This window comes from Candidatus Limimorpha avicola (assembly GCF_056978975.1).
Genome location: NZ_DBMCYK010000001.1, coordinates 1 through 57,671, shown reverse-complemented (window position 1 = coordinate 57,671; position 57,671 = coordinate 1). Strand labels below are relative to the sequence as shown.

Annotated in this window: 44 protein-coding genes (1 of these 44 running past the window's edge); 14 read left to right on the top strand and 30 right to left on the bottom strand. The window is 39.7% G+C overall.

All coding sequences use genetic code 11. From position 1 onward, the window contains the following. From ACZOVS_RS00220 to ruvA, 8 genes are all read right to left on the bottom strand, one after another. Positions 1-208 carry the 5' end (the start) of a hypothetical protein gene (locus ACZOVS_RS00220; protein WP_483995225.1) on the bottom strand. It extends 224 nt beyond the left edge of the window, so 208 of the gene's 432 nt are visible here — the first part of the coding sequence; it begins with the start codon at positions 206-208; its stop codon lies off the left edge, out of view. Positions 209-281: 73 nt separating this feature from the next. Then, entirely contained in the window at positions 282-2,258 is a 1,977-nt protein-coding gene (locus tag ACZOVS_RS00215) for a tetratricopeptide repeat protein (protein ID WP_483995224.1), read from the bottom strand. After that, positions 2,255-3,217: a LytR/AlgR family response regulator transcription factor gene (locus ACZOVS_RS00210; protein WP_483995223.1), complete on the bottom strand. Its 963-nt coding sequence runs from the start codon at positions 3,215-3,217 to the stop codon at positions 2,255-2,257. Before ACZOVS_RS00210 ends, ACZOVS_RS00215 begins: the two co-directional genes overlap by 4 nt. A 66-nt stretch (positions 3,218-3,283) precedes the next feature. After that, complete coding sequence (locus tag ACZOVS_RS00205) at positions 3,284-3,970, bottom strand: energy transducer TonB (RefSeq protein WP_483995222.1); 687 nt, start codon at positions 3,968-3,970, stop codon at positions 3,284-3,286. Positions 3,971-4,035: 65 nt separating this feature from the next. After that, positions 4,036-4,389 carry a VanZ family protein gene (locus ACZOVS_RS00200; protein WP_483995221.1) on the bottom strand — a complete coding sequence of 118 codons (354 nt, stop codon included), beginning with the start codon at positions 4,387-4,389 and terminating at the stop codon, positions 4,036-4,038. Between the two features lie 54 nt (positions 4,390-4,443). Then, complete coding sequence (gene gcvH, locus ACZOVS_RS00195) at positions 4,444-4,821, bottom strand: glycine cleavage system protein GcvH (RefSeq protein WP_483995220.1); 378 nt, start codon at positions 4,819-4,821, stop codon at positions 4,444-4,446. Positions 4,822-4,902: 81 nt separating this feature from the next. Then, positions 4,903-12,093 (bottom strand): T9SS outer membrane translocon Sov/SprA, encoded by a 7,191-nt coding sequence (sov, locus tag ACZOVS_RS00190; protein WP_483995219.1) that lies wholly within the window; start codon positions 12,091-12,093, stop codon positions 4,903-4,905. A gap of 14 nt (positions 12,094-12,107) precedes the next feature. Then, positions 12,108-12,692: a Holliday junction branch migration protein RuvA gene (gene ruvA / locus ACZOVS_RS00185; protein WP_483995218.1), complete on the bottom strand. Its 585-nt coding sequence runs from the start codon at positions 12,690-12,692 to the stop codon at positions 12,108-12,110. 169 nt (positions 12,693-12,861) lie between these two features. Here ruvA and ACZOVS_RS00180 point away from each other — a divergent pair, with 169 nt between their 5' ends. Further along, on the top strand, positions 12,862-14,079 hold the full coding sequence (locus ACZOVS_RS00180; protein ID WP_483995217.1) for a 6-phosphofructokinase: 1,218 nt from the start codon (positions 12,862-12,864) through the stop codon (positions 14,077-14,079). 126 nt (positions 14,080-14,205) lie between these two features. On the opposite strand, the gene ACZOVS_RS00175 is transcribed toward ACZOVS_RS00180, so the two are convergent. After that, complete coding sequence (locus ACZOVS_RS00175; RefSeq protein ID WP_483995216.1) at positions 14,206-15,159, bottom strand: NAD(P)-dependent oxidoreductase; 954 nt, start codon at positions 15,157-15,159, stop codon at positions 14,206-14,208. A 418-nt stretch (positions 15,160-15,577) separates the two neighbouring features. On the opposite strand from ACZOVS_RS00175, the gene ACZOVS_RS00170 reads away from it, so the two are divergent. From ACZOVS_RS00170 to ACZOVS_RS00160, 3 genes are all read left to right on the top strand, one after another. Continuing rightward, a complete protein-coding gene (locus ACZOVS_RS00170; protein WP_483995215.1) occupies positions 15,578-17,377 on the top strand; it encodes a DEAD/DEAH box helicase in 1,800 nt (599 codons plus the stop codon). A gap of 242 nt (positions 17,378-17,619) precedes the next feature. After that, the gene (locus tag ACZOVS_RS00165; protein ID WP_483995214.1) at positions 17,620-19,101 is read left to right on the top strand and encodes a T9SS type A sorting domain-containing protein; all 1,482 of its coding nucleotides are present in this window, start codon (positions 17,620-17,622) and stop codon (positions 19,099-19,101) included. Positions 19,102-19,131: 30 nt separating this feature from the next. Next, complete coding sequence (locus tag ACZOVS_RS00160) at positions 19,132-20,619, top strand: T9SS type A sorting domain-containing protein (RefSeq protein WP_483995213.1); 1,488 nt, start codon at positions 19,132-19,134, stop codon at positions 20,617-20,619. An 809-nt stretch (positions 20,620-21,428) separates the two neighbouring features. Here ACZOVS_RS00160 and ACZOVS_RS00155 read toward each other — a convergent pair. Further along, positions 21,429-22,571, bottom strand: coding sequence for a sialidase family protein (locus ACZOVS_RS00155; protein ID WP_483995212.1), 1,143 nt, complete (start codon positions 22,569-22,571; stop codon positions 21,429-21,431). Between the two features lie 430 nt (positions 22,572-23,001). Between ACZOVS_RS00155 and ACZOVS_RS00150 the strand changes: the two genes are divergently transcribed. Genes ACZOVS_RS00150 through ACZOVS_RS00140 form a run of 3 tightly spaced genes read left to right on the top strand, consistent with a single transcriptional unit; the run spans position 23,002 to position 25,155 of the window. Continuing rightward, positions 23,002-24,057, top strand: coding sequence for a DNA adenine methylase (locus tag ACZOVS_RS00150; RefSeq protein ID WP_483995211.1), 1,056 nt, complete (start codon positions 23,002-23,004; stop codon positions 24,055-24,057). Positions 24,058-24,069: 12 nt separating this feature from the next. Next, on the top strand, positions 24,070-24,684 hold the full coding sequence (locus tag ACZOVS_RS00145; RefSeq protein ID WP_483995210.1) for a hypothetical protein: 615 nt from the start codon (positions 24,070-24,072) through the stop codon (positions 24,682-24,684). After that, a complete protein-coding gene (locus ACZOVS_RS00140) occupies positions 24,685-25,155 on the top strand; it encodes a hypothetical protein (protein WP_483995209.1) in 471 nt (156 codons plus the stop codon). Between the two features lie 126 nt (positions 25,156-25,281). On the opposite strand, the gene ACZOVS_RS00135 is transcribed toward ACZOVS_RS00140, so the two are convergent. Genes ACZOVS_RS00135 through ACZOVS_RS00110 form a run of 6 tightly spaced genes read right to left on the bottom strand, consistent with a single transcriptional unit; the run spans position 25,282 to position 31,630 of the window. Then, a complete protein-coding gene (locus ACZOVS_RS00135; protein ID WP_483995208.1) occupies positions 25,282-26,043 on the bottom strand; it encodes a LytR/AlgR family response regulator transcription factor in 762 nt (253 codons plus the stop codon). After that, positions 26,040-27,122 (bottom strand): sensor histidine kinase, encoded by a 1,083-nt coding sequence (locus tag ACZOVS_RS00130; RefSeq protein ID WP_483995207.1) that lies wholly within the window; start codon positions 27,120-27,122, stop codon positions 26,040-26,042. The genes ACZOVS_RS00135 and ACZOVS_RS00130 overlap by 4 nt, the downstream gene beginning before the upstream one ends. Next, positions 27,115-28,335 carry an ABC transporter permease gene (locus tag ACZOVS_RS00125; RefSeq protein WP_483995206.1) on the bottom strand — a complete coding sequence of 407 codons (1,221 nt, stop codon included), beginning with the start codon at positions 28,333-28,335 and terminating at the stop codon, positions 27,115-27,117. Before ACZOVS_RS00125 ends, ACZOVS_RS00130 begins: the two co-directional genes overlap by 8 nt. 11 nt (positions 28,336-28,346) lie before the next feature. Continuing rightward, on the bottom strand, positions 28,347-29,090 hold the full coding sequence (locus ACZOVS_RS00120; protein ID WP_483995205.1) for an ABC transporter ATP-binding protein: 744 nt from the start codon (positions 29,088-29,090) through the stop codon (positions 28,347-28,349). Further along, entirely contained in the window at positions 29,090-30,319 is a 1,230-nt protein-coding gene (locus tag ACZOVS_RS00115) for an efflux RND transporter periplasmic adaptor subunit (protein ID WP_483995204.1), read from the bottom strand. Before ACZOVS_RS00115 ends, ACZOVS_RS00120 begins: the two co-directional genes overlap by 1 nt. 15 nt (positions 30,320-30,334) lie before the next feature. Beyond that, complete coding sequence (locus tag ACZOVS_RS00110; RefSeq protein ID WP_483995203.1) at positions 30,335-31,630, bottom strand: TolC family protein; 1,296 nt, start codon at positions 31,628-31,630, stop codon at positions 30,335-30,337. A 475-nt stretch (positions 31,631-32,105) separates the two neighbouring features. Here ACZOVS_RS00110 and ACZOVS_RS00105 point away from each other — a divergent pair, with 475 nt between their 5' ends. From ACZOVS_RS00105 to ACZOVS_RS00075, 7 genes are all read left to right on the top strand, one after another. Beyond that, the gene (locus ACZOVS_RS00105; RefSeq protein WP_483995202.1) at positions 32,106-32,408 is read left to right on the top strand and encodes an FtsB family cell division protein; all 303 of its coding nucleotides are present in this window, start codon (positions 32,106-32,108) and stop codon (positions 32,406-32,408) included. Positions 32,409-32,470: 62 nt separating this feature from the next. Next, positions 32,471-32,752 (top strand): hypothetical protein, encoded by a 282-nt coding sequence (locus tag ACZOVS_RS00100; RefSeq protein ID WP_483995201.1) that lies wholly within the window; start codon positions 32,471-32,473, stop codon positions 32,750-32,752. Next, positions 32,749-33,333 carry a hypothetical protein gene (locus tag ACZOVS_RS00095; protein ID WP_483995200.1) on the top strand — a complete coding sequence of 195 codons (585 nt, stop codon included), beginning with the start codon at positions 32,749-32,751 and terminating at the stop codon, positions 33,331-33,333. The genes ACZOVS_RS00100 and ACZOVS_RS00095 overlap by 4 nt, the downstream gene beginning before the upstream one ends. A gap of 5 nt (positions 33,334-33,338) precedes the next feature. Beyond that, positions 33,339-34,445, top strand: a complete 1,107-nt coding sequence (locus ACZOVS_RS00090; protein WP_483995199.1) for a hypothetical protein — start codon at positions 33,339-33,341, stop codon at positions 34,443-34,445. Positions 34,446-35,210: 765 nt separating this feature from the next. Beyond that, the gene (locus ACZOVS_RS00085; protein ID WP_483995198.1) at positions 35,211-35,492 is read left to right on the top strand and encodes a hypothetical protein; all 282 of its coding nucleotides are present in this window, start codon (positions 35,211-35,213) and stop codon (positions 35,490-35,492) included. Then, positions 35,489-37,201 carry a hypothetical protein gene (locus tag ACZOVS_RS00080; RefSeq protein ID WP_483995197.1) on the top strand — a complete coding sequence of 571 codons (1,713 nt, stop codon included), beginning with the start codon at positions 35,489-35,491 and terminating at the stop codon, positions 37,199-37,201. The genes ACZOVS_RS00085 and ACZOVS_RS00080 overlap by 4 nt, the downstream gene beginning before the upstream one ends. Positions 37,202-37,415: 214 nt before the next feature. Continuing rightward, complete coding sequence (locus ACZOVS_RS00075) at positions 37,416-39,047, top strand: hypothetical protein (RefSeq protein ID WP_483995196.1); 1,632 nt, start codon at positions 37,416-37,418, stop codon at positions 39,045-39,047. 23 nt (positions 39,048-39,070) lie between these two features. On the opposite strand, the gene ACZOVS_RS00070 is transcribed toward ACZOVS_RS00075, so the two are convergent. From ACZOVS_RS00070 to rfbA, 14 genes are all read right to left on the bottom strand, one after another. Then, on the bottom strand, positions 39,071-39,910 hold the full coding sequence (locus ACZOVS_RS00070; protein WP_483995195.1) for a histidinol-phosphatase: 840 nt from the start codon (positions 39,908-39,910) through the stop codon (positions 39,071-39,073). Positions 39,911-39,920: 10 nt separating this feature from the next. Next, positions 39,921-41,177, bottom strand: coding sequence for a peptidase U32 family protein (locus tag ACZOVS_RS00065; RefSeq protein ID WP_483995194.1), 1,257 nt, complete (start codon positions 41,175-41,177; stop codon positions 39,921-39,923). A gap of 12 nt (positions 41,178-41,189) precedes the next feature. Beyond that, a complete protein-coding gene (locus ACZOVS_RS00060) occupies positions 41,190-42,530 on the bottom strand; it encodes a glucose-6-phosphate isomerase (protein WP_483995193.1) in 1,341 nt (446 codons plus the stop codon). A 352-nt stretch (positions 42,531-42,882) separates the two neighbouring features. Then, on the bottom strand, positions 42,883-44,616 hold the full coding sequence (locus tag ACZOVS_RS00055) for a glutamine--tRNA ligase/YqeY domain fusion protein (protein ID WP_483995192.1): 1,734 nt from the start codon (positions 44,614-44,616) through the stop codon (positions 42,883-42,885). Positions 44,617-44,767: 151 nt separating this feature from the next. Beyond that, entirely contained in the window at positions 44,768-44,944 is a 177-nt protein-coding gene (locus ACZOVS_RS00050; protein WP_483995191.1) for a hypothetical protein, read from the bottom strand. A 180-nt stretch (positions 44,945-45,124) separates the two neighbouring features. Continuing rightward, entirely contained in the window at positions 45,125-46,168 is a 1,044-nt protein-coding gene (locus tag ACZOVS_RS00045) for a mannose-1-phosphate guanylyltransferase (RefSeq protein WP_483995190.1), read from the bottom strand. 80 nt (positions 46,169-46,248) lie between these two features. Then, the gene (gene galE, locus ACZOVS_RS00040; RefSeq protein WP_483995189.1) at positions 46,249-47,298 is read right to left on the bottom strand and encodes a UDP-glucose 4-epimerase GalE; all 1,050 of its coding nucleotides are present in this window, start codon (positions 47,296-47,298) and stop codon (positions 46,249-46,251) included. Between the two features lie 17 nt (positions 47,299-47,315). Then, positions 47,316-48,581 carry a nucleotide sugar dehydrogenase gene (locus tag ACZOVS_RS00035; RefSeq protein WP_483995188.1) on the bottom strand — a complete coding sequence of 422 codons (1,266 nt, stop codon included), beginning with the start codon at positions 48,579-48,581 and terminating at the stop codon, positions 47,316-47,318. A gap of 1 nt (position 48,582) precedes the next feature. Beyond that, positions 48,583-49,911 (bottom strand): UDP-glucose dehydrogenase family protein, encoded by a 1,329-nt coding sequence (locus ACZOVS_RS00030; protein ID WP_483995187.1) that lies wholly within the window; start codon positions 49,909-49,911, stop codon positions 48,583-48,585. A gap of 232 nt (positions 49,912-50,143) precedes the next feature. Beyond that, entirely contained in the window at positions 50,144-51,112 is a 969-nt protein-coding gene (locus ACZOVS_RS00025; RefSeq protein ID WP_483995186.1) for a Gfo/Idh/MocA family oxidoreductase, read from the bottom strand. Positions 51,113-51,313: 201 nt separating this feature from the next. Then, positions 51,314-51,874, bottom strand: coding sequence for an acyltransferase (locus ACZOVS_RS00020; RefSeq protein WP_483995185.1), 561 nt, complete (start codon positions 51,872-51,874; stop codon positions 51,314-51,316). Further along, positions 51,871-54,069: a DUF4954 family protein gene (locus ACZOVS_RS00015; RefSeq protein WP_483995184.1), complete on the bottom strand. Its 2,199-nt coding sequence runs from the start codon at positions 54,067-54,069 to the stop codon at positions 51,871-51,873. The genes ACZOVS_RS00020 and ACZOVS_RS00015 overlap by 4 nt, the downstream gene beginning before the upstream one ends. Positions 54,070-54,086: 17 nt before the next feature. Beyond that, positions 54,087-55,160 (bottom strand): dTDP-glucose 4,6-dehydratase, encoded by a 1,074-nt coding sequence (gene rfbB / locus ACZOVS_RS00010; protein ID WP_483995183.1) that lies wholly within the window; start codon positions 55,158-55,160, stop codon positions 54,087-54,089. A gap of 11 nt (positions 55,161-55,171) precedes the next feature. Continuing rightward, on the bottom strand, positions 55,172-56,056 hold the full coding sequence (rfbA, locus tag ACZOVS_RS00005; protein WP_483995182.1) for a glucose-1-phosphate thymidylyltransferase RfbA: 885 nt from the start codon (positions 56,054-56,056) through the stop codon (positions 55,172-55,174). Positions 56,057-57,671 lie beyond the last annotated feature (1,615 nt).

Below are 57,671 nucleotides of genomic sequence, written 5' to 3'. Positions count from 1 at the left end.
TATATCTGTAATAAACAGTACTGTCCTGCCAAAGACCTATCATCAAATCACTGTCATATTCGCTTTCTTCTTCATTAAACACTTCAGCATCAATCTTTTCCGGTTCGTAATATTTTACTTTATCTTTACGGACAAGATATATTGCCGCTATCACCAATCCGGCAAGCATTATGATTCCTATTATTATAAGTATGATTTTCTTTTTCATCTTCTAAACTATTTTACCGTGTAAATTTACATCTTTTTTTATTCTTCAATTAAAGATATTTAAAATGAGAATATCAGAAAAACCTTTTAATGACCACGTAAGCCTCTTTGATACCGAGTTCTCCGGCCTTGCTCAAATCATCGGCAGCAAGATTTTTTTCTCCAATATATAACAGTGTCAATGCTCTGTTGTAATATGCTTCGGCAAGACTGTTTTCATATCTTATCGCCAAGGTATAATCGTCAATAGCCTTATTGAACTCCTGCATCTGCAGATGAACATTACCCAAAAGATACCATACAAAAGGATTATCCGGATACTTATTGACAAGTATCTGCAACGTATTCATCGTCTCGGTATAATCCGGACGAATATTCCTAAATTCTGTTACATTGTCGATATTTCTTTTTTGAGAAATTCCAATAGGTTCTATATAATTTTGTTCTGAAAACAACAGATTTGCCTTTGCATATTGAAGTACTGCGAGATTAATACCGGCATAAACACCCAAAGACTGATGATTTATCAATGACTCAAATGCAGTCTCAGCATGTTTGTAATTAAATATTTCAAAATTAGAGATGCCCTCTAAAAACAGCCTGACATCTTCATTATCAACTAACCCAATAATTGAATCATTAAGTATGGAATTATGGTCGTCATCGAAGAAATCAAATTGCATCATGACAATTTTACCATCAAAATCGCAATTTTCACTTAATTGACTCAAAGTGGCATCTATAAAATATTCCTTACGTGAAGACTTCTTATATGTCTCATTATCAATAACACTGACGACATAATTATCTGCCGGTGCGATATCAATATCGGAATATTGCGACAACTTGCCTTTACGTTCCCCATTGACAAAATCCGATTCAAACTGAATAATCCTGTCATATCCAATAGTACCGGAATAATGTGCAAACAGAGAATCAATGTTTGTATCATCTTCACTAACCATATTCATTATCTCTTTAGCTTTAATCTGGTCTTGTTCAGCACCTTGCAAATCATTTTTTTCATAACGCACGACCGACCTGTTAACCCAGGCATCTATATAGTCCGGAAACAATTCTATCACCTTGGTAAAGTCATCTTCGGCATCATCCAGATTTTTCATCATATAATTCAGGATGCCTCTATTGAAATAACCGTAGATATTGTCAGGATTTATTTCTATCACCTTATTATACAATGCCAAAGCTATATCATTCTCCTCCATAATACTGTATAATATGGCTCTGTTGAAATAAGTCAGTGCATTACGTTGGTCTATCATGTTGACCTTTTCATAATCTCTAAGTGCAGACAATGTATCGCCAAGATTAAGATAAACTATAGCTCTGTTAAAATAAATCAAAGGATTAGACGCATCCAAAGTAATAGCATTATTAAAGTCGTCCATTGCTTTTGAATACTCTTTACGTTCAATCTGTATCATGCCGCGTCTGATGAGAGCTTCAGCATTGAAGAAATCGTTCTCTACCGCCTTATTCATATCGATAAGGGCGTCGTCGTAACGTTCCATAATAGCATTTGCAATACCACGGCTAATATAAGCATCTGTATTATTAGGACTGATTATCAATGCTGTATCGAAAGCTGCAATAGCACCTTCATAGTCATTGACATGTATCTTTGTCATTCCTACAGCAAGATGCAGTTCTGTACTATAGGGGTCAAGACTTATCGCTTTATCAAAATCTTTTTGAGCATCAGCATAATTGCCAAGATGGTCATTGGATATGCCGCGATAATGATAGGCACGTACATACAATGGGTGCAACTCAATAGTCTTGGAAAAGTCATCGACAGCACCGGAAAAATCATTAAGGCTGAACTTGGCAATGCCACGGAGAAAATATGCCTCGAAATCATTGGGTTTAGCCTGTATTGCAACATTAAGATTCTGTATAGCGGCATTAAAATCCTCTTTCGACAAATCAATTCTGCCCATAGTAATATAATGTTTATGATTGATTTGTCCCGAAGCCGCAAAAGAAATTGCGAACAACAGGATTAAAAGAGTAAATCGCAGGCTTTTCATCTCGGTATGATTTGCTGTTTTTTCTGATGTGAAAACTTCATAAAAGCCTCCATTATACTTTCCTGATAAGTTTTAGATATTGTAATATTCTTAATATTATTAGTATCAAATTCCACTATATAATCAGCATTGTCTTTTTTTATAGTCGAGACATGTTCCACATTAATCATAAATGACCTATGGCAACGTTGTAAAGGAGTGTCAGACATCTCTTCAGCAAGTTTTTTCAGATTATTACGAAGAAAGAAATCTGACACTTTCCCATTATTCAGATAACGGATAATGACGTAATTATCAGCAGATTCTGCATAAAGAACATTATCAGAAGTAACTGAAAACCGTATATCACCTTTTTCATCTTTAAAATGAATTATATTCTGTTCTTTGGAAGGCTGGTCTTTCAACATTTTGACAAGATTTTCATTACTAAGATAAAGGAAAGAAATTACATAAGGGATAAGAAGCATCCAGATAGTATTGGCTATTGCCTTTCTGTAAATGTTGAACATAGCTTCCCAAAATGTAATTGGAGCGTTATAATCGCTTATATAATTGTCAGTAAAACCGACCTTATATGCAATAAAAACATAAATAGCGGATATCAGTACCACTTCGGCAAATATCCAGATAGCATATTCGAGATAACCGATCTGAAACTTTTTTGTAAAGAAATTCATAATGACACGACTCAAAGATATGAGGAACATACCTATAAGAACCATAAGGGAAGAATACAAAAAGTAATTGAACCTTGTGATGCCTGGTATCCAAGTCTCAGAATTGAAAGGACGAAAAATATTTATGAACACCAAAGAATATATAGTAGTAAAGACAATGATACGCACCACATTATCTTTTTCAAGAATAAAAGCAGGCAAATTTTTTCGCCCGAATCTGAGATTATATTTTCTTTTAACAGCCATTATCAACAAATAATTAACGCAGAGAGACGGTTTCATATTATAATGACAAAAAAAAGAGGTGTAAGAAATACGCCCCTTTTTCTTATCATTAAAACATTAATGTTATTGCAATCTAAATACGATCGGCACTGTGAACGAGCATCTCACAGCAATACCACGTTGTTTACCGGGATTCCATTTAGGCATCATATTAACTATACGAACAGCCTCCTCGTCGCATCCGCCACCTATTCCACGCATCACGGTAACATTAGAAACGGAGCCGTCGGGTTCCACGACAAAGTTAACGTACACTCTTCCCTGAATATCGCTCTCACGAGCCATCATGGGATATTTGATATTCTTTTGTATAAACCTGGTCATTTCAGCTGCACCACCCGGAAATTCCGGCATTTGCTCAACAACAGTAAAAATCTCAGCCTCTACTATCTCTTCTTCTTCAATCTCAGGAGCCTCATAAACATATTCCTCAATGATTTCTTCTTGAGATACCTCGGCGTTGATATCAATTTCATCTTCTACCTCAACATCATCTTCCACGACTTGAATCTGAGTTGCCTGCGGTTTAGGCGCAGGAGGCTGTGGTTTGGGAGCTTCCTGTTTGGTGATTTCCACCATTTCTTCCTCAATAATCTCCACTGTTCTTTGTAAATTCTCCAATGTACGTTTGTCGTAACTCTTTATTTCAAAAACACGCCAAACGATAAACAGTGACACGACTAAACCTATCAATGCAAAAGTCAATCTCTTTGAATCGAGATCTGCTTTGGGTGATTTTTTAACTTCCATCTCTTATATATTTTTATTATTTTCTTATATTTTTTCGCCTTGCGAAGATACTAATAATTATCAAATCATAAACTTTTTTTTTGATTTTTTTTTATATAAATCAAAACAAAAACAAAAACTCCTATTATACAACCTATTACGTCTGCCAAAAAATCAAAGACAGAACCGTATCTGCCAACAAACACATAACTTTGCAACAACTCTGTCACTGCCCCATAAGTTATTGCCACCATCAAAACAATGACACACGATTTTATTCTGAAATTAAGATCTCCTTTGATAAATCTGTCTCTATAACCCCACAAAATTGAAAAAGGAAGTCCTGAAAACATCAATGCATGAACTATCTTATCCGGTCCAATTTTCCATTGGACCGGCACATTCGGGAAATATGACCCCGGCAAACCTACCAGAATCATTATTATGACCGCATAGAGTAAACCAGGGTAGATGCCTTTTAAATATTTCAACTATTATCCTATAAGTTGTTCGTAGGCCTTTGCATCAAGTAAGTTATCCATCTCGGCGGTATCTCTTACTTCAATTTTAATAATCCAGCCATCACCATACGGGTCATTATTCACAAGTTCCCAGGCGTCATTGAGCTTTTCATTGAATTCTATCACTTTACCACTGACAGGCATAAACATCTCTGATGAGGTTTTTACCGCTTCTATAGTACCGAAAACCTCTTCTGCTTCCAAATCTTCATCCAAAGTGTCAACATCAACGAAAACAATGTCTCCTAATTCATGTTGTGCATAATCTGTAATGCCAATGTAAGCTACTTCATCTTCCAAACGGATCCATTCATGATCCTTGGTGTACTTCAAATTTGATGGAATATTCATTTTTATCAATATTAATTTTACTGAAACTTTAGTGCACAAAAATACAACTTTTATCTTTTATTTTTAACTTTTTGTATTTTTTTATTGTACCAAACTGAATCTTAACGTCACACCGGCATAAGTATTTGAGGTTTTAAACGAATTTGCCACAAATGGATTGGTGACATCATATTTATAGAACAACTGCATGCCCAATCTCGTACTGAAATTATAATCTCCGGTAAGATATACATTTATCTTGTCCTGTCCTGCAGAAATCTGACTATATGCCTCATCGATACTACGCAATGTCGTTTTATTTCGTCTGAAACCGACATCAAGTTTCAATGTCAAATCGTTACTTGTTCTACGCGTGTTGCCGCCTCCCACAGATGACACTATAAATGACAAATCTTTAAAAGTATATCCCATACCTATCACTATCTCTCTACCCTCAACCTCAGTCAGCTGATTATTACTGAAACTCATAGTAACAGTACGTGACTTTTTGTATTCAAACGAAGGGCTGAAACTATTCTTGAATGCTAAGGTAACACCTATAAGCGGGGCGAATTGTTCTGTAACCATAATCTGTGACATATCATATTCCGGTATTCTCATATAAGTACCTTCATATACAGACATACTGTTGTTTGCGTCATAGTTTATATTGGTAGCCCATGATGAGATAGAATAAGTTGACCTATAACTATGCGTAATACTCACAGTCTTGAAGATTTTACTAATGGCAGGTATCTTGGTAAGACCTGTAAAGTTTATTGACCAGTTAGGCAATGCAATATTTTTAAACAAGGACAATGAAACATTACCGGGATTTTTGCCTCCATAAGCCGCAAGGAAAGCATACGTCAACACTTCCTGGGAATTGGCACCGTAACCATAAGGAAACTCTCCATGTCCTATAGTATCCATGACCATAGGCTCTCCCATACCAATCCATCCTGCATTACTATATGCAAGACGTCTTGCTATGTCTTGTCTGTAATTCAGCAAATTGTTAAACAAATCATCACCATTTGAGAATGAAGTTGCAGTCATGAGATAAGAGATACTGAAACTGCCACCATTGGTAGGCGTATAGAAATTGAATACACCCATCTCATTAGCTCTGAAATATTGGCTGAAGTTCTCAGAATACGAACGGTTTCCGGAAATATCGATTTTAATGTCACTGAAAGGCTCTAATTCCATCCTATAATTATACGACTGCACAAAACGCTCACTGTAAGGTTGATTAAATGTAGTATCAACACTTAACCAACCATTTTCTATTGACTGATTAAGAATATCACTGCTTTGTCCCAAGACAAATCCCAAACCGGGAGCCATGGTGCCTTTGCTAAGGCCGAAATAATCAGGTTCATTCATATATCCGGGCAAAGAGACACCACTGTTTTGTGTGAAAGAGAAAGATACCTTCTTGACACTCAAAACTAATCTTAACAAATTATCTCCAACTATCTTGACATAATTTGTCTTCGGTTTTTGGTTAAGAGTATCAACCTCTTTATTCTCATCTTCACTACTTCTTATTCTCGAAGGTCTGTTGTTATTGCTTCGACGCGGGGTAGTGATTTTTTTGAAATAAGGCACCTTGTTGTACAATTTCGACAAATCGGCATTAGCATTAAACTGTAAAGAATTCTCATTCTCCATAGTGTTGCCGTAATAGTCCTGTACATAACGCGACGAGGCGGTCCAACGGTAGCTTCCTGTATAATTAGCCGACGATGTCAACCAATCGAGGAAAGGCAATTTATTAATAGGGATAGTATAACTGACCTTTGCCGACTGAGAGAATGACGACATGGAGCCAAAACTGAGTAACTCTCTGTTGACAGTATCTCTATTGGCATACCATTCATCTGTACCGCGGTCCGGATTACCGGTAGGCTCATAAATATAAGCATTGGCAGTGGCATTATACGAAATATTCAATCCTTTTGTTATATCATAACGGAAATCGTATGTCCTGTTCCAATCCCAATTTTTCGCCGTAGTAGGCCTTGTTATTATAAGTCCGCTACTCTTGTTACGTAATTTCTGTGCCTGGTATTGACGATACATCTCAGTATTGAAAGAGAAACTCTTAGGAAGATAATAGAAGTTAAAGTCTCTGATAATTTGCAAATAAGGCGATGAGGCCCATTTAGCCTTGGCAAATGGTTGAATATTCTTGGCATTAGTAGAATATGAATATCCAAGTCCACCTCTATAAGTCTTCTGTAATTGATATTCCATGTCGGGATTTGTCTGTTCCTGACTTGTATAAGCATAGGAAGCGTTGAAATTTTCCACATCCCAGAAGTGAGGTTTCTTAGCGCCAACTCTATTTTTACGCAAATTAGTCACATTAAAGTTAGTCTGTGTTATGACATCTCTTGCCACATCATTAAGAGAGTCACGACCTGCATCATCGAGATAGCTCAAAGCATCTTTGAATTTCACATCGGGGTCGAGAGGATTGTATTCAGGTGTCACTATGGTACGATTATGGTCGAAATGTACAGGTACAGTGATGCCTGTTTTTTCCGGTTTCATGAATTTGCCGAGGTCGAGGTCTGTCGATACGCTATAATAGGCAGAAGACTCCATAGGCACAGTGGTGACATCCGACTCCAAAGGACCAAAGCCTGAAGATGTATAAGAACCAGCCACACTTACACGACCTATATCAGCTAAACTTGCTTCTATACGACCTGTCGCCGCCCAACCGCCGTCGTTGTTGAGGTCAGTAAGTCTCAACTCATTGACCCATATTATAGCACTGAGGTCTCTTGTCACTTCGTTGTCTTTCTTGGGATTTCTTACACCTATCATCATTGCTCTAACCTCACTGATGGTAGGATTACCCAACACCTTGATATAATTGCGTCCATCCGGCTCGACATAAAGTCTGTTGGTACGCACCTCCGTATTACCATTACTGATAGCAAGGTTACGGTTAGTCTTAGCCTCCGTTATTCTATCGAACACTATCTCCATATTATTGGCTTCCGGCCAGATGGCATACTCATTGGTTACGGCGGTATGCCAAGGAGTCAATACTAAAGGCACTTCATATTCATAATAGTTATCAGTAAGGTCAGAACCAAAACGCAGGAACACAGTCAGATCGCCATCTTCAAGCATATCATCCTCATTCATCTTTTCTCCGTGAATAAACATCTTCAATTTCTTATAGAATCTGAAATCGAATTCCGTTGTCTTATAAACGCCTCTGGCATCACCATCAACGAGTTTCTCTACAGAAATCTGCAATGCTTGTTCATTCTGACGTACTGTCGATGTAGTACCTGTAAATATCTCCTGTTCTATTCCCGGAGGTATCACATAAGGTACCGGCTCACGACTACCATTTTCTTCAAGGTTAACCGCCGACATCTCAAACATAGTGTAATTACTCTGATCGCCGGGCTGATACTCTCCCGGAGCCTGGATAGACTGTGTATAAGTACGCCATTCACCTCTGACAAGGTCAAGCGTGGCAAAACGTATCACAATGTCATCTTTGAAACCTTTGAGAAACATTCTCATGAAACGTATAGATGAATATCCCTCAATGTTACCAACAACTTTATCAGGTTCACGAATAGGGATACGGAACTGATACCACTTCACTGTCTTGTTCTCACCGTTGGCAGTGGTGACAGTGGCCGTACGAATGTCGGAAATACGATTTTGTCCGGAAGTCATCATCTTCATAGGGTCGAGGTCTATCTCATATTGATAGTAATTCTCCGATTCATTAAGAGTGTTATCACCGTTAATATCTTCTACATCAGGCAAAGTAGTATTATTGGTAGTATAACTTTCAGTATATTGTGCTTCTGAAGGAGAGTTACCCTCGTTGCCGTTATATCTCTTATAACGGGCAAGTATGCTGCCGTATTCATTATCGACATCGAAGTCGGAACCTCTGAAGTGGTGATAGTTGTCAGATGAAGGGTCTTCATACACTCTGGCATAAGCCTCTGCACTGACTTTACTTCTCAAATTCTCGAGGAAATCAGCAAAGAAAGAACGTTCATCGTTATCCGAAAGTCCATCATAACCCACATCCTGATATTGTCTTGACTCCGGATTAGAGTCAAAAGCCTCCACCAAAGCCTGCAATGACGGTACACGACCCCATGCTGTGGTATCCACATTAACCACCATGGCTGTAGTAGGCAAGCCGTTCTCATAACTCTTTCTTCCATCGCGCAAAATATCCTCCGACACATCGCCGAGGTTGAAATACAACTTACCTGTATTGGTCTGGTCCTGTCCTTCATAGAACGGGTCCATCATCCAAAATTCTATATACTCCACATTGGTAGCATTGAAATCCGACGATTCTATAGCTCTCATGATACCACCCCAGCGGTCCTCCGGATTGGAGAAACTGCCATCTTCGTTGATGTTATCAGTATCATAGTTATAAGGTCCACGTTCTTTAGGATAATAGGCAAGGTTCAAAACCGACATGTTAGTAGATGTACCCGCTTGTATATCTCTGTTAGGGAACAATTCTGTTTCAAGCACCTGACGCACTCTGTGATCTGAAAGTTCATCATTGGTAATATTGGAAGGCAACAAGGTACTGTAGCGGTCATAAAACACCGACTGGTCTATGATATACCACGCAAGTTTAGCTCTGTTCTTACCGTTATCCAACCCAATGACAGATGACTCCGGGAACAGATTGGACTGACTTTGCGGAGTACTTGCCAAATGCCACAGGTTCCACTGTCGCAAGTCTATCGTAGATTTTGCACCTTCAAAATCATCTATATATGAGGTGCTTTCATGTCCTCTTTCTCTGTTGACACCTTGAATGAAACGGGCGAACTCTCCATATACCGAGATTCTCGATTTCTGCTTTGTCTCAACAAGAGGCAATTTGTCTATCACATCAGTAAGCCACTGTGAATCAGTCTGATAATTGATATCAAAACCATATATCGTATTAGATATCGGTTCATCGTTATAATTTACTTTTGTAGTATATGAACGTTCCGAGAGATGCAATATGGTACCTCCTATAAGGAAATTGGGATTTATTTCATGTTCCACTCTCGCTCCGAGGAAAGTCTTCTTCAAAGTAGATATGGCAGTATTGTTTTCCATAGAGATATTGATAGCAGTACCTGAATTGAGCAAAGCCTCGTTGAGTATTGTTACACGTCCAAGAGTATAGTCCACGGTATAGTCCACATTCTCGGTAAGCGGCACACCTCCTGCTGTCACTGTGACAGAACCCGGTTCCACATTAAGAGCGTTGAGACTTATTTCGCTACCAGAAGAAGAAGTATATGAGCCTTCTATCCTGAATTTATTCTTGTCGGTATATTGTTCTGCCGATGTTTTTGTCAAAGTATATAATGAATCAAAGGCATATTTGTCAGCCAGCGCGGGGTTGTTCGGGAAAATCTTCTCCCTGATATGGCTTCCGAAAGGCTCCAACACCGGGAAATAAATACGTCCTGTCTGAGCATTGACGGTTCCTCCCGTAGTTGTTGCTCCATTGATAAAGTCAAAAACGCCATCACCGCCGTCAATTGGATTCTGCTGATTGTTAAGTCTATCGACACCCATAAGATTAATGAGAGACAAACCCTTAATATCATCAGGTGCATCGGCAAAATAGCCTGTCGCCACACCATTGTCATTACCAAGATACAAAATGTTAAGCACAAAATCGGATTGACTTATCTGATATGCCTTGATATTATAAACATTCTTCATCATAAGATCCCACATGGGCATTTTGGTATCCACGGTAGTACTCTTTAACATTTTGGCAATAAGCATTTTAGGATCAGATATACCTTGGTCTGAGAACTCACCGACCTGAAACACTCCATCCTGTCCTATGATAGTATATTGATATGCTACTGCTATTGTCTGGTTAGAATTAAGTCCCACATTAAGTGTGATAAAACCCAATTTGGAATTAAAGCTATATTCAGAAGAATTCAACTTACGTGCTTTCTGTATCTTCTCGAAGTCTTTACCAGAAGTAAAGCCCTGTGTAGTAAGGTATGAAGTTACAGTATTCAACGATCTTATCTGTACTGTATCCATATTGGCGACAAGGTCGTTGGCAGAATTATGAGGATAATGCTTACCCGGAGTGTTGTATGGTCTCACCTTCTTATCATTATAGATCCATTCCGCTTCACCTTCACCCAAGTCGGTAAACGCTATGATATTACGGTTATCGTCATAAGTAGCGCTTGTATTGGTTACCCATACTTCCAGTTTTGTGATATTGATGTCCGACGTCACCACCGGCAAGGAAGCCAGAGCAGCCTCATAATTCTCTCTGAAATAATGAGAAAGGAAGAAGTGGCGGTTTTCTTCATAATCAATACACTCGAACTCAAAGTCATTTGTCATGGCGCCACCGCTCACCGAGATATTCTGTGTCTCACTCTCCTGATATGAAGCTATGGCAGTCACCGTTGTCTTTCCGAATTTCAATTTAGTCTTGAAGCCGAAAAGAGACTGTGTGCCGGTGATAAGGGTACTGCTTAAAGGCATGCTTACGTTACCTGCTTCGAGAAGCTGCAAAATATCATCTTCATCGCCTTCATACTTCAAAGTAAATTTATTCTCGAAAGAAAATTGCGTTTCAGTATTGTAATTCAATCTAAACTGTATTTTCTCGCCAATATTGGCAGAAGCGCTAAGCTGAATATTCTCATCGAAGTCGAAATTCGTCGTGCGTTGTTGGCTAATAGTAAGAGAAGGGTCTCTTCTTCTCTGGTTTTTAAGACCGAATGTGACTTCAGCGGAGCCTTGCAGTTTGATATCGATGGTATTGCTGCCGAAAATCTTGTCAAACACCTTTCCTCCCACATAGATAGTAGGAATAAGCTGATTTCCGTCGGTATTGCCCATGGAAGCATCACGACGTTCTTTCCAATAATCTTTAAGAGCTTTCTTTTGATAATACTCGAAATACTGCTCCTGACTCATTGTATATGGGTCACGATAAGTAAAATCCCCAATCTTGTTGGTAAAGATATATTGTCCCGTAACAGGGTCGTATTCTATCTGACGAGTGATGTTAGGCGGATCATTAAAATAAAATCCGGAACTGCTCTGATTATTCGGATTGCCATCATCTTGAGGTATGGGATAAATCAAGTTGATGGTATCAGGCTGCTGAGGGGCAGGGACAAAAAACTCCGCTGCCGACATATTCTGAACCAACAACAAAAAACATCCTATCAATGATAAGGTAAAACAATGGCTATGTCTTTTCAATTCTCTATTTGTCATACTGTTTAAATCAATCATAATAAACGGAGAGCCTCTTTGATGAGGTCCTCAACCGTAGGATTTTGCATTTTCTGTATAAGTTTATCCAAGGTTTTTTCGATATTTACCCTACTAAATCCTAAAACCATTAATGCAGATAACGATTCTTCTTTCAATGTATTGTTTGTTACAGGTGATTTTTCATCATCGGTCAACGACAGTTTATCTACTTTGTCATGCAAGTCAACAACAATACGCTGGGCTGTCTTAGCACCTATGCCTTTGACACGTTGTATCGCTTTAGCGTCGTTGCCTGAGATAGCACAGATGGCTTCATTCACAGTCATGGAAGACAATATAAGTCGTGCCGTGTTGCACCCTATGCCCGACACCGAAGTCAGTTGAAGAAACAGAGCTTTCTCCTGTTCAGTATAAAAACCGTAAAGCGTATGAGCGTCTTCGCGTATGGCAAGATGCACATAAAGTTTTACATTATCTTGTTCGCCAATGGCGGTAAAAGTGTTCAATGATATATTTATCATGTATCCAATACCATGATTATCAATGATTACATACGCAGGATTCTTTTCTACTATATTACCAGAAATGAAACTATACATGATTTCTTCTTAAATTTAATGCATGTCAAAGTTCAGTTTGCAAAGATATGAAAAAAATAAGATACGAGAATTTTAATTTTTTTAAAAATATTTACCGCAAAATGTATTTTCTATCAATACAATTTATACCTTTGCACAAGGTTTGGAGAATAACTAAAACACAATAATTATGGTACCATCAGTGGTTATACTTGCAGGAGGCGGTCCTGCACCGGGTATTAATACCGTCATCAGCACTGTCGCCAAGGCTTTTCTAAGTGACAATTACAGAGTTATCGGTCTTCATGAAGGCTACAAAAATCTTTTCAAAGCCAATCCCAAGATTGTGGATATCGACTTTCTTTATGCCGATCAAATCATGAAGATGGGAGGCTCTGCTCTTCAAATGAGCAGATATAAACCGAAAAATGAGGAGTTCAATGTTGACTTCTTTGTCAAAAACAACGTCAAACTCCTTGTCACCATAGGAGGCGACGATACTGCATCGACAGCAAATCGTATATCCAAGTTTTTGACTTCCAACAATATAGAAGTACGCAACATACACGTCCCGAAGACCATAGACAATGACTTGCCTCTTCCTGAAGGCTCACCCACTTTCGGATATTATTCAGCCAAGGAGGCAGGAGTAAAAATTTCACAGACTGTTTATGAAGATGCACGTACCAGCGGCAACTGGTTTGTAGTATCTGCCATGGGACGTGAAGCCGGACATCTCGCTTTCGGAATGGGCGCCGCATGTCATTATCCTATGATTATCATACCGGAGATGTTCAACAAGACCGAAGTGACATTCGAGCGTATCCTGCGTCTTATCATCAGCGCTATGATAAAACGCAAGATGATAGGCGTCAACTACGGCGTGGCTATTGTCAGCGAAGGAGTGTTCCATTTCATGTCTAATGATGAGATACACAATTCCGGGGTCAATTTCTCATACGATGAGCACGGACATCCGGAACTCGGCAACGTCAGCAAGGCACATATTTTCAACATGCTCCTTCAGCAAAGATTACGTCAGATAGGTTTATCTATAAAAAGCCGCCCTGTTGAGATAGGTTACGAAATACGTTGCGTGGACCCTTGTGCTTTCGATTTGCTATATTGCAGCATTCTCGGTTTCGGCGTAAAGAAACTGTTCGACCAGGGCGTGACTGGCGCAATGGTGACTGCCGACCCCATAGGTGAAGTGAAACCGCTCTTCCTTAAAGATGTGGAAGATGAAAACGGCAAGGTGAAACCTCGTCTCGTCAACATGAATGGAGAAAAAGCCAAACTCATCTTCAACCATTGCCTGCAATATATCACGCCAAACGACTATGAAGCAGCCAAAAAATTTGTCCCTAATCCGGAAGACTATGACTTCTTAAAAATATTGAATTGGTAAAACTATACATTTAACAGTTATTAAACAGATAAAAACGGGATGCTACTTGCACATCCCGTTTTTTATTTATATGAGACACCATATCTTTTATTATACAAGATATTATAAAACAGTCAACAGTTGATATTATTCATTTTTTATATTGAACAACGCACAAATCTTGTCTATCAGCACCATCGCCATGCGGATATTGGACTCGTGCGTCCATCCGGCTATATGCGGACTTAACACCACATTGCGCATATTGATAAGTTTACGATAAGAAGGCGGCAAAATGTCTGCCTGTATGTCTTCAAAAGAAAACTTCTCATATTCAAGGACATCCAAGCATGCTCCGAGAATCTTGCCATTCTCCAATGCCTCTACGAGTGCATCTGTCTGCACCACAGGACCTCTTGCCACATTAATAAGGTAAATAGGTTTCTGAAAACGTGCTATATATTCTCTGTTGACGAGATATCTCGTCTCTTCCGTAAGAGGCACATGAAAACTGATAATGTCAGCTTCACGGAAGATGGTATCCATATCGCTTTCCTCGACATAATCATTGCCAAAGCCGGTCTTGTATTTGTCGTATGCAAGCATTCTACATTCGAAGCCGGACAATTTCGCGGCAAATTTAGAGCCATTGTTCCCGTAACCTATTATGCCCACTGTTTTTCCCTTTATCTCTACACCTCTGTTCTCGGCACGAAGCCAGATACCGCGGCGTACCTCATCATCCACTATTATGATGCGGTCGAAAAGCGAGAGCAACATGGCTATGGCATGTTCTCCGACAGCGTCTCTGTTACCTTCAGGTGCATTCAAACATTTAATACCCAACTCATCACACAATTTCATGTCGATATTTTCCATGCCGGCGCCAACACGGGCAACGAATTTCAACTTTTTCGCCAAAGGCAATATCTTGTCATCAAGATGTATCTTGCTGCGAATGACAAAACCTACATATTGGTCGGCAATCTTCTGATAATCGGCAAGTTTGTATCCGTCAAAATAATCACACTGAAATCCAAGTTCTGTCAAACGCTCAGAAAGATAAGGATGTGCAGTATCTATAAACAATATCTTATCCATAATTTTTTTTGCAAAAATAATAAAAAGCCTGTTAAAAAACAGATGCAAAGTTATTTTATAAGACTCAGAAAAGTTGCTTTTGAAAATTTGATACTGCAAACTTTAAAACATCCTGTTGTATTTGAAATGCTTTCCTTGATAACAAGGAACTTTTCCATATACATGGAAAATTCATCGGTTCCACAAAAAGTTAAATTTATTAAAACATTTATTATCAGAACAATATACAAGGAAAATTTGTGTAATCATGCTAAATAAATCATAAAAATATTTAAAAAACATATATTAATGATAAAAATATTCATATTTTTCAAATTATAAAATCTCGACATGTCGGATTATTGCAATTAAACTACGCAACAAATGTCGATCTTATTGTAAAATATTATATCTTTGCACCCACAATACAAGAGTATCTATGTCTCAATTTCAAGATTTTAATTTGAATCCGTCATTACTCCGGGCCATTGAAGAGCTTGGTTTCACGGAACCCATGCCTATACAAAGAGAAACATTGCCGGTATTATTGTCCAAACGCACTGACCTTGTCGGATTGGCACAGACAGGTACCGGAAAAACTGCAGCTTTCGGTCTGCCATTATTGCAAAACATAGACCCCAAGAGACGCAGCGTCCAGGCATTGGTATTATGTCCTACACGGGAATTATGTCTTCAGATAACGAAAGATCTTAAGAACTATGCCAAATATATACCGGAAATAATGGTAGTTCCTGTTTATGGAGGTGCGAGCATAGAAGCACAATTCAAAGACCTTGCCAAGAAGCCCCAAATCATTGTGGCGACGCCGGGACGTCTGCAGGACATGATAAGACGCGACAGGATAGACTTCAGCGAGGTGCAGTGGATGGTACTCGATGAGGCAGACGAGATGCTCGACATGGGCTTCCAGGAAGATGTAGATGCCATTTTGGAATATATGCCGGAACAAAAAAACATCTTACTCTTCTCCGCCACCATGCCTGTGGAAGTGGAAAAGATACTCAACCATTACATGAAAGACCCTGTAAGAATATCGATAGGTCAGCGCAACTCCGGCACTGCCAACGTGCGGCATAACTATTATCTCATCAAGGCAAGCGACAGATACCTTGCCCTAAAACGTCTGATAGACTACTACCCTTCAATTTACGGGATAGTGTTCTGCCGTACCAAGATAGAGACACAGGAAGTCGCCGACAACCTCATACACGACGGATACAACGCCGCCTCGCTGCACGGCGACCTCTCTCAGGCTCAACGCGACATGGTGATGAACCATTTCCGTCAACGTTATCTTCAGATACTCGTTGCCACCGACGTGGCGGCAAGAGGTCTCGATGTCAACAACCTCACCCATATCATCAACTACAACTTGCCGGACGATACCGACACCTACATCCACCGTAGCGGTCGTACCGGACGTGCCGACAAGACAGGTATCTGCATCAGTCTCATTCATACCAAAGAGAAACATAAAATAAAAGCTATTGAAAAACAACTCGGTCAGACTATAGAAAAAGCCCTGCTGCCTACTGCCAAACAGGTTTGTGAGAAACAACTGTTCAACCATATCGACAGATTGGAGAAAGTGGACATCATGCGCGACGATATAGAAGACTATCTGCCCATAGTATTCAGAAAACTCGACTGGCTCTCAAGAGAAGAATTGATTACAAGAGTGGTGGCTCTCAACTTCAACCGTTTTCTCGACTATTACAAAGATGCCAAAGATCTTAACGTCGAGGAATCCAAAGAGAAGAAAAAAGATAAAAAAGACAAAAAGGACAAAAACGAATACGACGACAGCGGACTCGTGAGACTGTTCTTCGGCCTCGGCAAAAAAGACAAGATAAAACCTAACAGCATAATAGGCAAAATCAACGATGTCACCAACACCAACAAAATACGCATCGGTCGCATCGAGATGTTAGACAACTTCTCCTTTGTCGCTGTCGATGAGGATGAGGCTCAATATATTGTGGACTGCTTTGCCGACAAACGCAAAAACCGCGAAGGCATAAGAGTTGAGATAACGACAGGAGAACCTAAAGCTAAAAAACGCAACAAGAAAAAAGAGGGTGGCGAGAGTCGCTCCAAACGACGCAACCGCAACTTCGACAACGACCGTCCGGAAAGAAAAAACCGTGACAAATACGGCGACAAAAGCTATCGCCCCGAACACGACAAAAACAACAGAAACAAGAAAAAACGCAGATAATATCGTTTGAAACTTAGTTGATGATTATAATTATGGTGACGTTTTTATAAATGCCTCCATAATTATTCATGTTTATTCCTATTTGTGCAATATATATACAAGATTTTGCTTGATTTCAAAACCGATATGCAAAACTTTATTGCAAATTTTATTTTAAATTATTGAAAATATTCTCTAAAAAATTTGTTTTTTGCAAATTTTATATTATATTTGTCGCAATGTTATTAAAAAAATATCTAACCATGAAAAGAAAACTTTTTACTTTAATCAAAATGCATGCATCATCAGCAATAACTTTCGTTCTGATCTTCTTTAACTATACAATATCTTATTCTCAAAACCTGACAAAAAGCAATCCCGCCGATGATTTCTGGATAGAAATAGAAACCTCAGGCGAAAATTATCAAAGCCCTGTCGCTCGTACAATTGATACAGTTTATGCCGGCACGGAACATGGTGTCGTCATGAGTACCGACACTTGCAAAACCTGGCAATCCATCGGACCTATTCACTGCTATATTTCTTTATTATGCCTTACTGACAACGGAGACCTTATTGCCGGTTGTGATCCATGGTATAATGGCAGCATTATTCAAAAATGGGACGGCATAAGTTGGACAAACATGTATCTGAACGACTATAATACTGCCAAATCAATAATTCAAGCATCCGATGGCTCTCTGATAGTCGGTAATTCCAATGGCATTTTCAGGTTTGATAATGGAATATGGAGAAAAACTTATAATCTCAGTAATTATCTGCTTGCAGAAGTCGAAAGTTTATTGGAACTTGATAACGGTGTGATTCTCGCTGCCATTAGTAACGGAGATTTATATCATATTGGTATTCTTCGTTCTACAGATCACGGAATCTCATGGGAACACGTAGGTTTAAGTGATACCGATCATATTGTCTTGTCCAAAAACTCGGAAAATGATGTTTATGCTGCTACAGATAATGGAATTTTTATCTCCCTCGACTCCGGATTGACATGGAACATTTTAATTGATAATATAATTTCTTACTCTTCATTAATCGATGGAAACGATGTAATCTATGTCTCCTGTCATAAGAATGGAGAGGAAATCTATAGAACGACGGCATCCGACAATTATGTTTTAGATAAAATAAATCAAGGTATAAATTTAATTGGAGAAGAAAGATTATCAATGTCGGAAGACGGATATCTTTTTGCATACTATAAGGATGGATATTTTAATAAATTATACCGCAGCCGCGAGTCGGTGTATTCTGAATTTTCAGTCGAACTTGTTGCCGAACCTGCAGACGCAGGCTTCGTAAACGGTTCAGGCTATTATCTCTTCGGCGACCGTGCACAACTTAATGCCTCCCCTTCCAACGGCTATCAGTTCGTGTGCTGGATGAACCAAGACGGCGACACTATCTCCTGTGATCCAGACTACAGGCATTTCGTTACTCGCAACAACCTTATCACTGCTCTATTCGATGAAGTTTCAGACATGCCGGAGTTTTCATCGAACTCAACTTTAATATGGCCCAACCCCGTTTCCGATGTCTTATCCATAGATGGACTGCATGACAATGATATTATAACAATCTACGATGTAACAGGCTGTATGGTTTACCGACAATCTTATCACGGCAACACCGGGATAAACATGAGCACTCTCAATTCCGGAATTTATTTCATGAGTGTTGAATCCGTCTCTGGAAAATCTGTATTGAAACTTGTAAAACAATAATCTTGAATATGTTATTTACAAAAATATAATATGAAAAATTTTACTAAATCTTTTAGCCTTATGGTATTATTTGCCATGTTTATGAGTTTGAATGCTCAAAACCTGACAAAAAGCAATCCGGCCAATGACTTCTGGACTATCATTGAACCTCCATTGCCTAATTCTGCGGTATCTTCACTTATTGAGGATAAACAAGGAAATATTGTGGTTGCATTGGGAGATAATAGAAAGGGTGTTTTCTTATCAAGAGATGAAGGTATAACCTGGGACTCTTTGGGACTTTCCGGTGTTTATATTTACCGTTTATACCAAAATTTCGACGGAAGGTTGTTTGCTACTTCAGGCGCTTATCATGGTTTATATGTTTTGGAAGAAGGAAGTACCGGATGGATTGGGATACCAAATCCAGGAAAAGACAATATTACGGCTATTCTGGGTACAGAAGACACCACTTTGTTTATTGGTGGTTGGGAGGGTATTTACAAAAATAAAGACTGGAATAATTATTCATGGGAATATGTTTTCCAACTTGAAGGCGGTACTACCCAAGTTAAAGATTTTATTGATGTGGGAAACGGTATCCTTTTGGCAAGTGTCACCGATTATTTGATGTGGGACCTGGGCGGCATTTTACGCTCCATCGATAATGGAGATACTTGGGAATTTGTGGAATTAGAAGACAATTTTATGGAATCTTTTGCAAAAAACTCGCATAATGTGATATTTGCCAGCAGTTATGACTGGGACCATTCACTCTATAAGTCTGAGGATTTTGGCGCCACTTGGGAACTGTTGCCCAACTGTTTTGAATGTATTCCTTCCATTGTTGTCGATTCTAACGATATCCTCTACACTGTCCGCCATTGTGATCTCGGCATTCCTCAAGGTGTATTTCGCTCCTCTGATGATGGTAAATCGTTTGACCCTTTGGAAGACATGACATCTATTCCCATTCATAATTTATATCTTTCTCCGGATGGTTACCTCTACGCTTATAGTCAATGGGCTGATAATATGATTTACCGCAGCCGCGAGTCGGTGTATTCTGAATTTTCAGTCGAACTTGTTGCCGAACCTGCAGACGCAGGCTTCGTAAACGGTTCAGGCTATTATCTCTTCGGCGACCGTGCACAACTTAATGCCTCCCCTTCCAACGGCTATCAGTTCGTGTGCTGGATGAACCAAGACGGCGACACTATCTCCTGTGATCCAGACTACAGGCATTTCGTTACTCGCAACAACCTTATCACTGCTCTATTCGATGAAGTTTCAGACATGCCGGAGTTTTCATCGAACTCAACTTTAATATGGCCCAACCCCGTTTCCGATGTCTTATCCATAGATGGACTGCATGACAATGATATTATAACAATTTACGATGTAACAGGCTGTATGGTTTACCGACAATCTTATCACGGCAACACCGGGATAAACATGAGCACTCTCAATTCCGGAATTTACTTCATGAGTGTTGAATCCGTCTCGGGAAAATCTGTATTGAAACTTGTAAAACAATAATCTTATTATCATTAATATAAAAAAGAAAGGAAAAAATAGTTACATTTAACATCATTAACCGGTGGACTTTTTGAGCCTGATTTATAATACTTTGAAAATCATGCATATATACCAATAAATCAATCAAAGGAGTTATATTTATATTGATAATCAATTAATTTATAATAATTTGTCGGACTCCCATGAAATCCATAATGTTTTTCACTCCTAAATAACATTTTTGTTCTTAAATAAATATCACACAAAGTAGAGACGTCATGCCATGGCGTCTCTTCAATTCGTTGAAAAATAACATTTGTCCATAAATAAATTTCATATAAAGATTTTATCCCTACAGCAATGATTTACAATAATTAATATAGCACCAATACAAAGACAAACCAAACATTGAAACTTATGAAAAGAAAATTCCACATTGATTTTTATTTCTCAGACTTTTACCTGACAATAATGAATAAGAAATCCATGTATTTTCATCTGCCTTTTAAGACATCTTTTGTATCAATATCATTTTCTCGGTCAACATTCTGCTTGTTTAATCTATAAAAGAAGGATACATTCAGGATACATCAAGGATACATTCAGGATACATAAATCATATTTATGGATACATTTAGGATACATTTATCTGTTTTTTCAACATTTAATATATCCCATATCAAAAATAAAACCTGGTCCATTTTTGTTGTAACAATAGTCTTTCTGTCTTCAAACCCTTGTAAGCATCAAAAACACAACATTGATTTTTAATAATTTGTTATAATGAGACACAGCATGTCAATCCCATGTCATGACGACATCATTCCGTTTCAGTCCGAAAGTTTACCATTCATCAGCCAGTCCGGGTCAAAACGGTAAAACACCATCTCATAGCCATCTTCATCATGTTGTTTTTCCTCGACATACAGTCCAATCGTACCGTCCTGGAGCACACACAATGAAGAATAAGCCGAATAACGCGGCACCACACATTTGCCAAGATGCCATGTCGAACCTTCATCGAGACTATAATAAACCGAAACATCGCGTCGTGTATCGCCCTGGGGCAGTGAGTGCAGCAATATGTCACGTTTGCCGATACCGTCGGCAAAAGAATAACGTATCATGTCACCGTTACAGGCAGGACCCGTCAAGTCATCCCATTCAGACACGGTATCATTCCAGCTAATACCGCCGTCATGCGATATATTGTACCATCGTTTTCCTGAATGTCTAATGCTCATCAGTATAGATCCGTCGGCGAGTTCAGTCACTTTCGCCTCGTCGCCGCCTTGTGAAGCACGCTGCGACAAATGCCAGGTCTCGCCATTATCGTCTGAATAAACGACATAATTGTTAAGTTTATATTCATCATTTTCACGTACGGCGGCGACGAACATGACACGTCCGTTTCGTGTCACCAATCCGTTGCCGGAGCCAAAGAACGAGGCTCTCCATGTCTGACGTACCGGGTCGGGACAATCTTTTCCGAAGATATAAGGAGTGATATCTCTCGGCTCGCTCCATGTCCTGCCGTTATCATAGCTTCGCACCATATAAGAACGTTGCGGATTGTCAGCCGTTGACTCCCACAAGCCGCAGCCGCCGACAAAAACCGCTATCAACACATTGTCATCTGCAGCACGCGACACGGCACAATCGCCATAGCCGGCGCCTCTGCCTTTCCCTTCCGCCACAACGACAGGCTCGCTCCACGTCCTGCCATTATCCGTACTATATCTGCAGACAATGTCGATATCTTCAGGAAGGTCAGCCTCACTGAACTTGCGTCTGTCGGTAAATGACACAATACTGCCGTCGGATGCAGTAATAACGGCAGGAATCCTGTAATTTTGCGAGCCATAGTCTCCCGGCGAGAACAACAAAGTCCTCTCCACACCTTCCTGTGCCGCCATATTAGTCATGAATACTGACAGCATTATAAAAGCAATAAATATCTTTGCGGTTTTCATAACATTTCTTTTGCAGCAAAGATAATACAAAGTAATGAAAGCGAATATACGACAGAATAAGAATATTGCATCTTCACAATAACATCTGTTATTCTGACAACTGACGATGCCGGAACACAGGCAATCACCTATCTTTCATGAAAATGAGGTATAGTATTTAACAAAAAACAGCAGACTGTCGGCCCCCGACATCATTGAAATCTGTTTCAAATGATAATGGAATGTCTCAAGAAATATTTTCATTTATTGCCAACATAATGTATTACATGAAAAATTCAAGTACATCAATATAATTATGACAATTCCACGAATTTCGACTTATTTCATAAACATCATTTCATATTATCGAGAAATAAGATTAGACAAAATAATTATTCACAATATCATTTTAATCGATAAAATCGAGTACTTTTGCAAGTAAATAAATATCATGCTTTTCAAGGACACAAAATATTTGGATTTCAAGTTTCCAGAACCTCAATATTTAGGAGCGAAATATATTCACAGAGGATGGATTGCTCAATATATCCCGGATGACGTCAATACAGTGCTGGACGCCTTCTCCGGTTCACAATCCATAGCATATATGCTCAAACAACTTGGTAAAAAGGTCATTACCAATGATTTTTTAAGTTTTAACAATCTTACCGGCAAGGCTCTGATAGAAAATCCTGGATTTATACTTGAAAAACATGATATTGAAATTCTTTTTTCAGACAACAGCAATCCTTCTGAGTTCAATTTAATTGACAAATTATACTCCGGTTTGTTTTTCCGGCATGAAGATTCCGTATTTGCCGATAGTTTTCGCAGCAATGTCCACAAACTGAACAATCAATATAAGCAAGCATTGGCATTGACTATAATGTGCAGAAGCATGACACGAAAAGTTACCATGGGTCATTTTGCTCATACTCAAGCATTGGTGTATGCTGCTGATCCTGCCCGTGTAAAACGCAATCGCAGTTTAATAAGACCATTAAAAGAATTGTTTACGGATTTACTTCCCGACTACAATGCTGCAATTTTCGACAACAAACAAAAAAATATCAGTTATAATAAAAACATTCTCGAACTATTGCCTCTGTTGAAAGACATAGACTTGGTATATTTTGACCCTCCATATTGCAACAGTCATGCTGACTATCAGTCATTTTACCATTTGTTGGAGACTTATGTCGAATATTGGAAAGACAAACAGTTTGTAAACGGGACCAAACGATATGAACCCAAAAGATACAGCGGATTTGACAAAAACAGTGAAGCTGTTTCAAGTCTTAAATTAATGTTCGAGCGTGCTAATCACATTCCCAATTGGCTGATAAGTTACAATGATCGCAGTTATCCCGACATTGATACTATGATTGAGTTGATAGAACCTTACCGTAATGTAAAGATAAAAAGAAAGACATATAATACGGGTCGCGGTGGAAAAGGCAGCGTAGCCGGAAGCAGTGAAATCCTTTTAGTGTGTACAACAAAATAAACACTTGCAATCATGACAAATTTTGAAAAATGGAATAAAGCATTCAAAACACAAGACCTGTATGCATTCAACCACAACGAAAATGCTGTCCTATGGCTCAAAGTCAGAGCAATATGTAGAGGCAAACAAATACAACATTTTATTAATGAGAATAAAATAACTCTTTCTTCCTCCAAAATTGCAGAACAAAACGCTGAACTCTTTGAAATACTCGAAACAATGCCGGATGCCATGCAACGCCTTGATGCTTTCTTAAATGAAAAAGACAATGAATGGTATAATACAATGGGAATAAACAATGATACTCTCAAAGAAGATTCATATAAGGTACGTCATTATGTTTGGGGTGGAGACCGAAACAACTCATTGGATAAACATCTCATAAGTAAATATGTAAAAGTTATCAGTAATTATGATGAATTGTTATGCAAACAAAACGAAATAGCTGAAGATGCCTGGAATTATATACAAACAAGTTGGTATAACAATTGGACGTCATATTTGATTGAATCGTTATTTAAGAAACATGAAAGAGTAATCTCTGCAGTAGGTGAAATAAAAAGTATCGATTTTTTTATTGACAACATTCCTATCGATCTGAAAGTTACATTTTTTCCAAATCAATAAATGGATGAAAAAATAAAAGCCAAACTCGGTAAAAAAGAACTTACCTGGTTAAAACAAAAAGCCAAGGAACTCGGAATCACTGCTGACAACACATTAACAGAAACACAACAAATATATACGTTGTCTGAAAAATTATCCGAGATCGGCAATACTGAGATTCTTCAAGAATTGAATAACAAACGTAAAGAAGTTATTAACGAATCACAGGCAAATACAATTGAACTTATGACATGGTTATATACCAATCAAGGAGAAATGCGTTTCGGTGCAGAAAACAGACTTTTTGTAATTCTTGCAGATTCTACAGACATAAGTCAGTCTTGGAAAATGAAACGTGCATTCTCTTTAATAGAGCCTAAAATAAAAGATTATTTAAACAATTTTAACAGTGACATTTTGAAAACGATAAACTACTCATTCAAAGGAAATCATTATAAGAGTTTGGCTGATGCAATCTTTATCATCAAATAACATCTGCCATTTTATGATTTACATGTTTAAAAAGTAATACGAATTACCGATTATTTCAAAATTACACCCAAATCCCAACTTCAACACCAAGTTATCATGTCGTCATGAAAACAAAGGTCACTGTCATCAACCGGCATACCAATCCTTAAATTCCGTAACTCTCGCCTTGCTTACTATGATACGTTCGCTTACCGGCACTTTAAGATTCAACGACACCTTATTTCCAAACCATACCGAAACATCTTTTATGGCATCATGCGACACTATATATTGCCTGTTGGCACGAAAAAACTTTTGCGGATTAAGTTGTTTCATCAACTCGTCAAGATTGTCGCTTAGATAATATATTTTTTCATCAAATGCAACTGCCTTGATAGTCTTGGCATCTATAAATATGTATGCTATATCCGAAGTGGCAAGAGGTATGAGCTTATCCTGTTTGGGAACAAGAAAATACGATTTGTAATGTCGTTCTCCCATAGCGAATTTTTTAACAAATTCATTTATTACGGAAGAATGCTCATACTTCTCACCTGTCAAATTACGGTATTTTGTCATTGCCTTATAGACATCTTCTTTACTAATAGGTTTCAGAAGATAATCTATACTGTTGACTTTAAAAGCTTTAAGTGCATATTCATTATATGCGGTAGTGAATATTATGGGACATTTGATATCCACTTTTTCAAAGATAAGAAAAGAAGAGCCGTCAGCAAGATTGATATCCAAAAACACCAGGTCCGGTGTCTCATGAGTCTCGAACCATTCAACACTATCTTCAACAGTCTGCAACACCGTCAGGATTTCTACATCAGGTTCTATCTCTTTCACTATCTTGCAAAGTACATCAGCTGCAAGATGTTCATCTTCAATAATCAGTATTTTCATATCATTTTCGGTTTAAACAATGCCACTTTCACCTCAAAACGTCCATCTATTTTCTTGATATCTATGTCTCTTCCACATTTCAAACGCTGTCTTTCCGACAAATTGGCAAGACCTATACCGTTTCCCGATTCCATACCCTTTTTTGGTTGTATTTTATTACTTACTGTAACTACAGATTCATCTTTATCAGCAGTTACATCAATAGTCAACGGTGTCTTGTCACTGATAACATTGTGTTTTACCGCATTCTCTATCAATATCTGAACACTTAACGGCAATATCATATACTGTAATACATCGCCATCAATATTATTATAATTGATTTTTATGCTCTCACCGAATCGTATCTGCAACAAATTGCAATATGACTTGCAAAAATCTATCTCCTGTGACAAAGTGACAGAGTCTTCATTACGTAGCGTATAACGCAGCACCTCCGACAATTCCTTGATAAATACCGATGCTTTATCGGTATCCAACCTTACAAGTGACTGCAAAGTATTGAGAGAGTTAAAAATAAAATGCGGATTCAATTGATTTTTAAGCACTTCATAACGTGAACGCAGGTTCTCCGATATTAATATCTCATTATCTATTTCCATCTTCTTCCTATTGTAATCCGAAAGCATCAGATGAGAAGACAATATCACCATCAATGTTACTATGATATTGCGCAAAAAGTCATTACGTACCATCATGACATAAAAATGAGTTGGCCTGACATCATTTTTATCAATAAAAACAACATACAGTACAAGCATTATCGCGGTCATCAACAATGTTATCATCAACGAGCCTGTCACTTCCAAAAATATTTTCCATCCCTTTTTCAGGTTGAGACGTGTATATATCTGAAAATCGTATAGATAAACAACAAATGCAAGTATTATCACCAACAACAGATTAAACAACATCTTTTCAAGATGTATCGGAGGTCTTCTCCAATAGTTGCCATGTTGTATAAGGAACTCATCACTAAAATACAAACTCAGGAATACACCAATATGTATTAACAAACCTATTGCCACCGACAATATCAAAAAGGTCTTTATGCTTGCATAATATTTGTTGTTATTCATATCTCAAAGCATTAATAGGGTCGAGTGAAGAAGCTTTCTTGGCAGGGTACCATCCGAAGAAGACACCTGTTGCAGCACATACCAAAAATGACAACAACACCGCCGGAGTACTTATAATAAACGGCCATCCTTGCCAAACAGACAAACCGTATGAGATAAGCAGTCCAAAAACTATGCCAATAAGGCCGCCAATAAGGCTCAATATAACGCTTTCGCATAAGAACTGCATCAAAATGCTACTGCTATGCGCACCTATTGCCATCCTCAGACCTATCTCCTTGGTACGTTCTGTAACAGTGACATACATGATATTCATGATTCCTATGCCTCCTACTATCAGCGATATGGCAGCTATGGCAGTCAACAATGTAGTCATCATGCCGCTTATGGATGACATCATCTCCAACATCTCCGCCTGTGTACGCACCTCAAAGTCATCGTCTGCGCCATCCTTGATTTTGTGTGAGGCACGCAACAAGGTTTCTATTTCTTTGACAGCCTCATCAGCCACGGATTCCGACATGGCAGAAGCCATTATCATGTGTATGTAATCAATGCCCAACATACGTTTCTGCACTGTGGTATAAGGCATTATCAAGACATCATCCTGATCTTCTCCCATCTGATTCTCTCCTTTGGCTTTCAATGTGCCTATTACCTTCACCGGCATGTTGCCAACCCTTATCACCTTGCCTATGGGGTCTGTCCCTTCATCGAACAACTCTTCCACTATGGTCTGCCCTATCAACGCCACTTTGGAATATTTGCGTATGTCGTCGTCAGTGAAGTTGGCACCTGTTTCCAATTCGAATTTGCGTATCGACATAAGTTCCGTATTGCCTCCCATGATAGTGCCGGACCAGTTGTAATTGCCGTTTATTATCTGTGCACTTGCATTGAAGACAGGACTTACCGCCGAAAGATAATGAGCCTTTTCCTCAATAAGCTGCACATCTTTTATCTTCAACGACTGCACATTGTCACGTCCTGTTGACACGCCCCGTTCTCTCATCCTTGCACGCATCACCATAATGAGATTGGTTCCCATCTGCGACACCTGATTATTAATGCTCGCCTGGGAACTCTCGCCGACTCCTACCATGGTAATGACAGACGAGATACCTATTACTATGCCCAACATGGTGAGCAATGCCCTTGTCTTGTTCCGCATCAAAGCGGTATAAGCTATTTTTGTCAGATTAAATATATTCATCTCTCAACATTTTATTCGTCAATATCAGGAGGCATCTCTTCGAGAGCCTTACGTGCCGACCTGTATTCGGCTTTACCATCGCTAATAATATGTCCGTCGCGCAACATAATAGTGCGTGAAGTAAAAGTGGCGATGTCGGATTCATGAGTTACAAAAGCTATCGTTTTACCTTTGCCGTTAAGTTCCTGAAACAGGCTCATTATCTCGAACGACGTTCTTGTATCTAAGTTTCCCGTCGCCTCGTCAGCCAACAATATCACTGGGTCGTTGACTATGGCGCGTGCTATTGCCACACGTTGCTGTTGTCCTCCTGACAACTGATTGGGCATGTGTTCCATACGGTCTTTCAGTCCCACCAGCTCGAGAGCTTCTATTGCACGTTCCCTACGTTCCCTGACAGATATTTTGTTGTTGTACAACAGAGGCAACTCCACATTTTCTATGGCAGACGTACGCGGCAAGAGGTTATACGACTGAAACACAAAGCCTATCTTGTGGTTTCTGATGTCAGCAAGTTCATTGCGCGAGCGGTCTTTCACCGAGATGCCGTCTATGTAGTACGTTCCTGAAGTAGGAGTATCCAGACAACCCAGAATATTGAGCATGGTAGATTTGCCGCTGCCGCTCGAGCCCATGATACTCACGAACTCACCGGGATATATCTCGAAAGACACTCCTTTCAAGGCATGAACTTCTTCACCGCCCACCATGAAGGTTCGCCTCAGATTCTCTATTTTCAATATAGGATGTGCCATTATTTACTCTTGTTTTTATCGTTGTTGTTTTTTCTTCCGGGAGGTGTAGGCATGAAAGGATTGGAGTCCTGCCTTGAAGTTTTCTGTTTTTTTGTCACAAAATTAGCCGACAGCACTATGGAATCGCCTTCTGCAACGCCATTTCTCACAATTTTGTAAACCCCGTCGCTTATGTCAGTACTGATAAAACGCGGAGTCATGACGCCTTCATTCAACACCCATACCATTTCCGAATCTCTATTCTCTTTTCCCGGCATCATTGCAGTAGCATGAGAGTTCTTGGCACGTGCATCATTTTTGTCAAACGACTCCATCACCTTTTGCGAAGGAGTGAAATTCAATGCCTCTACCGGCACAGCCAAACCGGAATGTTCTTCCGTCACTATGGTGACGCTTGCCGTCATGCCGGGAAGCAGTTTGTAATCAGGATTGGGAGCTTCTATTATCACGGTATATGTCACCACGTTGTTAGTGGTAGTAGGTTCCAGTCTTATCTGCTGCACCTCGCCATGGAAAACGTCGTTTATATAGGCATCCACCGTAAACTCCACTTTCTGCCCCTCTTTCACCTGGCCTATGTCAGCTTCATCGACGTCGGCCTCCACTTTCATCTGTGTAAGGTCATTGGCAATGGTAAAAAGAGTAGGAGTGCTATAAGAAGCAGCCACTGTCTGACCCTCCTCCACTTCACGCGACAACACCACGCCGTCAATAGGAGAATATATCTCTGCATAGCCGAGATTCACCTTTGCCTGGTCGAGGTTGGACTTGGCATTCTGCAGTTGTGTCTCCGCCTTTACAAGGTCGTTGCTTGCCTCTTCATAGTTCACCTTCGTCGTGGCATTAGCCTCGTACAACAGCTTGGTTCTCTCGAAGTTACCGGAAGAATATTCCAACTCGCTCTCAGCACTTTTGAGCGATGCTTCAGCCTGACGTACATTCTCCAAAAGATTGGACTTGTCCAACTCGGCAAGTATCTGTCCTTTTTTTACCTCGCTGTTGTAATCCACAAAGATTTTATCTATCTCACCCGACACCTGTGTTCCCACCGTAACCTGTTCCACAGGCTGAATGGTACCGGTAGCAGTGACGGTATTTATAACAGTATAGTCCTCCACTGTATATGTCCTGACAACAAGTTCTTCATCATCATGCATCAGTATAATTACAGCTATTACAATGACAGCAGCGGCTGCAAGAGCCCAAATTAACTTTCTTCGTTTTTTCATAATATAATATTTACTTCAAAATGTTATCTTTTTTCCCATATAAATATCCAATATCTTCCTTTGCAATATAAAAGAATACTTGTTCTGTATATAGCTGTTCAGAGCTTCCGTATATCCGAGTTGCTGAGAAAGCAAGTCATAAGCGGTGATGGTGCCATACAGAAACTGTGAATTATAAGCCTCGAAGGACTTCAGGTATGCATCTGCCGAGAGTTTTGACACCTTATATTTGTTATACGTTGACAACACATTGTAATACTCCTCTGTCACGGTCTGTCTCAAGACGAAGCGGCTGTTTGCCAAAGACAACTGTGTACGTTGCAATTCTATTTCACTTTGTTTTACCTTAAGCCTGGTATTGCCTTTATTATATATTGGAATACTGAGCGACAAGCTGACACTCTCCGACAGCTCATTAACCAATTGATTCCCCATATTACCCCAACCACTGTGTCCGGTATTCAGACCGGCGCCGACACTGACAGAAGGCAACATGTCGGATTTGGACAGTTTCACATTCATGCCGGCAATATCTATGTCATATTGTCCCATTTTCAACTCGGGAGAATATGACTCGGCGGCCGACAATGCCTCTTCCAAGGAAGGCAACACCGACAGCTGCGCTATATCTGCCGTGTCGGGAAATATCACCTCCAACGGCGTCGAGGCATCCATAGACATCAACAGCTTCAAGTTCAACAAGCTGTTTTCAATGGCAATACGGGTATCCACCACATTGTTGGTATCCGTGGCATACTGAGCCTCAAGAAGCAGATAATCGCTCTCTATCATGGCGCCTGCCTCGAATTTCACGGCGCCCTGCCTCATGATCTCATAGCTGCTGTTCAACACCTCCTCCTGATATTTCAACAACTCTTCATTACCCAGAATGGTAAGAAATGCCTGTAATATCTGAATAGACAGGTTGTCATCATACTGTTGCAACTCCATACCCGCCTGTTCCAAGGCAAGTTCCTGTATCTCAATATTATTCTTGATACTACCTCCCTGATATACCGACACGGAGGCATCAATGCCGGCACTGCCGGAAAAAAGACTGCCGTCATTGCTGTTGGAAAAGCCTTCACTGACATGCGCACTCACCGAAGGCAACCTGTCTCTCTTGGACTGTTGCAACGACAAATCCTGCGACTGCCGCGTCAACTCCAACGACTGCCTCTCATAACTGTTGCCATAAGCATAGTTGATGCAATCTTCAAAAGTGAACCTGACAACGGCTTCTTTTTGCTCTTCTTGTCCGACACATCTTAATGCCAACATCAAGACTGTTACCATTAATATTATCCTCATAGTTCTCAGTTTTATGGTACAAAATTATTCCACACATAAATTCTTATATCAAAAATATTACTGAAACAGCAAAATCGGAAGTTGAAACGCCATTTTCACAATCTCATTTTACATGCCTTCCCGAGCAAAACCTCATTATTTCTGTTGAATTTCACTATTTTTACTATCGTAAAGACTGAAATATTCCAATATAATCACAAACAACAGATTTTTCTATCCTTAGATTACTGTAATTTAAAAATTATATTTACAATAATTTGATTGATAATCAAAATGTTACAGCAATTGTTAATATCTTTTTAAAAAAATATCAATTTTTTATGCACTATTTATAAAAATTCTCTTATCTTTGCGGTCTGCAAGCAATAGGAGAATTTTGGATAGGTTTTATAAGTTATGATTATTGTGCAAACTCTAAAAAACAATGTAGGGTTGTCATACGTCATGATAAGAAAAATGTAAAATGTTGTAAGTTATGAAAATAAAAGACATTTTAAAAAGGCTGGGGAACAAATATCTGATTGCCACACTGTTGTTTGCGGCAATAGTGGTATTTTTCGACCAGTATAATTTTTCTTATCATAAAAAAAATTACAGGGAACTTGAAAATTTGAGGAACACCGCCCGCAATTATGAGGAGAAAATCAGGGAACAGAACGAAACCATCAAGAGATTGGAGAGTGATTCCGCTTACATTGAAAAGATTGCCCGAGAAAAATACATGATGAAAAGAAGCAACGAGACGATTTATGTTCTCGATAACGACGACGAGAATTAATATTGCATAAAATTGAAATGAAAACCAAAAAAATAACTAAATCAACTGAGAAAATGAAAAAAATGAAAAAATTGGCGATTGCCTTTGCAATTGCATGTTGCATCGCACCAGGCGTGCATGCACAATCCGACGCGTTCTTCAACTGGACCGACGACACTCGTGCAGGAAGAGACGGTACTGTTGATATCTCATCTCCCAACAACGGAGGTTTCGGTATTCAATCATTGAACCAGGATCCGCCCACCACACCTTTGGGAGGAGGTCTGTTGCTGTTGACTGCTGCCGGACTCGGTTATGTCGCGATTAAAAAAAGAAATGCTAACAAAAAAAATGATGTGTTATGAAAAGAAGTGTATTGTTAATTTCAGCTTTTGCCGTTTTCGGTCTGTTGTTTACTCAATGTAAGAAAAACCAGGAGGTGCTTCCCGTCATACCTTCAGGCGAGAAAATAGACGTGACACTTAACGTGCCCAACAATGGGGGAAGCAAGACAAGTATTGCGGACGACGGCACCATAGTATGGACCGGTAACGACAAGATAGTGGTTTGTTATTCGGGAGGTAATGGTAATTTGAATTATAAAGGTGTAGTCGGTATTTTGTCCATCACCAACAATGTTAACGCCAATGTGGCTACTTTTACAGGTCAGATAACCCTTATGGGTGATCAGACTGCTGAAAACTTCGCTTCATACTTGTATGATTTCCACTATCTCGGGTCTGATTTCGATGTAAGTACCATATTAAACGATGATGGTTCGTATAACGCATCATATACGCTCGACTTTACCAACCAGGACGGCACATTGGCAGGTCTCTCAAAACTTCACTATGCCATGGGAACCGGCAATTTCAAGAATGTCAATGAAACTATACTGCTAATCTCGTCCTTGAAAACAAGATTTGTGTCTTCTCATACGATGTAACCGCCATGGTGGACCAAACCAACACGTATGCCGTTGACAACTTTTATATGACATTCACCGGTTCGGTTGTGCCAAACACAAAACTTACCGTAGGTTTTACCGGAGGTTATACCTATGACAACACCACAAAATCCATTTACGTAGGAAAACCCACAAAACAATCCGACGGCTCATACAAACTCTATGTGATACTGCCGGGTTATGATCCTTCTGCCTTACCGGGTGATGTCAATGTACAGTTTTTCAGCGACTCTTATTCTCAGAATGCCGCAATAACTCATCCAAGTGCTTACTTCGGCTATAATTCTTACAACGGAGGAACTTCCGCCAATGTGACATCCATAACAAACGCCACATATATGCTCAATGAAAACTGTGCAAGAGGTATCTTCAAAACTGCCAAGGGTCGTATTATCAGAATTGCCAAGGGTAATTTAAAATATGTGAATGGAGAAGCTTCTTTACACACATCACAAGTAAATGCTTATTTAGGAACTAATTCTTCTGAAGGCTTTGATCATTTTGCTTTCGGTGCCACAGGCGTCGACGGTGCCCCGTCTCCTTTGAACCTTTACAATTATCAGTCAGGTAGTTCATGGTATTATACCGAAGGCACTTATCTGACAGGTAGTTTTGATTATGGCAAGATGTTAAACATTGGAACAAGTTTTGCAACAATGACTACAGACGACTTTAGTGCCTTTGAGGACTACAATATAGGGAGCACCACATATTCTTCTCCAGTCTTACCTTCAAAAGCAAATGTTACCCAAAATATACTCTATATAGTAAATGACATAACTTTAAAACCAAAAGAATTAAATGAGTCAGATATTACTTTATATGAAAAGAAGTATAATGCTATATTCTTTTTATGCACAGGATACAACAGCAATCCGGAAGATAATAATGGAATTACATCATGGTCTGTATATCCTTCAAACTATTGGATTGCTGACGGCTACAACGGCGACACTTACAATATGTTAAATCCCAACACCGGCAAGATAGAGAAAGTTGGTTCTGAAATTGTAGAAGGCGAAGGTTATCCAGTACGTCTTGTTCATACTGAATTCGACCCACAAATTCCAGTAATCAATAAGGCATTATAATTTTTTGTAAATATTAAAATCGTTTCCAAGGGGCACCTCAGATCAAACATGGAGGTGTCCTTTGTTTTTTAGTCTTCATGAATCATCCAACATACTCTCACTTCATCAAAAAACCTACATAAACTGCAACGGATAATCACAAACAGACATGACAAGTCAGACTTACAGCCTTACTTACTGAAAGTCATCTCAAAGTTTTCATTAATTATCTTTTATTCTATCCCTCATCCATCAAATCGTCTTTCATATTTTCCCGTCTCATAAAAAAAACACACCTTATTATTAATAACTGACAAAAAACACCGACAAAGACACCAAATAAATCGTCAGTAAATATTCATTGATTTTCATTGAGTTATTTTTTATTTCTTTAAAATGACATCATCACAAATACATTATCATTTTACTCAAAAACATCTCAATTAATTTTTTTTAAACATTTTCAAAAGACCTTAGAACAATTATTTGTTTGAGATGTTATTTCCTGCTGAGACAGTTTCGCTTTACCGGCATCTGCCATTTTAAAGTATCAAAAAAAACAAGAATTGCAAAATGCCGAAAAGTTGTCATCATTTTTATTAACAAATTAAAAAACAAGACTATAAAAACTTGAAAAGATATTTAATGCGAAACTATATTATGAAAAAACTACGAGGCAATTAATGTCTCGTAGCAATTATGAATACAATTAAACGAAAATATTATTGTAAGTCAACAAATTTAATTAATCATCAAATCAACAGGAAAATGAAAAAATTAAAAAAAATGAAAAGATTCGTCATTGCCGTAGCAATTGCATGTTGCATTGCGCCGACAACACATGCACAATCAGACCGGTTTTTCAACTGGAGCGATGATGCGAGGACAGGAAGAGACGGGACAAGTATAGACATCACGTCTCCCAACAACGGAGGTTTCGGTATTCAATCATTGAACCAGGATCCGCCCACCACACCTTTGGGAGGAGGTCTGTTGCTGTTGACAGCTGCCGGACTCGGTTATGTAGTAATTAAAAGAAGTGCTAACAAAAAAAATGATGTGTTATGAAAAGAAGTGTATTGTTAATTTCAGCTTTTGCCGTTTTCGGTCTGTTGTTCACTCAATGTAAGAAAAATACGGAAGTGCTTCCTGTTGTTCCCACAGGTGATAAAATCAATGTGTCGCTCAATATTCCAAACAATGGTGGCAGCAAGACAAGTATTTCGGACAACGGCACCATAGTATGGACAGGTAACGACAAGATCGTGGTTTGTTATACCGAAGGAACCACTACAGGTGTTGCAGGCATTTTGTCCATCACCAACAATGTTAACACCAATGTGGCTACTTTTACAGGTCAGATAACCCTTATGGGTGATCAGACTGCTGAAAACTTCGCTTCATACTCTTATGATTTCCACTATCTCGGTACTAATTTCAGTGAAAGTGCCATAACAAACAGCACCGGTTCGTATAATACATCATATACGCTCGACTTCACCAACCAGGACGGCACATTGGCAAGTCTTCCGGAACTTCAATATGCCATGGGAACCGGCAATTTCAAAAATGTCAATGGAAATTGGACTGCAAATCTCAACTTGCTCAACAGAGTCTGCCTTTTCTCATACGATGTAACCGACATGGTGGACCAAACCAACACGTATGCCGTTGACAACTTTTATATGACATTCACCGGTTCGGTTGTGCCAAACACAAAACTTACCGTAGGTTTTACCGGAGGTTATACCTATGACAACACCACAAAATCCATTTACGTAGGAAAACCCACAAAACAATCCGACGGCTCATACAAACTCTATGTGATACTGCCGGGTTATGATCCTTCTGCCTTACCGGGTGATGTCAATGTACAGTTTTTCAGCGACTCTTATTCTCAGAATGCCGCAATAACTCATCCAAGTGCTTACTTCGGCTATAATTCTTACAACGGAGGAACTTCCACCAATGTGACATCCATAACAAACGCCACATATATGCTCAATGAGAACTGCACAAGAGGTATCTTCAAAACTGCCACAGGGCGTCTTATCAGATTTGCCAACGGCAATTTATATACCACTTTTAGCGGTTCTTTACAGTCTCCAAGCAATATTCAAACCAACATCTATACGTCACAGGTGAATGCCTGTTTGGGTTATAATGGCGCTGTAGCTTCCAATATGCGTTTCGACGATTATGCTTTCGGTGCCACAGGCGTCGGCGGTGCCCCGTCTCCTTTGAACCTTTACAATTATCAGTCAGGTACTCCATGGTATTATACGGGAGGCACTTCTCTGACAGGTGATTACGATTATGGCGTGATGTTAAGCAGCAGCACCTACACAACAAGTTTCGCAACAATGACGACAGACGACTATAGCGCTTTCAACAACACAAATTACAACATAGGAAGTGCACTTTACACAAGTAGCGTTACACCATCAAAGGCAGTCGAGAATCAATATATTCTTTATATAGTAAACAACAAGAACATCAAACCGACTTCATTGTCATCGGATTCCATCCAGAAATATGAAGACATGTACAATGCCATATTCATGTTATGTGCAGGATACAACTCCAATCCGAGTACCTATGGAAGCACATCATGGCAATATTCTCCTTCATACTATTGGATTGCTGACGGCAACAGCAACAGCACTCTGAACATGTTAAATGCTTCAACCGGCAACATAGAATCCGTCGATCCTTCAGATGTAGAAGGCGAAGGTTATCCTGTACGTCTCGTACATACGGAATTCAATCCTAATTAACAGGTATTATAATTTTTTTGTAAATATTTTATCAATTCTTGAAACGAGAGTGTCGCCTTTGAGCTGACACTCTCGTTTTTATTATTTTTCAATATGAAAAAGCATTTTTATGTATTATATATGTTATTAGATATATATATATTTTATTATTTTTTTCAATTTTTATCATATTGGCATAATTTATTGTTAACTTTGCAGGAACAAATTCACAATTATGAAAAGAATATCATTGTTTGTATTGTTTATCATCTCTTTATCGACCCTTCATGCACAGGATGACTATCAAAGATATATGGATTCCGTCAACAGAGCCATGAAACAGATGGTAGATGAAAGTAAAAACGAACTGCAACAAATACAAAAAGAATATAAAAGTTTCATAGAGGAGCGCACTGCAGAGTTTGCAGAATTTATTGCCAATGAATGGAAGTTGTTCGAAGACTTCAAAGCCCATCAGTTGAGCATGACGATGCCCAAGTTGAAAAACATACCAAGTGCAAAAGAAAAAGCTCTTACAGATGCGCAATCGTCCATCGAATTCGCTTCTTCCATAGACTTGCCCAAGATAACACATGCAACAGCTACAGAATACGATGACATGGAGGATAACAGTTATTTGGTACGTAAACGGTTGGATAATAACGGAGTACAAGAACTGTCGCGCCCGTCGGCATCATACAGCCATATCAATGGAAAACTTGAAAACGACGTGGCGAGACTCAACTTTTACGGAAGACTCGTCGATATTCCCGTCAGTCCGGAATTGATGATTCATGCAAAAGGCACTGACGAGAAAGAAATATCGGAATACATTACAGATATAGCCAAATATCAGGAAGAAAGCCGTGCATTGTGGCAGGAACTTGCAAATATTGTAAACAACTTCGGACTTAACGAGTGGGGTTATTTCTGCCTATTACGTTCTTTGTCGGAAGTCTTGTTTCCCGACAATATGGAAGACAGAGTACTATTCTGTTTTTACATGCTGCGCAACGAAGGTAATTACAAAACACGTATAGCACGTGGCAAAGACACCGGCAAACTGACACTACTTCTTGCCTTAGACAATAAGAAAGAAGTCTATTCCTATATATTTTTCCGTTTCGACGAAAGCAAAGACGGGAAAAACAAAGTGAAATACTATGCCGTTTACGGTGGTGGCAATGCCGATGAAAGCGTTTATTCATACGACTTCTGCGAACAGGACGTGTCAAAGAAACAAATGAGCCTCGATTTCTACAATATCCTCAACATGGGAGAATGCGACCGTATGCGTAAAATTGACATCAAAAAAGTCAACAAAAGCATAGACATACCTTACAACAGCGCCCATCTTGCCTATCTCGACGATGTCCCAATGACAATATTTCCAATCTATTTTGTCTCTCCTTTGTCGATAGAAGCACAACAGTCGCTGAACCAAGGTTTAGAGGAACTGAAAAGACTTTACAATCCTGTACAGTTCATAGAAATACTGCTCAACATGGTGCAGACAGGATTTGATTACAAGACTGACGAAGAACAGTTCGGATATGAGAAATATTTCTATCCTGAAGAGGTAATAGGGTATCCATACAGCGACTGTGAAGACCGTTCCGCTCTGTTCTCATGGTTAGTGACTACATATACCAATGCGCAAGTCATAGGGTTGCAGTATGAAGGACATATATCAACAGCCGTATATTTCGGCAATGACGCCGATATAGATGGCGATGCCTTCAATTACGCCGGCAAGAAATATTATGTATGCGACCCTACATATACCAACGCATCCATAGGCATGACAATGCCTCAGTTTAAAAATGTCACACCAAAAATAATAAAGATAACACAAAGAAATCCGTAAGACATCGAACGGAGATGCATGGATTACAACGCCACGGCATTCCAGACATTACCGTCATAACACATCACTTCCTTGTAGCCTGCCGCTTTCAAGGCATTTTCCGCCTCGTCAAAACAGGATACTATCTCGGAAAAATGATGTGCATCCGAACTTATTATTACAGGTATTTCAAGTTCTTTCATCTTCTTGAACAGCCATTCTGAAGGATAAAAACCGTTATAACGTCCCTTATAGATGCCACGTGTGTTGATTTCCACAATAAGGTCTTTCTGTTTTATCAAATGCAAAGTCTCCATGACAAGATTGCGATACCAGGTTTCATCTTCGGTAAAATAACGGTTTCTGTTGTGCATCTTGATTTTGTCGAAATGCCCTATAATATCGAAAGACTCCGTTGTTATCATCTTGTTGTTCTGCTCAAAAAACGCCTTCACTCCCTTTCTGATGTCACCGCCGAACAAACGGTTCAATCCATCATCATAAGTCTTTGGATCAGGACCATCGATAAACCAAAGATTATCGAAGTCATCACCGATAAGATGTACGGAGCCGATAAGATAGTCCAGCCCGTGCTGTCTCTTATAATCATCAAAATTCACCTTTACACCTGGCAAATATTCCATTTCCATGGAAGAATAAAGATGTATCCTGTCTTTGTATTTCTCTTTTAAAGATTTCAGCAGAGCCACATAATTGTCAGTCATCTCATTTTTTATGGCGAAAGCATTTTTGAAAGGCACAGGAGAATGGTCTGATATGCCAAGAGCCTTCAGATCAAGACGCAGAGCCTCATTTACCAATTCCTCAGGTGATGACTTGCCATCGGAATAGCAGCTATGTGTATGAAAATTAAACTGTTGCATTTAAGAAGTTTTACAATAAAGAATCAGAAGACACTATTTTATACACTTTGTCGCCACGGCGGATGAGGGTTTTCACCGGCAAGGAACAAAGAACGCCTTTTTCTGCAGTTTTTACAGGTTCAAGGTCAACTCTGATCTCGCGTACGACATCTTCATAAACCCCGGTAGTAGGACCAATAATCATAATATCGTCATTTACACTGAGTTCGTTGGTCTCCATCTTGACCTCAGCGACACCTATCTTAGCAAAATAATTAGTCACTATGCCAACGTAAATTTTCGTCTTAGTAGCCTGAGAACCATAACGTCGGGTCCATTCCCCCATTTTGCGTCCGAGATAATAACCATCCCAAAAGTCTCTGTTATATACCGAGCGTAAACGTGTCATTCCGGCATCTATGAACGTTTTATCAAAAGTGCCGTTAGCGAGAGCATCGACAGCCTCACGATATACCGATACTGTCACTTTGGTATATTCCGGAGAACGACCGCGACCTTCAATTTTCAACACTTTGACGCCGGCATCGAGCACTCTGTCGAGAAAAGGCAAGGTACACAGGTCCTTCGGCGACATGATATATTCATTGTCGATGGCGAGTGTTATCTCATTATCTCTGTCTGTCACCTGATAAGCTCTACGACAAGGCTGTACACAGGCGCCTCTGTTGGCGGAAGAACCAAAATTGTCGAGGCTGAGATAACATTTGCCGGATACTGCCATACACAAGGCGCCATGACAGAACACCTCGATACGCACAAGCTTTCCATTAGGTCCTTTTATCTGCTGCTCCTCAATCTGCCGTGTGATATAACGCACCTGGTCCAAATTCAATTCGCGAGCTGTCACCATGACATCGGCAAACTGAGAATAATATCTGACAGCCTCCACATTAGTAACATTACACTGTGTAGAGATATGCACTTCAACGCCAATCTGCCGAGCATACTGTATCACACTCCGGTCGGAAGCTATTACAGCCGAAATGCCGTTGTCTTTCACAGCATCCAAAAGTCCTTGCATCTCTTCCATCTCAGAGTCGTAAACCACAGTATTGACAGTGACATAACTCTTGACACCGTTATCTCTGCAAATATCCGATATCATTTTAAGGTCATCGAGAGTAAAATTCTTGCTCGATTTGGAACGCATGTTAAGGTGTCCAATACCGAAATAAACCGAACCGGCGCCTGCCTGAATGGCAGCCGACAAGGCTTCGTAAGACCCTGCCGGTGCCATAATTTCTATATCTTTATAGTTGTTATTCAAAAGTCTGTATTTTTATTTATTATCTTTCTTTCTTAACTCTGCAGCTCTGTCTTCATAACCTTTTTTTCCGAGAAGGGCGAACATGTTTTTCTTGTAAGCCTCCACCCCGGGTTGATTGAAAGGATTCACACCGAGCATATATCCACTTATGGCACATGCCATCTCGAAGAAATAAATCAACTCACCCATCACCTCCGGCGAGATGCGCGGTATCTCCAACCTAATGTTGGGCACTCCTCCATCGACATGAGCCAAAATAGTAGCCTTCTCTGCGGTATGGTTGACAAAAGACAGACGCTTGCCGGCAATATAGTTCATGGAGTCGAGATCCTCATCATCTTCAGGGATAAGTATCTCATTGTCAGAATTTTCAACAGAGATGACAGTCTCAAAGATATTGCGCAGTCCTTCCTGAATATATTGTCCCATAGAATGCAAATCGGTAGTAAAAGACACCGAAGCGGGGAATATGCCTTTATTGTCCTTGCCTTCGCTTTCGCCATACAGCTGTTTCCACCATTCCGAGAAATAAAGAAGACGAGGTTCATAATTGACGAGCAACTCCGTTGTCTTGCCGGTATGGTACAGGACCTGGCGAGCCACAGCATATCTTGCTATTTCATTGTCAGCATTTTCATTGGCGAGACAATAGTTCTGCATAATGCGTGCACCCTCAACAAGTTTTGCAATGTCGATGCCGGCGACAGCAATAGGGAGTAGTCCTACAGGAGTAAGTACTGAATAGCGGCCACCAACATCATCAGGTACCACGTATGTCTTATAACCCTCTTTGTCGGACAAAGTTTTCAAAGCGCCTTTGGCTCTGTCGGTAACAGCGACGATACGCGACCGGGCCTCTTTCTTGCCGTATTTCTTCTCTATATGATTTTTCAGGATACGAAAAGCCACGGCAGGCTCTGTAGTAGTGCCGGACTTTGATATTACTGTCATGGAGTATTCTTTTTTATCGAGAAGATGCAACAAGTCAGCGAGATAATCCTCACTCATATTGTTGCCTGCATAAACGATTTGAGTCTTCTCCTCACCCATAAGCTGAGTGAAATGAGAGCCGAGAGCTTCGATGACGGCACGCGCGCCAAGATAAGAGCCGCCTATGCCGACAACGACAAAGACATCCGATTTACGCCTCAGGTCCTCTGCCGTCGCCTTGATATCTTCAAGCATCACGGTGTCAATTTCTCCCGGCAAAGTCACCCATCCGAGGAAATCATTGCCGGCTCCTGTCTTGCCATAAATGACATCAAAAACAGATTCTACCTTGTCACTGTATTCTTTCATCTGATTGTCAGAGACAAAACCTTTCAAATAATCTAAATTAGTTTTTACATTCATATTGATACATTTTTATGTTGCGAAGTTACAACATATTATTGAAAAAAATATTGAAAAACGACAATAAGGACAAAAATACCTGATATTTTAAATTATTGTACTTCTATATCTTGATTTATCACAAAACTTATCATGCCTTATGGTGATAAATCTTGTTTTTGGTAATAAATCTTGTTTTGCTGAAACACGTTTTTTTCATAAAAACAGTTTTGTACAGTAATACGATACAAAAGTATTATCGAATGACAATATTATTTAACAAAACATAATGGCTGTCTAACAAAATCAGGCAACCACTATTAACACACTGAATTTAAAATCTTCAATACGTTTATATGACGTCTTTAATAGATCACATGTTTTTAGACCAATTATCCTTCAGTCCTACCGTTCTGTTAAATATAAGATGTTCCGGTGTGCTGTCTTTGTCAACAGTAAAATAGCCTATTCTCTGGAATTGGAAATGCTGTAACGGTTTCACATCGGCAAGATAGCTCTCGACATAACAGTTTTCTCTTATCTCCAGGGAGTCGGGATTTATCATCTGTTTCATTGCCTCCAATGGGGAACAATTTTGATTCTCCTGTATCTCGGCGAGAGTGTCACGAGGATTCTCCACATTCCAGAGTCTGTCATACAAACGCACCTCAGCTTTTATGCAATGGTCACAACTCACCCAATGCAACGTCCCTTTGACTTTACGATTACTTTCCGGCATACCGCTACGAGTCATAGGGTCATATTCTGCATAAATCTCCGTTATGCAACCATTATCATCTTTCTTACATCCCAAACATTTCACTATATAAGCATTTTTCAGCCTCACCTCCTGTCCCGGTGTCATTCTGAAATATTTCTTAGGAGCAATTTCCATAAAGTCATCACGTTCCACCCACAGTTCTCTGCTGAAAACAATATCATGAGAACCGGAGTTCTCGTCTTCCGGATTATTGACGGCATGCATCATCTCTGTCTGTCCTTCCGGATAGTTGGTTATTATCAGTTTCACCGGGTTTATCACCGCCGACACCCTTGTAGCACGAGCGTTAAGGTCATCACGTATGGCGCTTTCCAACAAGGCAAAGTCATTCAAGGCATCATAAGTAGTATAACCAATCTTATCAATGAAGTTACGTATAGCCTCCGGAGTATATCCACGACGGCGAAATCCGCACAAGGTAGGCATACGGGGGTCATCCCATCCATCAACAAGACCTTCTTTCACCAAGATGAGAAGATTACGTTTACTCATAAGGGTGTAGTTGAGATTCAACTTATTGAACTCAGTCTGACGCGGACGGTGGTCGTCAAGGTCCTTGCCTTCTTTCAGTTCATCGATGAAATAATCGTACAAAGGACGATGCACCACAAACTCGAGGGTACACAAAGAATGTGTGACGCCTTCGAAATAGTCACTCTGACCATGGGCGAAGTCATACATGGGATAAGCATACCATTTATTACCAGTACGATGATGAGGAGTCTTCACCACGCGATAGATGATAGGGTCGCGGAAGTGCATATTGGGATTTGCCATGTCTATCTTGGCACGAAGAACCATCTTGCCTTCTTCTATCTCACCGCTGTTCATCTTGTACAACAACGCCAAAGACTCTTCAACAGGTCTGTCTCTGTACGGACTGTTGATACCGGGCTGTGTAGGAGTACCTTTCTGCGAGGCTATTACTTCAGAACTCTGTTCATCGACATAAGCCTTGCCTTCTTTAACGAGACGCACGGCAAAATCCCACAACTGACTGAAATAATCAGAAGCATAATACTCATTACCCCACTGAAAACCGAGCCATTGTATGTCTTCCTTGATAGCATCGACATATTCGAGGTCTTCTTTAGTAGGATTGGTGTCGTCGAAACGGAGGTTACACACTCCTCCATACTTTGCCGCAATACCGAAGTCCAAGCAGATAGCTTTGGCGTGACCAATATGAAGATAACCATTAGGTTCAGGAGGAAACCGTGTCTGTACCCTGCCGTCATTCTTACCTTTTCTCAAATCTTCCTCTACCATCGCTTCAATAAAATTAAGCGACTTCTTTTCTTCTTTTAAATCTTCCTGATTATTCATTGCAGTTGTGTTTTATGTTGCAAAATTAAAATAAAATCATAAAAACGTTTATATATTTCTGAAATTTATGGATAATTCATATAAAGAAAGCAAAAATACTCCATAACATGTTCATCGCCGGCAACAAATAGAAGACATCATCTAGTATAGATTAGTTCAAACGTCTGTTTACCACCAAAGAATGGGAAAACAACTTGCCATCATCATAAACATAACTCATTGGTACCGCATAAAGACAGCCATTATCGCCATACAAGGCAAGTACGCATGATGTCATACTTTGTAAAAATGACAAAGCCCTCTTGATTTGAAAGTTATTGTTTTTCACGCCGCATATCTTTGAATATAGAATCTTCTTTCACTTCCTTTAATAAAACATTCATTTACCATTATTTCATAATTATAATATTTTAAATTATTCAATATTGAAGAACAAATATTTTCAATAATAAAAAACAAGTGAGGCATAATTGCCCCACTTGTAGCTTATACTTTCATCATAAACACGTTATTTTTGCCATTCTTTTATAAGCTGTTCATCTTCTTTACGGCATATCAACAATGTGTTACGGCTTTCGGCAACAATATAACCGTTCAATCCCTGTATCACCACTTTTTTCTCCATAGGGGTATGGACTACACAGTTGTTGCAGTCAATCATCTTGACTTCCTGCCCCACCACGGCATTGTTTGAAGCATCGAGAGGTAGATGAGTATAAAGGCTGCCCCAGGTACCGAGGTCACTCCAACCGAAACTTGCCGGATATACATACACCTCGTCAGCTTTTTCCATAACAGCATAATCTATGGAGATATTGGGACATGTCGGGAAATACTCGTTCACCATATCCTGCTCATTATCAGTATAGAAAGAAGGAGTTATCCTGTCGAAGACAGCATGAAGGTCAGGAACGAGAGAAGCAATGGTATCGACAACCATTTTTACATTCCAGACAAAGATGCCGGCATTCCAATAATAACCGCCATCCTGAAGATATGCCTTGGCGGTATTAATGTCAGGTTTCTCCTTGAAAGCCTCAACTTTTTTAATTGTGCCATTCTCATTGTCGCGAGCCTTGATATAGCCATAGCCGGTCTCGGGACGCGACGGCATCATGCCGAGGGTGAGTATGGCAGCACGGTTTGAGGTAAAACGAAGAGATTCTGAGATAACTCTCTTAAAATCAAGCACATCCATCACTATATGGTCAGCAGGAGAAAACACTAAATTGGCATCAGGATAACGTGCATATATCTTACGACTCACATATTCTATACAAGGAGCGGTATTGCGCATACAAGGCTCCAGAAGTATCTGTGTCTCTGGGACCATCGGGAGCTGCTCCATGACAATATTCTTATATCTTTGTGAAGTGACAACCCAGACGTTTTCTTGAGGAATGACGCCGTCGAAACGTTCTACCGTCATCTGTATCATGGATTTTCCTATGCCGAGCACATCGATAAACTGTTTAGGCATCTCCGCAGTACTCATTGGCCAAAAACGGCTGCCGACACCACCTGCCATTATTATAAGATGATTTTTATTCATATCATTGATTTTTATTTAATAAAAACTATATCTCATCATCAAAACGACCCGTCTAATCCGACATCATGACATGAATCATGTCAATCCTCAATGGGAAAAGCCGTCTTACCCTCTCTATAAGCGAGTTCCCATTTCCATGCCGACAATGTCATCTCGTCAATGCCACGAGAAGCCTTCCATCCGAGTTCTTTATTGGAGAATGAAGGGTCAGCCCACACCTTCACTATATCACCGGCGCGACGTCCTGTTATCTCATAGTTCAATTTCCTACCGGACATCTTCTCGAAAGAACGAATAGCTTCGAGGACAGAATAACCGTTGCCTGTTCCGAGGTTAAACACCTCAAACTGAGACTTCATCTTGCCATCTATCATTCTCTGCACCGCCACCACATGGGCTTGTGCGAGGTCCATGATGTGAATATAGTCGCGTATTGGAGTGCCATCGGGAGTGTCATAATCATCACCGAAGACACGTAACACCGGACGTATGCCGTATGCAGTCTGAGTGATATAAGGCATCAGATTGTTAGGCACGCCGAGAGGCAGTTCTCCGAGTTTGGCAGACTCATGTGCCCCGACAGGGTTGAAATAACGCAACGCTATACCATTCAATGTCTTATAGGCATTTATAGAGTCCTGTATTATCTCTTCCGCTATTTGTTTGGTATTGCCGTAAGGACTTTCAGCCTTCTTGATTGGAGCCTTCTCGGAGACAGGAAGATTCTCCGGGTCCGGTTGTCCGTAAACAGTACATGAAGAAGAAAAGACAATATTAGGCACTCCATACTGTTTCATCGCTTCCAAAACATTCATCAGAGAGAGCAGGTTGTTTCGATAATATTTTATCGGTTCATCCACTGATTCTCCCACTGCCTTGTGAGCAGCGAAATGAATGACGCCTTTGATGTCGGGATGACGACTGAAAAAATCATCTGTCTTAGCCTTATCTGCGAGGTCGAACGACTCGAACTCCGGACGAATGCCGGTAACAGACTCTATGGCATCCAAAGCCTGGATACGTGAGTTGAACAACGCATCGACAATGACGACGTCGAAGCCTTTCTGTTGCAGTTCCACAACAGTATGAGAACCAATATATCCGGTTCCTCCTGTAACAAGTATCTTCATATCTCTACAGTATTAAATCATAATCTTGCATCAATAATATTTCTGTCCAAGCAACCTTTTACGTCATATATCACTGCATTGTCTTTTGCAAAAGCCCTGACATCGAGTTTCAGGAACTCAGCATGAGCCACTGCCAAGATAATGGCATCATAACGTTTATCGGGAACATACTTCACTATGTCAACATCATATTCTTCTTTAACCTTACAAGCATCAGCGTGACAGTCGCAGACAGTGACATTATCGGTATATTCTTTAAATGTATTGTAAATATCAATTACTTTGGTATTTCTAATGTCGGGACAATTCTCCTTAAATGTAAATCCGAGAATCAGTATGTCGGAATTTTTCACCATGACACCCTTTTTATTCATAAAATGAATAGTCCGGTTTGCCACATAGGCACCCATGCCGTCGTTGAGGCGGCGAGCAGATGACATGATACGAGGAAAGATGCCGCACACCTGTGCTTTCTGAATAAGATAATAAGGGTCAACACCTATACAATGACCTCCAACAAGACCGGGAGTAAGTTTGATGAAGTTCCATTTGGACGATGCAGCTTCTATGACGTCGTGAGTATCAATATCCATGGCATTAAATATCTTGGCAAGCTCATTCATGAAAGCTATATTGACATCGCGCTGTGTGTTCTCTATTATTTTGGACGCCTCAGCCACTCTTATAGAAGGAGCACGGTGAGTACCATTGACAAGCACGGAGTTATACAGTTCATCGACAATGTCCGCCACTTGTGGAGTACTGCCGGAAGTGACTTTTTTTATTTTCTCCACCGTATGTTCCTTATCACCCGGGTTTATTCTCTCCGGAGAATAACCGGCAAAGAAATCCACATTATAACACAAGCCTGACACCTTCTCCACCACCGGGATACAGTCTTCTTCCGTCATACCGGGATATACCGTTGATTCATAAATGACAATATCATCCTTAGAGATGACGGTTCCTACTGTCTCGCTCGCCTTTACAAGAGGAGTGAGGTCCGGACGGTTGTTTTCATCCACAGGAGTCGGCACAGCAACAATATAAATATTGCAATCTCTGATATCCTCAATATCGGCAGTACATCTAAAGCCATTATTCAAAGCATCCTGTAACAACTCGTCAGACAATTCCAAAGTATCATCATGACCTGCCATAAGGGCATCTACACGTCTTTTGTTCTTGTCGAATCCTACAGTACAATACTTGGTAGAGAACAATCGCGCCAAAGGCAATCCCACATACCCCAAGCCTATAACACATATCTTTTTATCTTGCATGTCAAACATTTTCATTATTAACACCTATGCCGTAATAAACGAAGCCGGCATCTCTTATCTCGTTACGGTCGAAGATATTTCTTCCGTCGAATATGACACAATTTCTCATATTTTTGCGAAGGACATCCCAACTTGATATTCTGAACTCTTTCCATTCTGTGACGAGGATGAGTGCGTCAGCATCGACAGCGGCGTCATATTTGTCCAAACAATACGTCACCTTGTCGCCCAACCGTCTCTTACATTCGTTCATAGCGACAGGGTCATAGACACGAACCTTACAGCCGGCATTTATCAACATGTCGATAATGACGAGAGAAGACGACTCCCTCATATCGTCGGTTTCCGGTTTAAACGACAAACCCCACAATGCTATGGTTTTATCCTTAAGATCGCCATGATAATGCTTGTACAATTTACGGAACAGGACTTTTTTCTGGTCATCGTTGACCTCTTCCACAGCTTTAAGTACACGCATATCATATCCATTCTGTTCTGCAGTCTTTATCAAAGCCTTCACATCCTTAGGGAAGCAGCTGCCTCCGTAGCCGCAGCCGGGATAAAGGAACTTGGCACCTATTCTGGTATCGCTTCCAATGCCTTTACGCACCATATTGACATCAGCGCCGACAAGTTCGCAGAGGTTGGCAATGTCGTTCATGAAACTTATCCTCGTAGCGAGCATGGAATTAGCTGCATATTTTATCATCTCGGCAGACGGTATATCGGTAAATATAAGTCTGTCGTTGACAAGCATGAAAGGTTTGTAAAGACGAGCCATCAGCATCTTGGCCCTATCGCTTTCCACGCCTATCACCACTCTGTCAGGGTGCATGAAGTCATTAACGGCAGCACCCTCTTTGAGGAACTCAGGATTGCTTGCCACATCGAAAGGTATGACAACGCCACGACGGGACAACTCCTTAGATATGGTCTCTTTGACAATTTTATATGTACCTACGGGAACAGTACTTTTAGTGACAAAAACAATATAACGGTTCATGCAACGACCTACTGTCTCAGCCACATTGACGACATAACTGAGGTCAGCGCTGCCGTCTTCATCAGGCGGAGTGCCCACAGCACTGAACACCACCTCGACATCATCGAGTATGGAAGACAAATCAGTAGTAAAACGAAGACGCCCGGCTTTGACGTTTTTCTCCACCAACTCATCGAGACCGGGTTCATAAATAGGCACCTCCCCACGCTTCAACTTCTCAATCTTATCATTATCAATATCAACACAATAAACATTGATACCCATGTCAGAGAAACATGTCCCCGACACAAGACCCACATAACCGGTACCTACTATCGCAATATTCATCACAAAAATTTTTCAAAAATAACGAATTTATTACAATCTTTGTTATAAAAATCAATATTTATTTTTACAAATATTTACAATAATAAGACAATACGATTCCTATCATCAATAAAAAGCATAAAAAGGCACAAAAAAAAGCAACCGTAAACCGATTGCCAACATATCATTACTAATAAATTTTAAAAAACGACATTCAAGAAACAGAATATCATATAACATTATCAGCAACACATCATTTCCAGCCGAAAGGATGTCTGCACAGTGGCAGTTTTGCCAATGGATGATAGTCACCTTTAAGACCTACAGGCCGGCTGTTACGTATTTTATATACTATGTCGATACAGTTGTGAGCCTCAGAGATACGGAATCCTTCGCCTTTAAGGACCATTTCATAGCTCTTGGTATGCAATTCCGTGAATCCTTGACTGAACTCGAATTCCTCACCGTCTATCATGATGCTGCGGAATGTCCTTTTGCCTTCGGCGACAGCTTGAGTAGGCAAAGTGTCGGCGTTGATACTCAAGAAATAACGTACACGAGCCTTCTCAAATGCCAAGAATCCCGCCACTCTGTCATGAGAATACAGATGTACAATACTCTCTTTTACCGGACCAAAGATCCACGACAGCATGTCATAAAAATGGATACCAATATTGGTAGCTATGCCCCCGCTTTTGTTCTCATTACCTTTCCATGAGGCATAATACCAATTGCCGCGCGAAGTGATATAAGTAAGGTCAACATCGTAAATCTTGTCCTTCGGGCCCTCTTCGACTTTCTTTTTAAGAGCAATAATAGAGTCATGCAATCTCAGCTGCAAGATGGTATAAGCCTTTCTCCCGGTTTCTTTCTCGATCTTCTCCAAGGCATCGATATTCCATGGATTCAACACCAAAGGTTTCTCGCATATCACATCGGCACCGAGACGCAAACCATAACGAATATGCGCATCATGCAGATAGTTCGGAGTACAAACTGAGATATAATCTATATTAGTACCACGTTCTTTGAGAAGTGTATTATGACGGTCGAAGAGTTCTTGTTCTGTAAAAAAAGAAGCAGCAGGGAAATAAGAGTCTATCACCCCCACGCTGTCACTCCTATCGTAGGCTGAAACGACATTGTTACCTGTATCTTTTATGGCTTTCAGATGACGTGGCGCTATATAGCCACCAACGCCGATAATAGCAAAGTTTTTCATATTACAACTGTTTGTCATTAAACGAACATATTATTTTTTTAGTCTTAAAAACATGAAAAAACGAGATTTTTTCAGAATGACATCATCATTTCAACATAAATCATCCCGTCTTTATCATTTATAAATTATTGTTATTATTATTTATCTTTTTAAAATAGTATAATAAAAAAAACATTATTCAAATATCATATTAAAGGCACATCATTTCACCGGAACAAGACCGTTATCTTTCAACATATAAGATCTACCACATTGACATGACAGTGAGTCATCGAGACGATTGCCGCATTCGCACACCCAGCCTATGCGACGAGCCGGCACGCCTGCCATGAGAGCGTGGTCGGGAACGTCTTTCGTCACCACGGCGCCGGCAGCGATGAGAGCATTGCGTCCTACATTATGACCGCATATCACGGTACAGTTGGCACCCAATGATGCGCCTTCGTGTATCACCGTTTTGGCATATACACCATGTACGGGAAACTTGGCACGCGGAGCAGTCACATTGGTGAAGACACAACTCGGTCCGCAAAAGACATTATCTTCCAATTCCACACCTTCATAAATAGAGACGTTGTTCTGTACACGCACTCCATTCCCTATCCTGACATTGTTGCCAATGTTGACATTCTGTCCAAAAGAACAGTTCCTGCCAATGCGGCAGCCGCTCTGAATATGACAGAAATGCCATATCTTGCTGCCTTCTCCTATCTCTACATCATCATCAACATACGACGACTCATGAACAAAATAATCTTTCATAACAATATGCGTTTTACTTCTTCAACATCATTAATAAACTTCTCTGTCTCGGTCTTTATCTGTATTATAAAACTGTTGTCTTCCAATCTGCCGTTGACAGCATCTCTCTCTTCCTCATCACGAAAAGTGGCATTACGTATTTCATTATCATAATCTTTCTTACGTGACAGATACACCTGCTCGCATATATCACGTTGTATATCGACAGCCCTGTCCAACACTTCCACAATACAATCCTCTACAGGACGCCCCATCTCCAACGACAACAACAGACAGGCATGATAAAGTTTCTCGACAGGATAATGCCGCCATAACATGTCATAACGGTCATGAATATCATCCCAACTTTTCAGTATCCCATTTTTAATATCACCTCTAAGGTTATCGACATCCTTGGAAGACATCAGTTGTCCGCCAATATTCAACCATTTCTCCTGAGATCTCCGTTTCAAATCTTCGAATAAATCGGCAACCGAGATACGATTCATCTTCAAACAACACACTATATTTTTCGCTGCATAATAAATTATCATGTCGCCATAGGCATGATAAGCCTCATAAGCTTTCAATATACGGACTTTACGATTGCTTTTCTCCACATTATCAGCGAAAATTACAAGACCTTTCACCGTATCCATCTCATCGTCGAGAAGTCTCTTTCCAAGGTCATGCAATGCCTTATCATCATAACTATTGATATCTATACCATTTGCCTTGATATAAGCTTTAGCCGTCCACAATCTCAACAATTCACGGGCAGCAGCGACCTCGTCCATGCTATCAGGTGCATAAGTATCAAACTCAATATTCTGTATCTTGCGTTTACGTTTGTCACGTTTCCGGTATTTTGAAGTATTGCGAGCCATGGCATAAGTATTGTACATCCACCAATAGGCAGGCATTATTTCAAGCTCATCTTTTGCCAAATTATTGTTAACCAAGCTAAATGGCAAAGTAATATTCATCTCGTAAGGATAGTCCGACTTAGACAGAAGAGTAAAGGAAGCGAAAGAAGAAGAATGCTTCACACTTGTACACAAGCCCGGCCAGAATCCGCGTTTTGCCAATATCTCGCCGTCGGCAGCCCTGCTGTTATGGTTGGACCCCAATGTGGCGCCTGCCGCAATGTTGCTCTGACCCATGACACAGGAAGCTATGAGGAACGAATTGTTATGATGCTGTTCATGTGCCGGAAATATCAAGTTGTTCAACACCTCGCAACATGATATAGTAGAGTTGTCGCCCACCACTGTATTGACGACACGTGCCCCGTATTTCAAATTGCAGTTGTCGCCGATGACAAAATTATTGGCTGTCACGCCATACAACACATTACTGCCATATCCTACTATGCCGTTGACGAGTATGGAGTTCTCTCCAATAACAGAAGGCTCTTCCAAAGAAGAGTTGATGGTGGCATTATCTATCCTGCTTGCACCTCTGACATAGCAGTACGAGCCAATCTTCACATCTCTCACCATAGAAGTATTTTTCATGACACACGACTCACCTATCATTCCATAATAGCCGCGACGTTTGTCGAAAGAGTTCTGTGTTATCTCCAACAGTCTGTCCTGCAACGACTTGTCATCAGCATATTTTGCCCACAAATAAGCATCAGCCGTTATCATGCCGTCGAAAGGCAATATCTTCCTGCCACCGCCTTCGTTCATGACTTCGAGCCAAACCCTGCTGTCTTCATTTTCACCATCTTTCACTATGCCATTGCCGAACCTGCAACAGGCAGAAGCGGTCATTTCATTAATATTGAACAAAATACATTTGTCACCTATAATATAATGAGAAACAAGATGAACGTTGTGGATAGAGACAAAATCGCCAATGTCGCAAGAAATGATGTTACTCCCCGTGATACCAACAGGAAGGCGAAGACCGTCATACTGAAGCGCACCTTCATCAACGGCACCTATCCTGACCAAGCCGTAGAAACTGTTGTTTCTGATGAATTTAGGATCAAAGACATCTGTCACCATGACCTCAGACCAGTCAGTGGCAGTATTACCGTTTTCAAGGAGACAATCCACTTCGTCCGGATTAAGATGTCTCCAGCCATGTTCAGGTTTTTTCACATGATTATCACGAAAAAAACACTCGTTTTCGCCTTTCACACGGAATTCTTCATCAATGAAATCCCTGTACAGACTATCATATTTCAGCAGTTCAACTTTTCCCATAGCTTTATAATGTATTATTATCTCCCGGAATACATCTCTTCGTAATAACGTTCATATTCGCCTGTTGTCACATTATTCATCCACTCCTCATTATCGAGATACCATTGCACAGTCTTTTCGAGTCCCTCTTCAAACTGAAGAGAGGGAGTCCAGCCGAGTTCATTTTTAAGTTTGGAAGCGTCGATAGCATAACGCAAGTCATGACCGGCACGGTCTGTGACAAAAGTAATCAGATGGTCCGATGTCCCTGGTTTATTGCCGAGCAGTCTGTCCACCGTCTTGACGATAAGTCTCACGAGGTCAATATTTTTCCATTCATTAAAACCACCTATATTATAAGTCTCAGCAACCCTGCCATTATGGAATATCAAATCAATGGCACTGACATGGTCTTCCACAAAGAGCCAGTCACGCACATTTTCCCCCTTACCATAGACAGGTAAAGGTTTCCCATGACGTATATTATTGACAAACAACGGTATCAATTTTTCAGGAAACTGATAAGGACCATAATTGTTGGAACAGTTCGTCACTATAGTAGGCATATTGTAAGTATCATGAAAAGCCCTGACAAAATGATCCGACGCGGCTTTAGATGCAGAATATGGGCTGTGAGGCTGATATTTGGTTTGTTCGGTAAACAAAGTGCCGTCGAAAGCAAGTGCGCCATAAACCTCATCAGTCGATATGTGATAAAACAGTTTGTTTTCATAACGTTCGGGCAGACTCTCCCAATACATGCGTGCAGAATACAACATGTTGAGAGTGCCGAGCACATTGGTCTTGGCAAAGACGAAAGGGTCTTTGATACTTCTGTCAACATGACTCTCAGCGGCAAGATGTATCACTCCGTCTATGGCATATCTTCTGAAGACAGAGCTGATGGCATCGGCATCGCAAATGTCAGCCTTAACGAAGACATAATTAGATTTGTCTTCAATATCCTTAAGATTAGCGAGATTGCCGGCGTATGTCAGTTTATCTACATTAACAATTCGATAATCAGGATATTTTGTGACAAGATGACGTACAAGATGAGAGCCAATGAAGCCGGCTCCGCCTGTTACCATTATATTTCTTCTGTATTCCATAACACGTAATATTAATTATTAGACTCTTCCAATGTTTTAAGGAGATACATGCCGTATTCGTTTTTACTCATCAACGAGGCGACAGACAGCAGTCTCTCTCTATTAATCCAACCCTTTTTGAAAGCTATGTCTTCGAGACAGGCTATCTTAAGACCAGTACGTTTCTCTATCACCTCCACGAAAGTAGAAGCCTCGGAGAGTGAGTCATGAGTGCCGGTGTCGAGCCAGGCGAAGCCACGACCGAGCAACTGTACCTTGAGCTGTTGGTCTTGAAGGAATCTCTGGTTGACGGAAGTTATCTCCAACTCGCCTCGAGCTGAAGGTTTGACAGTCTTCGCCACATCTATTACCTTATTGGGATAAAAATACAGACCTATGACAGCATAGTTAGACTTGGGATGTTGAGGTTTCTCTATGATAGACAAAACATTGCCATCGTTATCGAACTCCGCCACTCCGTAACGCTGAGGGTCAGCCACCCAATAACCGAATATGGTAGCCTTGTCATCTTGTTCCGCAGCACGTACAGCCTCATGAAGCATGGCAGTGAATCCATTGCCATAAAAGATATTGTCTCCGAGGACGAGACATACGCTATCATCGCCCACAAAGTCTTCTCCTATGAGAAAAGCCTGTGCCAAGCCATCCGGAGAAGGCTGCTCCGCATACTGAAAGCGCAGACCGTAATCGGAACCGTCGCCGAGCAATCTCCGGAATCCCGGCAAATCGTAAGGCGTGGAGATGATGAGAATATCCCTTATCCCTGCCAACATCAAAACCGAGATAGGATAATATATCATAGGCTTGTCATAAATGGGAAGCAACTGCTTGCTGACTCCCTTGGTGATGGGATATAACCGAGTGCCGGAACCACCGGCTAACACTATGCCTTTCATAACTGTACTATTTAAAACCTTATTGATACATACGCTGTCATGCGTAACGACTTCATGACAAAAAACGTATGATATTGCAAACTGCAAATATACTGTTTTTATCTTATCAGTCAATATCGATAATGATTTTTAAGAAGATATGGCTTAGATTACCTTAAAAATCATTCCAAAAATAAAGACTGTCAAAGAAAATAAACAATAGGAATAAATCCAAAAATGCAATTTGACAATTTTTCTCTAAAACTATATAACGACAACGATATAAAACCCACACTTATTTAACATTATTATTAAATATTTTATAATATATAAGAAATAAATGCAAATATTTTTATAAAACAATTTAAAGTTAAAGAAATTTTAACAAAAATTTAAATATATATAACATCAAAAAAGTCTGTACATGAAATTTGATATATATCTGAATAATACATATTTATATTTTAACATATCTGAAAAAGTCTGTACATATTCATGTTACTTAATCTTGTTTATATCGAAATAATCAATCGAAAAAAATATCTGTACAAAATTTTAACATTCAAAATCTACTTTTTTAAAAAATATCTGTACATAAAATTTTATATATATCTGAATTATAAATGTTTATACCTTTAAAGAAACAAAAACATCTGTATATTAAAAAATTTCATCATATAGTTTATATTGAGAAACAATTTTAAGACTTTCAATACAAAATACCATATTTTAAACTATCATCATTCGTAATAAAATATATATCAGTAAATAATTTTTCTTTGCTGTAGAAAGAAAATCAAGAAGTTTAAGAATCAGTCACATAACTAAAATACTATACATGAGCAAAAGGAAATATTTTACCGGATACAGAGTTTTTTTAATTCGACAACTTTTAAAAACAATGTGATCACTGTAGTAATATATCCGTTTTTTATTTTAAGAATAAAATGTAAGAAATGTTGAAAAAACAGGTAAATGTATCCCAAATGTATCCTTAAATCATAGATATGTATCCTGAATGTATCCTTTTTTATTGATGAAATATTATATACATCGACTTGAAAAAATGGTACTGTTACAAAAATCGACTTGAAAATTCGAATAAAATACACCTGAGTTTTACCCTATACAACTTGTTGATGAGAATATATCAATAATTATCCAATATTAAGATTATCAGGTAATAATTTTTTTATATAAAAACGTGGAGATAACACTTGCACGGACTTTGGTGGCTGCAATTTTCTAGTACATGCAAGGCTTCTCCACATATTTTAACACTTCCTCATATCTTATATTATGCAGATATATTTTTCGCCTTTAAAATTGCCACCTTCTCGTCCTTTTCCTCTTTCATCACTTGCCTTCATCACGACAAAGATAATTACTATTTTTATACTTCCAAATGTTTTTTGATTATTTTACATTTATTTTGCAATTATTTTTCTTTACTCTTCTATTTTAAGTTATATTTATTTTTTTCTTTATTTTAAAAAATTAAAATATCTCAAAAGATATCACTTTAATATACAATACGATACTGTCCCAAAAAGTGTGTAAAATTCAAAGTTTAATATTTTTGTAGTAGATAAATTTAAAAAAAAACAAAACATGAATTTTACACAGGAGCAAAGAT

Bases quoted from the DNA above. Each gene is read 5' to 3' on its own strand.
- ACZOVS_RS00215 (WP_483995224.1), bottom strand. From the start codon at position 2,258: ATGAAAAGCCTGCGATTTACTCTTTTAATCCTGTTGTTCGCAATTTCT.
- ACZOVS_RS00210 (WP_483995223.1), bottom strand. From the start codon at position 3,217: ATGAAACCGTCTCTCTGCGTTAATTATTTGTTGATAATGGCTGTTAAA.
- ACZOVS_RS00205 (WP_483995222.1), bottom strand. From the start codon at position 3,970: ATGGAAGTTAAAAAATCACCCAAAGCAGATCTCGATTCAAAGAGATTG.
- ACZOVS_RS00200 (WP_483995221.1), bottom strand. From the start codon at position 4,389: ATGATTCTGGTAGGTTTGCCGGGGTCATATTTCCCGAATGTGCCGGTC.
- gcvH (WP_483995220.1), bottom strand. From the start codon at position 4,821: ATGAATATTCCATCAAATTTGAAGTACACCAAGGATCATGAATGGATC.
- sov (WP_483995219.1), bottom strand. From the start codon at position 12,093: ATGACAAATAGAGAATTGAAAAGACATAGCCATTGTTTTACCTTATCA.
- ruvA (WP_483995218.1), bottom strand. From the start codon at position 12,692: ATGTATAGTTTCATTTCTGGTAATATAGTAGAAAAGAATCCTGCGTAT.
- ACZOVS_RS00180 (WP_483995217.1), top strand. From the start codon at position 12,862: ATGGTACCATCAGTGGTTATACTTGCAGGAGGCGGTCCTGCACCGGGT.
- ACZOVS_RS00175 (WP_483995216.1), bottom strand. From the start codon at position 15,159: ATGGATAAGATATTGTTTATAGATACTGCACATCCTTATCTTTCTGAG.
- ACZOVS_RS00170 (WP_483995215.1), top strand. From the start codon at position 15,578: ATGTCTCAATTTCAAGATTTTAATTTGAATCCGTCATTACTCCGGGCC.
- ACZOVS_RS00165 (WP_483995214.1), top strand. From the start codon at position 17,620: ATGAAAAGAAAACTTTTTACTTTAATCAAAATGCATGCATCATCAGCA.
- ACZOVS_RS00160 (WP_483995213.1), top strand. From the start codon at position 19,132: ATGAAAAATTTTACTAAATCTTTTAGCCTTATGGTATTATTTGCCATG.
- ACZOVS_RS00155 (WP_483995212.1), bottom strand. From the start codon at position 22,571: ATGAAAACCGCAAAGATATTTATTGCTTTTATAATGCTGTCAGTATTC.
- ACZOVS_RS00150 (WP_483995211.1), top strand. From the start codon at position 23,002: ATGCTTTTCAAGGACACAAAATATTTGGATTTCAAGTTTCCAGAACCT.
- ACZOVS_RS00145 (WP_483995210.1), top strand. From the start codon at position 24,070: ATGACAAATTTTGAAAAATGGAATAAAGCATTCAAAACACAAGACCTG.
- ACZOVS_RS00140 (WP_483995209.1), top strand. From the start codon at position 24,685: ATGGATGAAAAAATAAAAGCCAAACTCGGTAAAAAAGAACTTACCTGG.
- ACZOVS_RS00135 (WP_483995208.1), bottom strand. From the start codon at position 26,043: ATGAAAATACTGATTATTGAAGATGAACATCTTGCAGCTGATGTACTT.
- ACZOVS_RS00130 (WP_483995207.1), bottom strand. From the start codon at position 27,122: ATGAATAACAACAAATATTATGCAAGCATAAAGACCTTTTTGATATTG.
- ACZOVS_RS00125 (WP_483995206.1), bottom strand. From the start codon at position 28,335: ATGAATATATTTAATCTGACAAAAATAGCTTATACCGCTTTGATGCGG.
- ACZOVS_RS00120 (WP_483995205.1), bottom strand. From the start codon at position 29,090: ATGGCACATCCTATATTGAAAATAGAGAATCTGAGGCGAACCTTCATG.
- ACZOVS_RS00115 (WP_483995204.1), bottom strand. From the start codon at position 30,319: ATGAAAAAACGAAGAAAGTTAATTTGGGCTCTTGCAGCCGCTGCTGTC.
- ACZOVS_RS00110 (WP_483995203.1), bottom strand. From the start codon at position 31,630: ATGAGGATAATATTAATGGTAACAGTCTTGATGTTGGCATTAAGATGT.
- ACZOVS_RS00105 (WP_483995202.1), top strand. From the start codon at position 32,106: ATGAAAATAAAAGACATTTTAAAAAGGCTGGGGAACAAATATCTGATT.
- ACZOVS_RS00100 (WP_483995201.1), top strand. From the start codon at position 32,471: ATGAAAAAATTGGCGATTGCCTTTGCAATTGCATGTTGCATCGCACCA.
- ACZOVS_RS00095 (WP_483995200.1), top strand. From the start codon at position 32,749: ATGAAAAGAAGTGTATTGTTAATTTCAGCTTTTGCCGTTTTCGGTCTG.
- ACZOVS_RS00090 (WP_483995199.1), top strand. From the start codon at position 33,339: ATGGTGGACCAAACCAACACGTATGCCGTTGACAACTTTTATATGACA.
- ACZOVS_RS00085 (WP_483995198.1), top strand. From the start codon at position 35,211: ATGAAAAGATTCGTCATTGCCGTAGCAATTGCATGTTGCATTGCGCCG.
- ACZOVS_RS00080 (WP_483995197.1), top strand. From the start codon at position 35,489: ATGAAAAGAAGTGTATTGTTAATTTCAGCTTTTGCCGTTTTCGGTCTG.
- ACZOVS_RS00075 (WP_483995196.1), top strand. From the start codon at position 37,416: ATGAAAAGAATATCATTGTTTGTATTGTTTATCATCTCTTTATCGACC.
- ACZOVS_RS00070 (WP_483995195.1), bottom strand. From the start codon at position 39,910: ATGCAACAGTTTAATTTTCATACACATAGCTGCTATTCCGATGGCAAG.
- ACZOVS_RS00060 (WP_483995193.1), bottom strand. From the start codon at position 42,530: ATGAATGTAAAAACTAATTTAGATTATTTGAAAGGTTTTGTCTCTGAC.
- ACZOVS_RS00055 (WP_483995192.1), bottom strand. From the start codon at position 44,616: ATGAATAATCAGGAAGATTTAAAAGAAGAAAAGAAGTCGCTTAATTTT.
- ACZOVS_RS00045 (WP_483995190.1), bottom strand. From the start codon at position 46,168: ATGAATAAAAATCATCTTATAATAATGGCAGGTGGTGTCGGCAGCCGT.
- galE (WP_483995189.1), bottom strand. From the start codon at position 47,298: ATGAAGATACTTGTTACAGGAGGAACCGGATATATTGGTTCTCATACT.
- ACZOVS_RS00035 (WP_483995188.1), bottom strand. From the start codon at position 48,581: ATGCAAGATAAAAAGATATGTGTTATAGGCTTGGGGTATGTGGGATTG.
- ACZOVS_RS00030 (WP_483995187.1), bottom strand. From the start codon at position 49,911: ATGAATATTGCGATAGTAGGTACCGGTTATGTGGGTCTTGTGTCGGGG.
- ACZOVS_RS00025 (WP_483995186.1), bottom strand. From the start codon at position 51,112: ATGAAAAACTTTGCTATTATCGGCGTTGGTGGCTATATAGCGCCACGT.
- ACZOVS_RS00020 (WP_483995185.1), bottom strand. From the start codon at position 51,874: ATGAAAGATTATTTTGTTCATGAGTCGTCGTATGTTGATGATGATGTA.
- ACZOVS_RS00015 (WP_483995184.1), bottom strand. From the start codon at position 54,069: ATGGGAAAAGTTGAACTGCTGAAATATGATAGTCTGTACAGGGATTTC.
- rfbB (WP_483995183.1), bottom strand. From the start codon at position 55,160: ATGGAATACAGAAGAAATATAATGGTAACAGGCGGAGCCGGCTTCATT.
- rfbA (WP_483995182.1), bottom strand. From the start codon at position 56,056: ATGAAAGGCATAGTGTTAGCCGGTGGTTCCGGCACTCGGTTATATCCC.